General features: G+C 72.5%; 52 protein-coding genes and 1 pseudogene (1 of these 53 cut by a window edge). 19 read left to right on the top strand and 34 right to left on the bottom strand.

The window, feature by feature from the left end:
* A protein-coding gene (locus tag ACL06G_RS05865; protein ID WP_412835525.1) for an FAD-binding dehydrogenase crosses the window boundary here: on the bottom strand, positions 1-982 show its 5' portion. Its footprint begins 674 nt before the window's first position; only the first 982 of its 1656 coding nucleotides appear in the window; the start codon lies at positions 980-982; the stop codon falls past the left edge of the window.
* Positions 983-1116: 134 nt separating this feature from the next.
* Here ACL06G_RS05865 and ACL06G_RS05860 point away from each other — a divergent pair, with 134 nt between their 5' ends.
* From ACL06G_RS05860 to ACL06G_RS05845, 4 genes are all read left to right on the top strand, one after another.
* On the top strand, positions 1117-1515 hold the full coding sequence (locus ACL06G_RS05860; protein ID WP_412784160.1) for a YidH family protein: 399 nt from the start codon (positions 1117-1119) through the stop codon (positions 1513-1515).
* On the top strand, positions 1512-1817 hold the full coding sequence (locus tag ACL06G_RS05855) for a DUF202 domain-containing protein (protein ID WP_412835524.1): 306 nt from the start codon (positions 1512-1514) through the stop codon (positions 1815-1817). The genes ACL06G_RS05860 and ACL06G_RS05855 overlap by 4 nt, the downstream gene beginning before the upstream one ends.
* A 121-nt stretch (positions 1818-1938) precedes the next feature.
* Complete coding sequence (locus ACL06G_RS05850; RefSeq protein WP_412784158.1) at positions 1939-2970, top strand: phosphotransferase family protein; 1032 nt, start codon at positions 1939-1941, stop codon at positions 2968-2970.
* Between the two features lie 3 nt (positions 2971-2973).
* The gene (locus ACL06G_RS05845; protein WP_412835523.1) at positions 2974-4185 is read left to right on the top strand and encodes an acyl-CoA dehydrogenase family protein; all 1212 of its coding nucleotides are present in this window, start codon (positions 2974-2976) and stop codon (positions 4183-4185) included.
* 8 nt (positions 4186-4193) lie between these two features.
* Here ACL06G_RS05845 and ACL06G_RS05840 read toward each other — a convergent pair whose 3' ends face one another.
* Positions 4194-4778, bottom strand: coding sequence for a TetR/AcrR family transcriptional regulator (locus tag ACL06G_RS05840; protein WP_412784156.1), 585 nt, complete (start codon positions 4776-4778; stop codon positions 4194-4196).
* Entirely contained in the window at positions 4775-5605 is an 831-nt protein-coding gene (locus ACL06G_RS05835; protein ID WP_412784155.1) for an SDR family oxidoreductase, read from the bottom strand. The genes ACL06G_RS05840 and ACL06G_RS05835 overlap by 4 nt, the downstream gene beginning before the upstream one ends.
* A 236-nt stretch (positions 5606-5841) precedes the next feature.
* Here ACL06G_RS05835 and ACL06G_RS05830 point away from each other — a divergent pair, with 236 nt between their 5' ends.
* Both ACL06G_RS05830 and ACL06G_RS05825 read left to right on the top strand, forming a co-directional pair.
* Positions 5842-6393, top strand: a complete 552-nt coding sequence (locus ACL06G_RS05830; RefSeq protein ID WP_412835522.1) for a hypothetical protein — start codon at positions 5842-5844, stop codon at positions 6391-6393.
* 105 nt (positions 6394-6498) lie between these two features.
* Positions 6499-6960 (top strand): MaoC family dehydratase, encoded by a 462-nt coding sequence (locus ACL06G_RS05825; protein ID WP_412835521.1) that lies wholly within the window; start codon positions 6499-6501, stop codon positions 6958-6960.
* A 19-nt stretch (positions 6961-6979) separates the two neighbouring features.
* On the opposite strand, the gene ACL06G_RS05820 is transcribed toward ACL06G_RS05825, so the two are convergent.
* The gene (locus ACL06G_RS05820) at positions 6980-7603 is read right to left on the bottom strand and encodes a TetR/AcrR family transcriptional regulator (protein ID WP_412784152.1); all 624 of its coding nucleotides are present in this window, start codon (positions 7601-7603) and stop codon (positions 6980-6982) included.
* Between the two features lie 162 nt (positions 7604-7765).
* Here ACL06G_RS05820 and hmgA point away from each other — a divergent pair, with 162 nt between their 5' ends.
* Entirely contained in the window at positions 7766-9085 is a 1320-nt protein-coding gene (gene hmgA, locus ACL06G_RS05815; RefSeq protein ID WP_412784151.1) for a homogentisate 1,2-dioxygenase, read from the top strand.
* Between the two features lie 54 nt (positions 9086-9139).
* Positions 9140-9898: a GntR family transcriptional regulator gene (locus tag ACL06G_RS05810; protein WP_412835520.1), complete on the top strand. Its 759-nt coding sequence runs from the start codon at positions 9140-9142 to the stop codon at positions 9896-9898.
* Positions 9899-9923: 25 nt separating this feature from the next.
* On the opposite strand, the gene ACL06G_RS05805 is transcribed toward ACL06G_RS05810, so the two are convergent.
* Together ACL06G_RS05805 and ACL06G_RS05800 are read right to left on the bottom strand one after the other, a co-directional pair.
* A complete protein-coding gene (locus tag ACL06G_RS05805) occupies positions 9924-10736 on the bottom strand; it encodes a methyltransferase domain-containing protein (protein ID WP_412835519.1) in 813 nt (270 codons plus the stop codon).
* A gap of 55 nt (positions 10737-10791) precedes the next feature.
* Complete coding sequence (locus tag ACL06G_RS05800; RefSeq protein ID WP_412784148.1) at positions 10792-11055, bottom strand: hypothetical protein; 264 nt, start codon at positions 11053-11055, stop codon at positions 10792-10794.
* A 231-nt stretch (positions 11056-11286) separates the two neighbouring features.
* Here ACL06G_RS05800 and ACL06G_RS05795 point away from each other — a divergent pair.
* Together ACL06G_RS05795 and ybiA are read left to right on the top strand one after the other, a co-directional pair.
* A pseudogene (locus ACL06G_RS05795) lies at positions 11287-12418 on the top strand (DUF5925 domain-containing protein).
* On the top strand, positions 12415-13032 hold the full coding sequence (gene ybiA / locus ACL06G_RS05790) for a riboflavin biosynthesis intermediates N-glycosidase (RefSeq protein WP_412784146.1): 618 nt from the start codon (positions 12415-12417) through the stop codon (positions 13030-13032). Before ACL06G_RS05795 ends, ybiA begins: the two are co-directional and overlap by 4 nt.
* Here ybiA and ACL06G_RS05785 read toward each other — a convergent pair.
* Positions 13017-13394 (bottom strand): GntR family transcriptional regulator, encoded by a 378-nt coding sequence (locus ACL06G_RS05785; protein ID WP_412784145.1) that lies wholly within the window; start codon positions 13392-13394, stop codon positions 13017-13019. The two genes, ybiA and ACL06G_RS05785, sit on opposite strands and share 16 nt — an antisense overlap.
* A gap of 152 nt (positions 13395-13546) precedes the next feature.
* Between ACL06G_RS05785 and ACL06G_RS05780 the strand changes: the two genes are divergently transcribed.
* Positions 13547-14470 (top strand): GNAT family N-acetyltransferase, encoded by a 924-nt coding sequence (locus ACL06G_RS05780; RefSeq protein ID WP_412784144.1) that lies wholly within the window; start codon positions 13547-13549, stop codon positions 14468-14470.
* Between the two features lie 23 nt (positions 14471-14493).
* Here the strand turns inward: ACL06G_RS05780 and ACL06G_RS05775 are convergent, their stop codons facing one another.
* Positions 14494-15861: a hypothetical protein gene (locus tag ACL06G_RS05775; RefSeq protein WP_412835518.1), complete on the bottom strand. Its 1368-nt coding sequence runs from the start codon at positions 15859-15861 to the stop codon at positions 14494-14496.
* A gap of 70 nt (positions 15862-15931) precedes the next feature.
* Between ACL06G_RS05775 and ACL06G_RS05770 the strand changes: the two genes are divergently transcribed.
* The gene (locus tag ACL06G_RS05770; protein WP_412835517.1) at positions 15932-16573 is read left to right on the top strand and encodes a pyridoxamine 5'-phosphate oxidase family protein; all 642 of its coding nucleotides are present in this window, start codon (positions 15932-15934) and stop codon (positions 16571-16573) included.
* Positions 16574-16625: 52 nt separating this feature from the next.
* On the opposite strand, the gene ACL06G_RS05765 is transcribed toward ACL06G_RS05770, so the two are convergent.
* The gene (locus tag ACL06G_RS05765) at positions 16626-17708 is read right to left on the bottom strand and encodes a DNA polymerase Y family protein (RefSeq protein WP_412835516.1); all 1083 of its coding nucleotides are present in this window, start codon (positions 17706-17708) and stop codon (positions 16626-16628) included.
* Positions 17705-21178, bottom strand: a complete 3474-nt coding sequence (locus tag ACL06G_RS05760) for a DNA polymerase III subunit alpha (protein ID WP_412835515.1) — start codon at positions 21176-21178, stop codon at positions 17705-17707. Before ACL06G_RS05760 ends, ACL06G_RS05765 begins: the two co-directional genes overlap by 4 nt.
* 192 nt (positions 21179-21370) lie before the next feature.
* On the opposite strand from ACL06G_RS05760, the gene ACL06G_RS05755 reads away from it, so the two are divergent.
* Both ACL06G_RS05755 and ACL06G_RS05750 read left to right on the top strand, forming a co-directional pair.
* Complete coding sequence (locus ACL06G_RS05755) at positions 21371-21715, top strand: MazG-like family protein (protein ID WP_412784139.1); 345 nt, start codon at positions 21371-21373, stop codon at positions 21713-21715.
* Positions 21716-21842: 127 nt separating this feature from the next.
* On the top strand, positions 21843-22871 hold the full coding sequence (locus tag ACL06G_RS05750; protein ID WP_412784138.1) for an aspartate-semialdehyde dehydrogenase: 1029 nt from the start codon (positions 21843-21845) through the stop codon (positions 22869-22871).
* A gap of 81 nt (positions 22872-22952) precedes the next feature.
* Here the strand turns inward: ACL06G_RS05750 and ACL06G_RS05745 are convergent, their stop codons facing one another.
* Together ACL06G_RS05745 and ACL06G_RS05740 are read right to left on the bottom strand one after the other, a co-directional pair.
* Positions 22953-23927, bottom strand: coding sequence for a slipin family protein (locus ACL06G_RS05745; protein ID WP_412784137.1), 975 nt, complete (start codon positions 23925-23927; stop codon positions 22953-22955).
* Positions 23928-24046: 119 nt separating this feature from the next.
* The gene (locus tag ACL06G_RS05740; protein ID WP_412835514.1) at positions 24047-25183 is read right to left on the bottom strand and encodes a DUF5685 family protein; all 1137 of its coding nucleotides are present in this window, start codon (positions 25181-25183) and stop codon (positions 24047-24049) included.
* A gap of 326 nt (positions 25184-25509) precedes the next feature.
* On the opposite strand from ACL06G_RS05740, the gene ACL06G_RS05735 reads away from it, so the two are divergent.
* Positions 25510-25956 (top strand): cell division protein SepF, encoded by a 447-nt coding sequence (locus tag ACL06G_RS05735; RefSeq protein ID WP_412784135.1) that lies wholly within the window; start codon positions 25510-25512, stop codon positions 25954-25956.
* 41 nt (positions 25957-25997) lie between these two features.
* On the opposite strand, the gene ACL06G_RS05730 is transcribed toward ACL06G_RS05735, so the two are convergent.
* Both ACL06G_RS05730 and ACL06G_RS05725 read right to left on the bottom strand, forming a co-directional pair.
* Positions 25998-27179, bottom strand: a complete 1182-nt coding sequence (locus ACL06G_RS05730) for an acyl-CoA dehydrogenase family protein (protein ID WP_412784134.1) — start codon at positions 27177-27179, stop codon at positions 25998-26000.
* A gap of 36 nt (positions 27180-27215) precedes the next feature.
* Positions 27216-28886, bottom strand: coding sequence for an MFS transporter (locus ACL06G_RS05725; RefSeq protein WP_412784133.1), 1671 nt, complete (start codon positions 28884-28886; stop codon positions 27216-27218).
* Between the two features lie 443 nt (positions 28887-29329).
* Between ACL06G_RS05725 and ACL06G_RS05720 the strand changes: the two genes are divergently transcribed.
* Positions 29330-30283, top strand: coding sequence for a phosphatase PAP2 family protein (locus ACL06G_RS05720; protein ID WP_412784132.1), 954 nt, complete (start codon positions 29330-29332; stop codon positions 30281-30283).
* Here the strand turns inward: ACL06G_RS05720 and ACL06G_RS05715 are convergent, their stop codons facing one another.
* Both ACL06G_RS05715 and ACL06G_RS05710 read right to left on the bottom strand, forming a co-directional pair.
* Entirely contained in the window at positions 30284-30499 is a 216-nt protein-coding gene (locus ACL06G_RS05715) for an I78 family peptidase inhibitor (RefSeq protein ID WP_412784131.1), read from the bottom strand. It abuts the gene before it with no gap.
* Positions 30500-30801: 302 nt separating this feature from the next.
* Positions 30802-31641 carry a hypothetical protein gene (locus ACL06G_RS05710; protein ID WP_412784130.1) on the bottom strand — a complete coding sequence of 280 codons (840 nt, stop codon included), beginning with the start codon at positions 31639-31641 and terminating at the stop codon, positions 30802-30804.
* A 381-nt stretch (positions 31642-32022) separates the two neighbouring features.
* Here ACL06G_RS05710 and ACL06G_RS05705 point away from each other — a divergent pair, with 381 nt between their 5' ends.
* Positions 32023-32835 carry a DUF8842 C-terminal domain-containing protein gene (locus ACL06G_RS05705; RefSeq protein ID WP_503167811.1) on the top strand — a complete coding sequence of 271 codons (813 nt, stop codon included), beginning with the start codon at positions 32023-32025 and terminating at the stop codon, positions 32833-32835.
* Between the two features lie 176 nt (positions 32836-33011).
* A complete protein-coding gene (locus ACL06G_RS05700) occupies positions 33012-33308 on the top strand; it encodes a hypothetical protein (protein ID WP_412784129.1) in 297 nt (98 codons plus the stop codon).
* Between the two features lie 292 nt (positions 33309-33600).
* On the opposite strand, the gene der is transcribed toward ACL06G_RS05700, so the two are convergent.
* The 13 genes from der to pyrG all read right to left on the bottom strand — a co-directional run bounded on the left by der (position 33601) and on the right by pyrG (position 48936).
* Positions 33601-35073 carry a ribosome biogenesis GTPase Der gene (der, locus tag ACL06G_RS05695; protein WP_412784128.1) on the bottom strand — a complete coding sequence of 491 codons (1473 nt, stop codon included), beginning with the start codon at positions 35071-35073 and terminating at the stop codon, positions 33601-33603.
* A 17-nt stretch (positions 35074-35090) separates the two neighbouring features.
* Positions 35091-35723 carry a lysophospholipid acyltransferase family protein gene (locus tag ACL06G_RS05690; RefSeq protein ID WP_412784401.1) on the bottom strand — a complete coding sequence of 211 codons (633 nt, stop codon included), beginning with the start codon at positions 35721-35723 and terminating at the stop codon, positions 35091-35093.
* Positions 35724-35767: 44 nt separating this feature from the next.
* The gene (gene cmk / locus ACL06G_RS05685) at positions 35768-36457 is read right to left on the bottom strand and encodes a (d)CMP kinase (RefSeq protein ID WP_412784127.1); all 690 of its coding nucleotides are present in this window, start codon (positions 36455-36457) and stop codon (positions 35768-35770) included.
* A 123-nt stretch (positions 36458-36580) separates the two neighbouring features.
* A complete protein-coding gene (locus ACL06G_RS05680) occupies positions 36581-37669 on the bottom strand; it encodes a prephenate dehydrogenase (protein ID WP_412784126.1) in 1089 nt (362 codons plus the stop codon).
* Positions 37670-37802: 133 nt separating this feature from the next.
* Complete coding sequence (locus ACL06G_RS05675) at positions 37803-38879, bottom strand: pseudouridine synthase (protein WP_412835513.1); 1077 nt, start codon at positions 38877-38879, stop codon at positions 37803-37805.
* Entirely contained in the window at positions 38879-39556 is a 678-nt protein-coding gene (gene scpB, locus ACL06G_RS05670; protein WP_412835512.1) for an SMC-Scp complex subunit ScpB, read from the bottom strand. The genes ACL06G_RS05675 and scpB overlap by 1 nt, the downstream gene beginning before the upstream one ends.
* Entirely contained in the window at positions 39553-40743 is a 1191-nt protein-coding gene (locus tag ACL06G_RS05665) for a segregation and condensation protein A (RefSeq protein WP_412835511.1), read from the bottom strand. The genes scpB and ACL06G_RS05665 overlap by 4 nt, the downstream gene beginning before the upstream one ends.
* Before the next feature lie 82 nt (positions 40744-40825).
* The gene (locus ACL06G_RS05660; protein WP_412835581.1) at positions 40826-41536 is read right to left on the bottom strand and encodes a hypothetical protein; all 711 of its coding nucleotides are present in this window, start codon (positions 41534-41536) and stop codon (positions 40826-40828) included.
* Positions 41533-42717, bottom strand: a complete 1185-nt coding sequence (locus tag ACL06G_RS05655; RefSeq protein ID WP_412784122.1) for a ParA family protein — start codon at positions 42715-42717, stop codon at positions 41533-41535. Before ACL06G_RS05655 ends, ACL06G_RS05660 begins: the two co-directional genes overlap by 4 nt.
* 361 nt (positions 42718-43078) lie before the next feature.
* Positions 43079-44197 carry an alanine dehydrogenase gene (gene ald, locus ACL06G_RS05650; protein WP_412784399.1) on the bottom strand — a complete coding sequence of 373 codons (1119 nt, stop codon included), beginning with the start codon at positions 44195-44197 and terminating at the stop codon, positions 43079-43081.
* Between the two features lie 231 nt (positions 44198-44428).
* Positions 44429-46429 carry an NB-ARC domain-containing protein gene (locus ACL06G_RS05645; RefSeq protein WP_412784121.1) on the bottom strand — a complete coding sequence of 667 codons (2001 nt, stop codon included), beginning with the start codon at positions 46427-46429 and terminating at the stop codon, positions 44429-44431.
* A 182-nt stretch (positions 46430-46611) separates the two neighbouring features.
* Complete coding sequence (locus ACL06G_RS05640; protein ID WP_412784120.1) at positions 46612-47244, bottom strand: NUDIX domain-containing protein; 633 nt, start codon at positions 47242-47244, stop codon at positions 46612-46614.
* Between the two features lie 3 nt (positions 47245-47247).
* Positions 47248-48936 (bottom strand): CTP synthase, encoded by a 1689-nt coding sequence (gene pyrG / locus ACL06G_RS05635; RefSeq protein ID WP_412784119.1) that lies wholly within the window; start codon positions 48934-48936, stop codon positions 47248-47250.
* 309 nt (positions 48937-49245) lie between these two features.
* Here pyrG and ACL06G_RS05630 point away from each other — a divergent pair, with 309 nt between their 5' ends.
* On the top strand, positions 49246-51057 hold the full coding sequence (locus ACL06G_RS05630) for a glycoside hydrolase family 15 protein (RefSeq protein ID WP_412784118.1): 1812 nt from the start codon (positions 49246-49248) through the stop codon (positions 51055-51057).
* 33 nt (positions 51058-51090) lie between these two features.
* Here the strand turns inward: ACL06G_RS05630 and ACL06G_RS05625 are convergent, their stop codons facing one another.
* The 5 genes from ACL06G_RS05625 to ACL06G_RS05605 form a co-directional block, all read right to left on the bottom strand.
* On the bottom strand, positions 51091-52206 hold the full coding sequence (locus tag ACL06G_RS05625; protein WP_412835510.1) for a glycosyltransferase family 4 protein: 1116 nt from the start codon (positions 52204-52206) through the stop codon (positions 51091-51093).
* 128 nt (positions 52207-52334) lie between these two features.
* Positions 52335-54077, bottom strand: a complete 1743-nt coding sequence (recN, locus tag ACL06G_RS05620; protein WP_412784116.1) for a DNA repair protein RecN — start codon at positions 54075-54077, stop codon at positions 52335-52337.
* Positions 54078-54214: 137 nt separating this feature from the next.
* Positions 54215-54928: a hypothetical protein gene (locus tag ACL06G_RS05615; protein WP_412784115.1), complete on the bottom strand. Its 714-nt coding sequence runs from the start codon at positions 54926-54928 to the stop codon at positions 54215-54217.
* 128 nt (positions 54929-55056) lie between these two features.
* Entirely contained in the window at positions 55057-55446 is a 390-nt protein-coding gene (locus ACL06G_RS05610) for a hypothetical protein (RefSeq protein WP_412784114.1), read from the bottom strand.
* Between the two features lie 87 nt (positions 55447-55533).
* Complete coding sequence (locus tag ACL06G_RS05605; protein WP_412784398.1) at positions 55534-56406, bottom strand: NAD kinase; 873 nt, start codon at positions 56404-56406, stop codon at positions 55534-55536.
* Positions 56407-56434: the final 28 nt, after the last annotated feature.

The raw sequence follows: 56434 nt of genomic DNA, 5'->3' as shown, positions 1-56434 counted from the left end.
GCGTGCCGAGGGTGTCGAATCCGGGGAACAGCGGAACCGGAAGCCGGTTCCCGGTCGCGTCCAGCCACAACGAGGACGGGCCTGGCAGGATACGGATGCCGTGGCGGGCCCAGATCGGGTCCCGGTTCTCGATTCCCTCGGTGTAGTGCCACATCCGGTCGCGGTTGATCACACGGCCGCCGGCTGCCTCGGCGACGCCCAGCAGTTCTCCGTCGACGTGGGCCGGAACGCCCGACAGCATGGTGCGCGGCGCAGGCCCCAGCCGGTCCGGCCAGTTGGCGCGCACCAGCTCGTGGTTCCCCCCGATCCCGCCGGAGGTCACCACTACCGCCTGGGCGCGGAGTTCGAACGTGCCCGCGGTCTCCCGGCTGCTCGCCGTACCACGCTCGGCGTCACTGGGCACGAGGACCTCGCCGGTGACCGTGTCGACCGAACCGGCGCTGCGGGCCAGCCCGGTGACGCGGTGACGGAAGCGCAGGTCGACCAGCCCGCGGGCCGCCCCGTCCCGCACGCGGCGGACGAAGGGTTCGAGCAGCCCAGGCCCGGTGCCCCAGGTGATGTGGAACCTCGGCACCGAGTTGCCGTGCCCGGTCGCGTCGTATCCGCCCCGCTCGGCCCAGCCGACGACAGGGAAGAAGCGGACGCCCTGCTGCCGCAGCCAGGACCGCTTCTCGCCCGCGGCGAAGTCGACGTACGCCCGGGCCCAGCGGCGGGGCCAGTGGTCCTCCTCGCGGTCGAAGCCCGCCGTCCCCAGCCAGTCCTGCCAGGCGAGTTCGTGGCTGTCGCGGATACGCAGCCTGCGCTGCTCGGGGGAGTCGACCAGGAAGAGCCCGCCGAAGGACCAGTGCGCCTGTCCGCCGAGCGACTGCTCGGGCTCCTGGTCGAGCAGCACGACGCGCCGTCCGGCGTCGACCAGTTCGGCCGTCGCGGCCAGCCCGGCCAGTCCCGCGCCTATCACGATGACGTCGGCGTCGTACTCCATTCCCGACCACCTGCTTCCCTGCCGTCCGGCCGCCTGGTGACGCGAGAGTAACCTCCCTGCCCGGACGGCGGCATCCCTCCTCCGCCTCGGGCAGGAGAGAGGCCGCCCGACCCGGCGCCCACTAGGCTCGAAGCATGATCCACCGCCGCCTCCTCGACACGCTCCGCCTGTGGCTGGCGCCGCAGCGTCTGCGTGCCGAGGGCACCACACCCGACTACCGCTTCTCCCTGGCGAACGAACGGACGTTTCTCGCCTGGATCCGTACCGCGCTGGCCCTGGTGGCGGGCGGTATCGCCGTGGACCAGTTCCTCACGGAAATGAGCTGGGGCGCCCGCACGGCCATCGCGATCTTCCTACTGGCCGGCGGAGGGCTGTGCGCGCTGCGGGCGGTCAACCACTGGGCCCGGTGCGAACGGGCGATGCGGCGCGGCGAGGACCTTCCCCCGTCCCGCTTTCCCGTGCTGCTCAGTCTCGCCACGGCCGCAGCGGCGCTGCTCGTGGTCGTCTCGGTGCTGTTGGGGCGGGTCTCGTGAGCGGCCCGCCGAGGCCGGGGGCGCAGCCCGAGCGCACCCGGCTGGCGTGGCGGCGGACCACCCTCGCGTTCGCGGTGGCCGCGGCGCTCGGTGTGCGCAAGGCCCTGTACGAACCGGGACCGTCCTCGTACGGTGCCGCGGCGCTGGGGGCGCTGGGCTGGCTCCTCTTCCTCGGGGTGGCGCACCACAGGATCCGGACACTGACCGACCGCGATCCGGCCGCGAGCGACGGTCGCACCGTCCGGTCGGCCGCCCTCTGCGTCCTGGCCATGACCGCCTTCGGGGCCGTCCTGCTGATGTGACTCCGCGTCCGGCCCAGGAGGAGTCGGAGGGGACTGCCGTTCCGCCTCTGGACGTCATACCGACCAGTCGGCATGATCGGTGGCCGTCACCGTGTTCCCGCGACGGGCGAGGAGAGCGTGCATGGCCGTGGAGTCGGAACAGGACCCGCCGGGTCTGGACCTGGCACGTCTCGCCGCCCATGTGGGGCGGGAACGGCCCGATCTGGCCGGAGGGACGCTGCGGGCCGAGGTGATCGAGGGCGGTCGCTCCAACCTCACGTACCTCGTGGAGGACGGCCGGCAGCGCTGGGTGCTCCGGCGGCCCCCACTGGGGCACGTGCTGGCCACCGCACACGACATGGGGCGTGAGTACCGCGTGATCGGTGCCCTGCGGGGCACCGACGTCCCGGTGCCGCGGCCGCTGCTGCTGTGCGAGGACCCGGAGGTGCTCGGCGCGCCCTTCTACCTGATGGAGTACGTGCCCGGCGTGCCGTACCGGTCGGCGGGGGAACTGGCCTCGCTCGGCCCGGCGCGCACCCGTGACCTGCTGCTGTCGCTGACCGACACGCTGGTCGCCCTGCACGCGGTGGACGCCGAAGCTGTCGGGCTGGGCGACTTCGGGCGCCCCGAGGGGTTCCTGGAGCGGCAGCTGCGGCGCTGGGGACGCCAGTTGGAGGCGTCGCGGAGCCGCGACCTGGGAGGGATCGACGAGCTGCACCGTGCTCTGGGGACGTCGCTCCCCGTATCGCCCGAGCCCGCTGTCGTCCACGGCGACTTCCGCCTCGACAACGTGCTGGCCGATGCCGACGGCCGCATCAACGCGGTACTGGACTGGGAGATGTCGACGCTGGGCGATCCGCTCACCGACCTCGGTCTGCTGGTGATGTACAGCGAGCACCCCGACGTCCCCGGCTCCCCCATCGCCGCCACCCGCAGCGCGCCCGGACACCCCGAGCCCGCCGAACTGATCGCCCGCTACGCGGCCGGATCGGGGCGCGACCTGGACCGCATCGGCTGGTACACCGCATTCGCCTATTTCAAGCTCGCCGTCATCCTGGAGGGCATCCACTTCCGCTGGACCCGCGGGCAGACGGTCGGAGCCGGCTTCGACCGGCTGGGCGACCTGGTGCCGCTCTTCGTCGAGAGCGGCCTCGCCACCCTTCGGGAGGACTGACTCGTGGACTTCGCATTCGACCGGCGCACCGAGGAGCTGCGGCAGCGGCTCCTGCACTTCATGGACGAGCACGTGTACCCGTCCGAGCCGGTGGCGCAGGAGCAGCGACAGGCGCTCGAGTCGCCGTGGCAGACGACACCTGTACTGGAGGAGCTGAAGGGGAAGGCCCGTCGGCAGGGGTTGTGGAACCTGTTCCTGCCCGACCGCACCTACGGTGCCGGCCTGACCAACCTGCAATACGCTCCGCTGGCCGAAATCACCGGCCGCAGCCCGCAGTTGGCGCCGGCTGCCCTCAACTGCTCCGCTCCGGACACCGGCAACATGGAATTGCTCGCGGAGTTCGGCGACCCGGAGCAGCGCCGGAAGTGGCTGGAGCCGCTGCTCTCCGGGGAGATCCGCTCGGCCTTCGCGATGACCGAACCGGAGGTGGCCTCCTCCGACGCGACGAACATCCGCACGTCGATCCGCCGGGACGGCGACGACTACGTGATCAGCGGACGGAAGTGGTACATCTCCGGGGCGATGCACCCGGACTGCCGGATCTTCGTCGTGATGGGGAGGACCGATCCGCAGGCCGAACCCCGCCGGCAGCAGTCGATGGTGCTCGTCCCGCGGGACGCGGCCGGAGTCGACGTCCGACGGGCGATGTCCGTCTACGGCTACGAGGACCACCACCACGGCGGCCACGCGGAGGTGGTCTTCGACAAGGTGCGCGTGCCCAGAACGAACCTGATCGGCGAGGAGGGCGGCGGTTTCGCGATCGCGCAGGCCCGGCTGGGTCCGGGACGCATCCACCACTGCATGCGGCTGATCGGCATGGCCGAGCGGGCGATCGAGCTGATGTGCCGGCGTGCGGCGGAGCGGGAGGCGTTCGGCAGGCCGCTGAGCTCCCAGGGCGTGGTGCGGGAGTGGATCGCCGACGCCCGTGTGCAGGTGGAGCAGCTCCGGTTGCTGGTGCTGAAGACCGCCTGGCTGATGGACACCGTCGGCAATCGCGGGGCCCACACCGAGATCCAGGCCATCAAGATCGCGACGCCGCGGGCGGTGGCGGACATCCTCGACCGTGCGGTGCAGCTGCACGGGGCGGGCGGGGTGAGCCAGGACTTCCCCCTCGCGGAGCTGTGGGCGGCGGCGCGGACGCTGCGCCTCGCGGACGGGCCGGACGAGGTGCATCAGCGTTCGCTGGCCCGGCAGGAGCTCAGGAAGCACGCCTGACCGACCGGTCAGGGGCGCAGCGCACGCAGCAGCAGGTCGGCGAGATGGTCGGCGACCTGCTGCGGGCTCAGTGGCCCCTCCGGCCGGTACCAGCTGCCCAGGTGGTGGACGGAACCGAAGTGGTAGTCCACCACCAGGTCGGCCGGTGTCCGGGTGCTGAACACCCCGCTGTGCCGGCCCTCTTCGACGAGGGCCCGGAACTGCTCGTGGTAGCGCCGCCGCTCCGCCCGCACCTGTTTCTGCTTCTCCTCGGAGAGGTGGTGCATCGAGCGGAAGAAGATCATGGCGTCGTCGAGGTTGTCGATGGTGGTCACCACGACGTCCGCGGCGGCGGCGCGCAGACGCTCCTCGACGGGGCCCGGTGCCGTGGCGACGGCCGTGAGGCGTTCCTGCTGGAGGCGGAGCAGCCGGCCGTAGATCTCGTGGAGCAGGTCGTCCTTGGAGCCGAAGTAGTGGTAGAGGGCCCCCTTGGTCACTCCGGCCGCGCCGACGATCTCCTGCACCGAGGTCCGGTCGTAGCCGCGGTCGGCGAACAGGCGGGTGGCGGCGGCCAGCAGGCGCCGGGGCACGGGTTCGTGCGGGGGTTTGGTCACGTGCCTCGCCCTTCGGCGTCCGGAGGGTCGGCCAGGGCGCGTTCCACCTTCTGCTGGAGGTGGTTCATGTCGGTCAGCCACCGGTCCGGGGCGGCGGCGCGCGCGGCGTAGTACTCGGCGGTCCGCGGATGGGGCAGCACCAGGAACCGGTCCTGGGCGAGGGCGTCGAACAGGGCGGACGCGACGTCCTCGGGTTCGATCGCCGTGGGCGCGAGCACCATGTCGCCGACCGGCCCGGTACCGCGCAGCATGTCGGTGCGCACTCCTTCCGGACACAGTGCGTGCACGGCGATGCCGCGGTGCCGGTAGGTGACCGACAGCCACTCCGCGAAGGCGAGGGCGGCGTGCTTGGTGGCGCTGTAGGGGGCCGATCCGACCATGCTCAGCAGACCTGCTGCGGAGACGGTGGCGACGAACCGGCCGCTGCCGCGTTCGAGCCACTCCGGCAGCAGCTGCCGGGCTGCCCGCACGTGTGTCATGACGTTGACGTTCCAGGCGGCGTCCCACAGCTCGTCCGGCGCGTCGGGCCCGCCCTCCGGGGCGATGCCGGCGTTGGCGCAGAAGACGTCGATCCCTCCCAGGGCCCGCCTGGCCGGCTCCACCGCGTCGGACGCGTCACCGGGAACCGCCTCGCCACCGATCTCGCGGGCGAGCTCCACGGCTGCGGCGCCGTCCAGGTCGTTCACGGCGACATGCGCGCCCTCGGCCGAGAACCGCCTCGCGAGGGCGGCTCCGATACCGCGCGCACCGCCGGTGACCACGACGCGCAGCCCCCTCGCGCAGGCGGTGGAACCGCCGGCTGCTGCCCTGCTCGTTCCGTCGTCCACGTGTCCCCCGTCCCGGCCGGGCCTGTGTGACGCGCAGCAGACTAACCGGTCGGTATGGCGACCGGAAGGGCCAATGTCCGCACGGGAACGGGACGGGGGCGTGCAGCGTTGAGCCGATTACGGGGCACCCGGTCCCGTGGAAGGATCGAGACAACCCCCGGAGACGGGAGCCGATCCGGCCTTCGATGCGTCACATCGGGGCAGGCGTCGGGTCCACTCCACCGGAGGTGGGATGAATGGCCGGTTTCAGAGCACTCGCCGAGCAGGTCCGTGACCCGGACAGAGCGCCGTCGCAGCGGCGGCAGGCGTTGCGCAGATGTCTGGAGCGCTTCGCGCCCTACGGACACCGCGCCACGTGGCATCACCTGTGCAGACGGGCCGGGTTCCATCCCGACGACCGCGACCCCGATCCCGCGCTGCTGGTCGAGGCGCTGGACGAGTTGGAGCGGGCGCGCGACGTCTGGCTGGCGTACGAGGAGGAGGTCGCCGAGCGGCGCCGTCGCGAGAAGCAGGAGGGCATCAGACAACCCACCGCTCTCGACGGGTGGCACACCCTGACGTGGGGCGGGCGGTCGCTGCTCCCGTGCAAGGACCCCACGGCACCGCCGGACACGCACCTCGCCGACGTGCTGAACCGGCTGATCCGGGCGATGGAGCGGGCGGCGGCACCGACGGTCACGGTCCCCCCGACTCAAGGAGGAACCTCTCCCGAAGACTCCGCGGCCCCGGAGCCGGCAAGCGGAGCGGCCCCGCCCGACGGGCGCCGAATGGCGGGTACCGCCCGGTAGGAGTCGTTGACAGCGGATCTTTCCCGCCGCATCCTGAGCGGGCGCTCAGGAGCATGCGGCCGGCAGGGCCGGTGCCGTGACGGCGCAGCGGGAGGGTACGGAGCGATGGCGGAACCCCGGGTGTTCACCTCGGTCGAGGAACTGCGCTCCGCCGTCGGCGAGGAGCTGGGGACGAGCGATTGGCTGGAGGTCGACCAGAAGCGGATCGACCTGTTCGCCGAGGCGACGGGCGACCACCAGTGGATCCACGTCGATCCCGACCGCGCGGCGGAGGGACCGTTCGGGCACACCATCGCCCACGGCTACCTCACGCTGTCGCTGCTGCCGGTTCTCGTGCCGCAGATCCTCCGTGTGGACGGCGTGCGGATGGGCATCAACTACGGCGTCAACAAGGTGCGGTTCCCCGCACCCGTACCGGTGGGTTCACGGCTGCGGGCCCGAGCGGTCGTGACCGGGGTCGAGGACGTCGAGGGCGGTGTGCAGCTCACCACCGCGGTGATGGTGGAACGCGAGGGTGAGCAGAAGCCGGTCTGCGTGGCCGAATCGGTGAGCCGCTTCTTCCGGTAGGCCGGTTCGTCCGGTCCGCTCAGCGGCCGGTGCGCGTCGCTCCCGCACCGACCATGCGCAGCACCAGGCCCGCGTAGAGCTCTCCGATCTCCTCGGGGGTACGAGGACCACCGGGCCGGAACCAGCGGGCCACGTCGATGCACAGCGAGAACACGGCCACGGCCGTGCCCCGGACGTCCGGGACCGTGAACTCTCCGGCGGCGGCCCCTTCCTCCAGCAGACCGCGCAGCACCTCCTCGGTGCGGTGCCGGAGCGCCACGATCTCGGTGTAGTGCTCCGGCGCGAGCGCGGAGAGTTCGTACTGCACCACGCTGGCGGTGGTGTGGTGCTCGGCGTGCCAGCGCACGAAGCTCCGCACCGCGAAGTCGAGGCGGGCCGCGGTTCCGCCGTCGACGGAGGCGGCTTCGTCCAGGATGGCGACCGAGCGCTCGTGACCCACCCGGCTGATGTGGTGGAGGAGCTCTTCCTTGGTCCGGTAGTGGATGTAGAGGGCTGCCGGGCTCATGCCCGCGCGCCCGGCGATGTCGCGGGTGGTGGTCGCGTGGAAACCGCGCTCCGCGAACGCCTCGACCGCCGCCAGGAGCAGCCGCCGCGCGGCGTCCGGCGTGACGTCGGCAAAGGACTCCTCCGCCGTCTGGACCATGCTCGCTCACCCGCTTCCCCCGGTCCGGCAACCGGGCGAACACCATACAACGCAGCCTGAGCACCCGCTTAGGGCACGGTGCCCGCGGCCTGCCGCATTGACGCCGCACACCGCGGATTCCTATGGTCATACACAGGAATCGACGACGGTGGGAGCGGGCGGATGAGCGACGGCGCGCAGGCGCGGAGCAGCACGGAAGGGCCGGCGTACCTGTCCGGCTTCGGCAACGAGCACAGCAGCGAGGCAGAGCCCGGGGCACTGCCCGTCGGCCGCAACTCCCCGCAGCGCGCACCCCTGGGGCTTTACGCGGAACAGCTCAGCGGCACGGCGTTCACCGAGCCGCGGGCGCACAACCGCCGCTCCTGGCTCTACCGCATCCGCCCCTCGGCGCGGCACCCCCGCTTTGTACGCACCGGCAACGGCACCCTGCACAGCGCCCCCTTCACCGGGACCGTGCCCGACCCGAACCGGTTGCGGTGGTCGCCACTGCCCGAGCCGCCGGCGGGCACCGACTTCGTGGCCGGCCTGTGGACGATCGGCGGGAACGGCGACGTCGCTCAACGCTCGGGCATGGCGATCCACCTGTACGCCTGCAACACCTCGATGACCGATCGTGTCTTCGGCGATGCGGACGGCGAACTCCTGATCGTCCCCGAACGCGGCGGCCTGCTGCTGCACACCGAGTTCGGCCTGCTGCGGGCCGACCCGGGCCACGTCGCGCTCGTCCCGCGCGGTGTGCGGTTCCGCGTCGAACTGGCGGAAGCGGACGCCCGGGGCTACGTGTGCGAGAACTACGGGCACCCGTTCACCCTGCCCGACCTGGGCCCGATCGGTGCCAACGGCCTGGCCAACGCCCGCGACTTCCTGGCTCCGGTGGCCGCGTACGAGTCCGAGGACCGCCCCGTCGAGGTGGTGAACAAGTTCTGCGGCAACCTCTGGGCCGCCGAACTGGACCACTCCCCCCTCGACGTCGTCGCGTGGCACGGCAACCACGTCCCGTACGTCTACGACCTGCGCCGCTTCAACGTCATCGGGACGATCAGCTACGACCACCCGGATCCCTCGATCTTCACGGTGCTCACCTCGCCCTCCGACACCCCGGGGCTGGCAGGCGTCGACTTCGTCGTCTTCGCACCCCGCTGGCTGGTCGGAGAGGACACCTTCCGTCCCCCCTACTTCCACCGGAACGTGATGAGCGAGTACATGGGCCTCGTCGAGGGCGCCTACGACGCCAAGGCGGAGGGGTTCGTACCGGGCGGCGGCTCGCTGCACAACATGATGTCCGCACACGGCCCCGACCGGGAGACCTTCGACCGGGCCTCTGCGGCGGAACTGGTACCCCGGAAGGTCGACGACGGCCTGGCGTTCATGTTCGAGACGCGCTGGCCGGTGACCACCACCGCGCAGGCGATGGGCGCGGAACACCTCCAACAGGGGTACGACGACGTGTGGCAGGGGCTGGAGCGCCACTTCCGCCCCTGAAGCCGCACCGGGAACGGGTCACCCCTGCGGAGAGGGCCGAAGGGAGAGGCATCCATGGCGCTGTTCGCCCCCGACTCACTGGAACTCAACCGGAAACTCCCGCTGTGGTACCAGGTCTCGCAGTCGCTGCGCGCCTCGATACTCGGCCGCCGACCGGACTCCCCTCTCCGCCTTCCCACCGAGGACCGGCTGGCGGAGCACTACGGCGTCAGCGTGCTGACGATGCGCCAGGCACTCAAGGAACTGGAATCCGAGGGCCTCATCACCAGGCACCGGAGGCGCGGCACGTTCATCGAACCCGACGTCCGCCGGGAGCGCACCGTGCGGGTCCTCGGATCGGTGGACGCGATCGTCGCGCAGCAGTCGGGAGAGGAGACGACCCTGCTGCACCACGGGCCGGAGCCGGTGCCGCCCGAACACACCGCTCACTTCCCGGGGTTGCCGGAGGTGACGGTGTACCGGCGGCTGCGGAGCGAACGCGGCAGCGGCGAGCCCGTCAACTGGGCGGAGAACTGGATCCGCCCGGACGTCGCCGAGCGTCTCGACCCCGAACGACTGGAGCACGGCTGGCCGATGACGAAGGTGCTCCGCGACGCCGCCGGCGTACGGATCAGCCGCATCACGGACACGGTCGAAGCCCGGCTCGCGGACCCGGAGACCGCAAGGCTGCTCCAGGTGCCACTCCTCAGTCCGATCCTGCATTACACGGGAGTCACCCGGGACACGGACGGAACCGTGGTGGACGTGGTGCGCATCCACTACCGGGGCGACCGGTTCTCGTTCTCGGTCACGGTGGAGGCCGCGCCCGACTGACCGGGGCCCGGCGCCGGGCCCCGGCTCAGGAGGGGCGGCGGCCCCAGGCGGAGACCATCGGCGAGGTGGCCAGGTCGAGACGGCCCGCGACCACGTCCTCCAGGTGGCGCTCGACGTCCTCGTCCGTGGCCAGGCCCGCAGCCACGAGCTCCTCGCGCACCTGCAGCACCGTGGCCTCCTCCAGTACGGCGCACGCGGGAGAGGTGATCGGGAAGTAGGCGTCGGCCTCCACGTCCGACAGGCCCGCCTCGCGCAGCAACCGAGGCAGTCTGCGACCGTGGGCGAGGTCGGCACCCCGGCGCCGCAGCAGCTCGCGGAATCCGCGCCGGAGCCGGTTGGCCCGCTCCTGCTCCGGGCCGTACTCCTCGGGGCAGATCAACGGCTGCAGCTCGGGGTCCGCGTCCTCCAGGAGCAACCATCCTCCCGGGCGCAGCGCCTCGATCATCGTGCGCAGGGCCCGGGCCCGGTCCGGGAGATGGACCAGGACGAGACGGGCGTGGACCAGATCGAACGGCCCGCCGACCGGGGGCTCCTCGGAGGCGACATCGTGACGCAGCACCTCGAACCCGGTGGCGTCGCGCATCCAGGAGGTGTCGATGTCCGTGGCCAGCACGTATCCGCTCGGCCCGACGTGCTCGGCGAGTCGGGCGGGCACGGCCGGACCGCCGGCGCCGACCTCCCAGCAGCGCCATCCCGGCGCGATGCCGACCGCTTCGACATGGCGGAACGTCGAGGGATCGAACAGCTCCGAGAGCGCGGTGAACCGCCTCCCCGCCTCGGTCCGGCGGTTGTCGAGGAGGTACTGCCGAGTGGGGTGTTCCGACGTGTCCCGTGCCATGGGTCGATCCTCGCATCCGCGGCGACGGGCACCGGGCGCCTGCGCGCCCGGAACGTCAGTGGCGCCCTCCGAACAAGGAGCGCTTCAGCCGACGGAGCGGCGCGAAGAGGGAGACGCGCGCACCGCGGTTGCGACGGCCGCTCGCGGCGTCGTGCGTGGTGATCTCGCGCATCAGCGTCGTGGCCTCCTCGCTCGCCCGGTGCGGCGCGGCCGGGCCCGCAAGGACGGCGAGGTGCCTGTCGAGGCGCGCGCTCGTCGCGCCGGAGCCGCACGTGACCGCAGGCACGCGCGCTCTGCTGCGCACACTTATCTGATCCATGACACTCCCCACCCGTACGAGGGCACCCGGCCCGGGCAGTTCAACCCTACCTCCCGGCCCGGACGCTGAGGTATTGCGGCCACCTGATTCACCTTCCCCGTAAGGAGGTTGACCAATACTGTGCGCCCCGCGCACCGGGACGGCCACCGGTTTCGGACCTGTGAGCCACCGGCGCGTCACCGTCCGGAAAAAGCGGTGCGCACGCCTGCCCGATCCCGGATCATGGGCGCCATGTGTGCCGACCACCGCCCCGCGGACGCAGAGGGCGCGCCCCTGCCCGCCGCGCGGGTCCTGCCGCTCCGGCTGAACGTGGACGACAACGACTCCCCCCGCCGACGTCATCGACGCGCTGTTCCTGGGCCGGTTCACCACCGGGGAGCAGCCGTTCTCCCGTGCCCGTTCCCTCGACCGGGTACGGAAGGGCAGCAGCCTGCTGCCCCGTGGTGCCACCGTGGTGCGCGAGGCCCGGGACGACGGGCGCAGCAGCACCCTCGCCGAGGGCGACGGCTGGACGGTACTGGTGTCCCGCTGGACCCGGGGCGCGGACGTCACGGTCACGGCCGTCACGGCGGAGCTGGCCCAGGAACGGCTGCGGGAGGCCCTGGACGGTGCCGAGGAGGAGCCGGAACCGCAACCGGACTCGGTGTCGGTGGGGTTCTGGTACCACTCGCCGCGGCGCGGGCCGTACCGCACAGCACGGCGGATCACCGCCGGAACATGGGAGGAGCTGCGGGGGAACTACACGGCCCCCGTCGCCGAAGCGCTGGACGGGCTGATGAAGGTGACGCCCGACGACGTCTCCGGGAGGCTCCTCCTGCTCCACGGCCCGCCCGGCACGGGGAAGACGACAGCGCTGCGCACCCTGGCCCGTTCCTGGCGCGACTGGTGCCAGGTGGACTGCGTGCTGGACCCGGAGCGGCTGTTCAACGACATCGGCTACCTGATGGACATCGCCATCGGCACCGACGACTCCGAAACCGGCGGAGGCACGTGGCGGTTGCTGCTGCTGGAGGACTGCGACGAGCTGATCCGGGGAGAGGCCAAACACGCGGCCGGGCAGGCGCTGTCCCGACTGCTCAACCTGACGGACGGCTTGCTGGGCCAGGGACGGAACGTCCTGGTGGGCGTCACCACCAACGAGGACCTGGAGCAGCTGCATCCGGCGGTGGTACGGCCGGGACGCTGCCTCGCCCGTATCGAGGTGGGGCCGCTGGACCGCCGGGAGGCCGTGGCATGGCTGGGCAGCGACGAAGGAGTGGGGTACGACGGCGCCACGCTCGCCGAGCTGTTCGCCCTCCGCCGCGGCACCGCTCCCGCGACGGTCGCCCGCCCGGACGGCGGAAGCGGAGGAATGTACCTGTGAGCACGACGGAGGAGCGCGGCCCCGGCCGCAGCAGCACGACGGGAGAGGACGCCGATCCGCTCGGCCGTCTCCTCGACCGCGTCGCCCGCGGGGAGCGGGTGAAGTACCTGCACTTCTGGGGGCACCGGCCCCTCCGGGACGGGAGAGTCGGCGCGGGCTGCCTCAGCCAGTGGTGGCCCTCGCCGTTCACGGTGGACGGTGTGGAGTACGCGAGCGCCGAGCACTGGATGATGTCCCGGAAGGCACGCCTCTTCGGCGACCGTGACGCCGAACGGCGGGCGGTCGCCGCCTGCCATCCCCGGGAGGCCAAGTCGGCGGGCCGCACCGTCCGCGGCTTCGACGAGGAGGTGTGGCGGCGGCACCGGTTCGCAATCGTGGTGGAGGGCAGCGTCCACAAGTTCGGGCAACACGCCGATCTGCGGGCGTACCTGCTGACGACCGGGGAGCGGGTGCTGGTGGAGGCGAGTCCCCGGGATCGGGTCTGGGGCATCGGTCTCTCCGCCTCGCACGGTGATGCGGCCGAACCGGCCCGGTGGCCCGGGCTGAACCTGCTCGGCTTCGCCCTGATGGCGGCACGGGCCCGGCTGGCCCGCGCCGCTCAGACGGAGGGGTAGACGGCCCGCAGCGCGTCGTCCACGGCTGCGCGGGCCGCGGTGGGGTCGGCGCCCAGCCGGAGCGCCCGGCTCGCGAACGCCTGGGCGGCCTGCGCCAGTTCACGCTCGGCCGCTTCTCCTGCCGCGGCGACGAAGGTGCCCTTGCGGCCACGGGTCTCGATCACACCGTCCGTCTCCAGCGCCCGGTATGCCTTGGCGACGGTGTTGGCGGCCAGCCCCAGTTCCTGCGCGAGTCCGCGCACGGTCGGCAGCCGGTGGCCGACGGGCAGTTCCCCGGACCGCGCCTGTTCGGCGATCTGTGCGCGGAGCTGCTCGTAGGGGGCTTCGGGCGCGGCGGCGTCGACGGCGATGTGCAGGGTCACGGGTGCTCCGACTGGTCGAGGGGCGATTGTGCCCTCACGATTGTCCCCCGGTCGTCGCACGGGGCAGGCCCCGGAGGGGGTTCCGGGCGCGTTCGCCCCCGGCACTGCCTCTTCCGCCCGTCCGGCCGCCCCGCCGGGGCTACACTCCCGACATGACGCTCGCAGTACGGGAGTTCCGTCCGGACGACGCCGAGGATGTGGCTGCGGTCCGGCGTGCGGTCGTGCCGCACCTGGTGTGCACCGGCGAGACCGTGGCGTGGCAGATGTCGCACGCCCCCGCGGCGATGCGGCTGCGCCGGCTGGTCGCCGAGCAGGACGGCCGAGTGGTCGGCTGTGCGGACACCGGTGTGGACATCGAGAGCGCCGAGGGCGGCCACGGCTTCCTGCACACGGCCGTGCTGCCGGGCTTCCTCGGGCACGGTGCCGGGAGCGGCCTCGTGGCGGCCGCGGAGCGGCATCTGTCGCACAACGGTGTTGCCGTGGTGCACTCCTGGGTCGCCGACGACGACCGCTCCCGCGGCTTCGCCGAGCGGCACGGCTACGTGCGCGGCAGGCTGGGCCGCTTCCTCGGCCTGGACCTCGCTGCGGCCGACCTCCCCCGTCTGCCGGATCCGCTTCCCGACGGGATCGCTCTGCGCCGGGTCGCGGACTTCGGCGACGACCTGCGGCCGCTCCACGAGGCGGATGTGGAGTGCGTGGCCGACGAGCCGGGGGACGTCGCGACCGGGCCCGTACCGTTCGAGGACTGGTTGCCGCTCAACTGGGCGCGGCCGGACTTCGACGCGGACCTGTCGTCGGTGGTGCTGGTCGACGGTGCGGTGGCCGCGTACAGCGTGGCGCAGGTGGACGGACGCGACCGCTACTGGTCGGGCATGACGGGGACCCGCCGGGCGCACCGTGGCCGGGGCCTGGCGCGACTGGCCAAGACGGCGTCGCTGCGCCGCGCCCGAGCGGCGGGCTACACCCGCGCCTTCACGGGCAACGATGCGGAGAACCGGCCGATGCTGGCCGTCAACGAACGGCTCGGCTACCGGCCGGCCGGGGCGGAGTGGCGCTGCGCGAAGCGGCTGGGTTGACGGGTGACGGCGCCCGCCGGGCGTCAGAACCCTCCGAACCCGCCGCCGAAATCACCGCCGCCGAAGCCCCCGCCGAAGTCTCCGCCACCGAACCCGCCGCCGAAGTCTCCGGGGTCGAAGTCGGCGCCCGACACGTCGCCGCCGTCGAGGCCGCCGTAGCCCCAGGCGTGCGGCCCGGTCATCGCGGACCCCAGCATGGTGCCCATGAGCAGGCCCGGGAGCACGCCCCCGCCGAAGTAGCCGTACACCCACGGCCCGTACGCCGGTCCCGCCTCCCAGTACGGGCGGCGCCCCTGTGCGGTGTCCACCTCACGGCTCTCCGGCTCCTCGCCCTCGGCGAGACGGGCGGCGTCCGCGGCGCACACCGGCACGCTGCGCTCGGCCCCGGAGGGCGGGGCCCACTGCACGTCCTGCGCCGAGGGGCCGTGGCGCGGGTCGAAGAAGCAGGGCGGCCGGCGTTCCGGGAGGGGTTCGCCCGTCCGCCGTGCGTCGAGGGTCGCCAGCGCGAACCGCCCGTCCTCCAGCACCCCGGTGACGCGGCGGACGTCTCCCGGGCCGGTTGCGCCCGCCATGGCATCCTTCGCGTCCTCGTACGCGTCGAGGGCGCGGGCGTAGTCGGTGCGCATGGCGTCGTCGGCGCCGGACTCCGACGGGGAGAAGTCGAGGCGGTCGAGTGCCTCGCCGAAGGCGGTGATGTCCTCGTCGACGACCGGGCGGAGGGTCTCGAGCTGTTCGCGTTCCTCGCGGTCACGACGCTTCCGCCCCGCACTGCCCAGCAACGAGACACCGCCGAGGACGACGGCGAAGAGGCCGACGAGTACGGCCACCCCGGCGAGGAAGGACCCGGCGGAGGTGTCGCCCGCCGCGCCGCCGTTCCAGGACGCGGGGGCCGTGCCGTCGGCCTGCCCGACCGCCTGGTCGACGAAGTCGGTGGTCATGGCGGCGACATCTCCGGGATGCGCCCGCTCGACCGTGCCGCGCAGGTTGTCCACGGCCCGGTTCGACATCACCTGGGGGTCCGCGCCGGCGCCGAGCCGGTCGCCGAGTGCGACGACGTACACACCCGTGACTCCGACGCGGGCACGCAGGTCCTGCAGGAGGGTGCTCCGGTCGAACTCACCGGCTTTCGGAAGGACGGCGACGAAGACCGGCTTGTCGGCGTCGCGGATCGTCTTCCCCAGCGCGTCGGCGCGTGGGTCGGGAAGGGCGTCCGAGGCCCGCGGGTCGACGTACACCGGCCCGTCCCTCAGTGCGGCGGCGGCGCTGTCGAGCCCGCTCGCGGCCTTCGCCGAGGTGGCCCCTCCCGCCACCAGCAGCAGGGCTGCGGCGAGCACCGCGAGCACCGGAACGAGCAGGACGTGTCCTGCCCGCGGCTTCGCTGCGGTGTTCATACTTCCGACGCTAACCCCGATTCTCCCGATTCGGGCATGTCGGCCCGGAGCGGATCAGTAGAGTCACGGCATGTCCGAGACTGCGGCACGCGCCGGCTGGGTGGAGATCACGTGCGAAGGGGAACTCAGGGAGGTCGTCGGCGGGCCGAACCGGCATGCGGCGCACAAGACCCGCACCGCCCTGCACGCGCTGGACCGCGCATGGCTGGCCCACTCTCCGCTCTGCTTCATCGCCACCTCGGACGGGGACGGCTCCTGCGACGTCTCTCCCAAGGGCGACCCGCCGGGTTTCGTGAAGGTGCTGGACGACACCACGCTGGCCATCCCCGACCGGCCCGGGAACAAGCGGGTGGACGGCTTCACGAACATCCTGCGCAACCCTCGGGTCGGCTTGGCGTTCCTGCTGCCGGGCCGCGGCGACACGCTGCGGGTGAACGGCCGGGCCAGGATCGTGCGGCAGGCACCCTTCCTGGACGGGATGACGGTCCGCGGGCACCGGCCGGCGCTGGCGCTGGTGGTGGAGGTCGAAGAGGTGTTCCACCACTGCGCCAAGGCCTTTCTGCGCTCCGGCACCTGGGATCCGGACACCTGGGCGCCGCAGGCCCTGCCGAGCAGGGCGAGAATCGCCAAGGCGCTGGACCGCCCCGACGACACGCTGGAGTTCCTGGAGGAGTACTACGGACCCGGGTACGCGGAACGACTGTACGGCTGAGAGCAGCAGGCGGGCCTGCAGCGGCGCACCGGGACCGCGCCGGACGGCCTGCTCACGCCGCGTCGAGGCCGCCTGCCGGATGGACGGCTCCCGGGCCGAAGCGCCGGCGCGCGCGGTCGGCGGCCGCCTCGGCCTGCCGGGCCTTCTCCTCCTGGGGGTCGAGGGAGAGCTGGTGGGCGGCGAGCTCGGCGGCGGTGAGCTCCTCCGCGCGGAGCGCGACGGACCGGACCCGGGCGCGCTGCAGCCCGAGGGCGTCGTGCAGGGCGTGGGCCGCGGCGGCCAGTGCCGGAGTGTGGGCCGTCGGTTCCGGAAGTCGCCGGGACCGGGTGAGGGTGGAGCGGTCCGCGCATCGCACGGTGAGGGTGACCACGGCGGCGACCTGCCCTTCGGCGCGCATCCGGAAGCCGATCCGGTCGGCGAGCCCCAGCAGGGCACGCCGGCGCACGTCCGCGTCCAGCTCGTCCCGTCCGAAGGAGTGGTCACGGCTCATCGACCGGGACGGTGTGTCGGCCACGACCGGAGCGGGGTCGATCCCCCGGGCCTGTTCCTGAAGCCGTCGTGCGGCAGCCGCACCGAGGATGCGCTGCAGCGTCGCGGGGCGGGCGGCAGCGACGCGGTCCACGGTGTCCAGTCCGTACGCGCAGAGCGTGCGTGCGGTCGCGGGACCGACGCCGTGGAGGGCGCCGACCGGCCTGTGCTCCAGGAACGCGGCGGTGTCGCGGGGGCCGCCCGGGATGCACCGCACCCCGCCCTCCGGGCCGTCCTGGGCGGCCATCCGCGCCAGCAGCGGGTTGACCGCGACACCTACGGTGCAGTCGCTGCCGTACCGGGCGAGCGCCCGGGTCCGCAGCAGTGTGGCCAGTGCGGCGGCGTTCTGCCGGAAGTAGCGGAGTGCGCCGCGGACGTCGGCGAGTGCGGCGTCGGGCGGCACTGCCTGGACCACGGGGGTGATGTCGCCGAGCAGGTCCAGCAGCTCGGCATACCTCCCCCGGACCTCGCTGAAGTGCACGTAGAGCACATGAGGTTGCTCTGCGCGCTCCTCCTCGTGCAGCTCGCCGGCCCGGTCGGCCGCGCGGCCCGCGGGCCGGTGGGCATCGGCCCGGTGCTGCTGTGCCGGTCGGTCGTCCCGGGTCATCCCGCGCTCCCGGGGCTGGAGTGCCACAGTTTCCGGGGCGGCGTCCCCGCCGCGTCGCCGGCGGGACGGAGGTCGGCCCAGGGGTGCATCCGGTATCCGGTCGGCATCTCGATGCGGCGGTCCCCGTCGGTGCCGCCGCCGCGCCCCGGCTCGTCGCCGGCTGCGGGTACGTCGGTGCCGCCGGCCGGTGCGCCCCTGCCGGCGGCGAGCCGGGCGGCAACCGCTTCCAGCCCGCCCTCGTCGCGCAGTTCGGCCAGCTCGGCCAGGTTCCACGCCGCGGCACCCACCACGCTGAGGCTGCGCGGTCCGCGACGCTGCACCACGCCGCGCACCAGCAGCAGCCAGGAGTGGAAGACGGTGTGTGCGCAGGCGGCGTGGCTGTCGTCGAAGAAGGCGCAGTCCACGAGGCCGGTGCCGTCGTCGAGGGTCGTGAAGATGACCCGTTTCCCACTGCGCACCGGCGGGGTCTGGGTGGCGGCCTTCGCTCCGGCGACCAGCACCGTCTCGCCGTGGCGCGTCTCCCGCAACGAACGGGCGGGGCGGACGCCCAGTTCGCGCAGGAAGACGGCGTGGTCGGTCATCAGGTGCCGGGAGGTGTCCATGCCGAGCACGCCGAGTTCTGCGTCCATCCGCTCGCTGCGGTCCAGGTCCGGCAGCCCCGCCGCTTCCGGTTCCGCTGCTTCGCCGAGGGCCAGTTGCCCCTCCCGTGCGCCCGGGCCGCGCTGGTGGCGGTGGAGCTCGGCGAGTTGCAGCAGCATGTCCCGGCGGTTGGGTCCCAGCGCGTCCAGGGCGCCGACACGGGCGAGGTTCTCGGCCACCGGGCGGGACGGACGGGCACGTCGCCACAGGTCGGCCAGGGAGTCGTAGGGCTGCTCCCGGGCGATCCGCTCCGCGTCCGCCGCGGCGATGCCCTGCACCTCGGAGAGGGCGAGCCGCAGCCCCCACCGGGCGGCGCCGGGCACCGGTTCGACGCGGTAGTGCGTTCCCGAGCGGTTGACGTCCAGCGGCAGCACGGGCACGCCCCGCCGTCGCGCGTCCGCCAGCAGCAGCCGCTTGGGGTACATCCCGGGGTCGTGTTCGAGCAGCCCGGCGTAGAACGCCGCCGGGTGGTGCGTCTTCAGCCAGGCGGACTGGTAGGTCGGGACCGCGAAGGCGACGGCGTGCGCCTTGCAGAAGCCGTAGGAGCCGAACGCCTCGATGATCCCCCAGGTCCGGGCGATCGTCTCCGCTCCGTATCCGGCCCGTCCGGCCTCCTCCTCGAACCAGGTGCGCACCCGCTCCCGCCGTTCGGGGTCGGACAGGGCGCGCCGCGCCTCGTCGGCCATGGCGCGGTCGCAGCCCGTCAGCCGGGAGAGGACGCGGATGAGCTGCTCGTGGAAGACCACCACGCCGTAGGTCTCGCGGAGCGCCGGGGCCAGGTCGTCATGCGGGTAGCGGACCGGGCGCCGTCCGTGCCGTGCCTCGATGAAGGGGCGCACCATGTCGGCGGCCACCGGTCCGGGACGGAACAGCGAGATGTCGACCACCAGATCGTGGAAGGTCTCCGGCTGCATCCGTCCGATCAGGTCGCGCTGGCCGGGCGACTCGATCTGGAAGCAGCCGAGGGTCTCGGCGGAGCGGACCAGTTCGTAGGTCGCCGGGTCGTCCCGGGGCACGTCGTCCAGCGCGATCCGCTCCCCCGACACCCGTTCGGTCTCCTTCACCGCGTACGCCATCGCCGACTGCATCCGCACGCCGAGGACGTCCAGTTTGAGCAGGCCCAGTTCCTCCACGTCGTCCTTGTCGAACTGCGACATCGGCAGGCTCTCGCCGCTGGTGGGCACCACCGGGGTGCGGGCGCGCAGCGAGCGGTCGGAGAGCAGGACGCCGCAGGGGTGCATGGCCACCCCGCGGGGCAGGCCGTCCAGTGCCTCGACCAGGGACCAGAAGCGGTCGTCGTATCCGTGCGCGGCCACCTCCCGCAGTTCGGGAAGCTCGGCGACGGCGGCACGCGCGTCCTTCGCCCTGATGTGGGGGAAGGACTTGGCCAGCCGGTCCACTTCGGCCGGGTCCATGCCCAGCGCGGCGCCGACGTCCCGCACGGCGTGGCGGACGCGGTAGGTCTCCGGCATGGCGACGGTGGCGACCCGCTCCTCTCCGAACCGGTCGAGGATCGCGCGGTAGACCTCGATGCGGCGGGCGGACTCGACGTCGATGTCGATGTCCGGGAGGGCCGTCCTGCGCGGCGAGAGGAAACGTTCCATCAGCAGACCGTGCTCGACCGGGTCGGCCTGGGCGATGCCCAGCAGGTGGGCCACGAAGGACCCGGCGCCCGATCCTCGGGCGGCGACGCGTATGCCCAGGCCCTTCACGTCACCGACGACCCGGGCCACGGTGAGGAAGTACGAGGAGAAGCCCAGCCCCTCGATGATCCGCAGCTCCTCCTCCAGCCGGCGCCAGCGCGCGGGGTCGCGGTCGTAGCGCCGGTGGACCATGCCCGCGGCGCACCGCGAGCGCAGCACCCGCTCGGCCGAGCGGTGCCGGGCACCCACCAGCTGGGGCTCGGGGAAGTGCACCCGGCCGATGCCCAGATCGCCCTCGGGGTCGAGCAGGCACTCCGCAGCGGTCTCCTCGGTCACCCGGAGCAGTCGGCGGGCGACCTCGTGGGACTCTCCGGCGGCCCGTGCCACGTCCGCCGCGGCACGCGCCATCTCCTGCGGCCCCTTGAGCCACCGCTCCCCGCCGTCCAGACCCTTCCGCTCGTCGATCGGCACTAGGCGGCGTGCGGCGTCCAGCACGTCCGCGACCGGCCCCTGGCCGGGGTCGGCGTACCGCACGGCGTTGGTGAGCACCGGCCGTACGCCCTGCTGCACGGCAAGGCCGAGTGCACGGGCGGCGGCGTGGAGCGGCCCGGAGGCCGTGACGGCGATCCGGAGCCCGTCGCCCGCCACCGCACGCCACCTGTCGAGGAGCCGTGCGGCACGGTCCGGCCGGCCGGCGGCCAGCGCCCGCCCGACGTCGGAGTCGGCACCCAGCAGCACGACCGGTCCTCCTCCGGCGGCACAGGCCTCTTCCAGGGCGTTCCACGTCAGCCGGGGACGGTCACTCCCTGCGGTGTGGGCGGCGGTCACGGCCCCGCAGAGCCGGGCCCATCCGGGGGCTCCGCCGCGCGCCAGAAGGACGGCACGCTGCGCGGACTCGTCCACGAAGGCTCCGCCGCGGGCGGGTGTGCGGCGACGGCGCGCCGCGGCCACCGTCTCCGCCCGGTCCGTCTGCTCCGCCACGGCGAGTTCCGCCCCACAGACGGGGCGCACCCCTTCACGGGCGGCCGCCCCGGCGAACCGGACGGCCCCGGCGAGGGTGTCCCGATCGGTCAGCGCCACGGCCTCCATGCCCCGTTCGGCCGCACGGTGCACCAGTGCCTCGGGGGACGAGGCGCCGTACCGCGCCGAGAAGCCGCTCGCCACGTGCAGATGCACGAACCCCGCCATCCGCACGCACCTCCCGCTGCCGCACGCACCCCCCCCCGTCCCATCCGTCTCCTCTCCACCATAACGCCCTGCTCGAAAATTCGTTCGAGCACCTTCCGAGGGTCTGGCTCCCGCCGCCGGCGCGGGACGGCACCTGGGAGAATCGGGCCGACGCCCGGCACGCCGGGAGGGACCGCAGGGGAGGGCGAGACCGTGGACGACGACTCCTGGACGACGGCCGCGCGACTGGCCGACTGGCTGGACGAGGCGAGCGGAAGACCCCGGGAGGTGCAGCTGCTGCTGCAGGTGCTGAAGATCACCGAAGAGGCCGGGGAGGCCGCCGAGGCGCTCCAGGGTGTCCTGGGGGCGAACCCGCGCAAGGGGCGCAGTCACACCGAGGAGGACGTCGCGGGCGAGTTGTGCGACGTGATCGTCAGCGCGATGGTCGCGCTCACGACCGTGGCCCCGGACGCGGCAGCGGTGTTCCGGCGGCACCTGGCGCGGGTGTCCGTCCGTTCGCTGGAGCAGCGGGAGGCGTCCGCGGCGCACGAAGTGTGACCGATGTCAAAGGATTGGCCCCTGTGAGCAGCACGCGGCAGGGTAGGAGCAGTCACCGAGGACGAAGCGACGTGCACGGACGACTGCACCCCGGCACGCGCGCGCCACAGCCTGCAGAAGGAGAGTCATGAGGATCGGGATCGTCGGAGCCACTGGCCAGGTCGGCAGCGTGATGCGCGAGATCCTGGCGGAGCGGAACTTCCCGGTCGAGACGCTGCGGCTGTTCGCCTCGGCGCGTTCCGCGGGGCGGACGCTGCCCTGGAAGGACGGCGAGGTCGCCGTCGAGGACGCGGCCACCGCCGACTACGCGGGGCTGGACGTTGTGCTGTTCTCCGCCGGCGGCGCCACCTCGAAGGCCCTCGCCGAGAAGGTCGCCTCGCAGGGGCCCGTCGTGATCGACAACTCCTCGGCGTGGCGACTCGACCCCGAGGTGCCGCTGATCGTCTCGGAGGTCAACCCCGAGGCGGCGCGGAACCGCCCCAAGGGCATCATCGCCAACCCGAACTGCACCACCATGGCGGCCATGCCGGTGCTCCGCCCGCTGCACGACGAGGCCGGCCTGACCGCGCTCGTGGTGTCCACGTACCAGGCCGTCTCCGGCAGTGGCCTCGCCGGCGTCGCCGAGCTGGACGAGCAGGCCCGCAAGGCCGTCGAGACCGACGCCACCCGCCTCACCTTCGACGGCGACGCGGTCGACTTCCCGGCTCCGGACAAGTTCGAGCGCCCCATCGCGTTCAACGTGCTGCCGATGGCGGGCTCGATCGTCGACGACGGCCTCGACGAGACGGACGAGGAGCAGAAGCTCCGCAACGAGAGCCGCAAGATCCTGGACGTCCCCGGCCTCAAGGTCTCGGGCACCTGCGTGCGCGTCCCGGTGTTCACCGGACACTCCCTCCAGGTCAACGCCCGTTTCGAGCGCACTCTGACGCCGGAGCGCGCCCGCGAGCTGCTGGCCGGTGCACCGGGTGTGGAGCTGTCGGACATCCCGACGCCGCTGCAGGCGGCCGGCAAGGACGCCAGCTACGTGGGCCGCATCCGCAGCGACGAGACCGCCGAGAACGGCCTGTCGCTGTTCCTGTCCAACGACAACCTCCGCAAGGGCGCCGCGCTGAACGCCGTGCAGATCGCGGAGCTGGTGGCGGCCGAGTCCCGCTGATTCTCCCGTCGGGCCCGGCACGGCCCGGACGAGGCCGGTGCTGCCCCGCTCCGAGGATCGGGGCAGCACCGGCCTCTCGCGTCAGGGACGGTGGCGCCGCAGGTGCTTCTCGCGCTTCCCCGACTCTGCGACCGCTTCCTCGACCTCCGGCTCCGGGGCCGGCTCCACGGCCGGGACCTCGCCGGAACGCTCGGACTCGAGTGCCTCCGGCCCCTTGTCGAGGCCTGCCACGGCCTCGGCGAGGGCCTCCGGGTCGGCGTCCGCCCCGGCCGCTCCGCTCCCGTCGTCCTCGGGGTACGCGCCGGTGCGCTGGGACCGGTCCAGGAACCGGAGGAGCTCCACGGGGAAGGGCAGCACGAGGGTGGAGTTCTTCTCGGTGGCGACGGCGGACACCGTCTGCAGCAGCCTCAGCTGGAGCGCCGCGGGAGTGTCGGCCATGGCCTTGGCCGCCTGCGCCAGCTTCCGGGAGGCCTCCAGCTCCGCGTCGGCGTTGATGACGCGTGCCCGCCGGTCGCGCTGCGCCTCGGCCTGGCGGGCCATCGACCGCTTCATCGTCTCCGGCAGGGAGACGTCCTTGATCTCCACCCGGTCCACGTTGACGCCCCATTCGACCGCCGGGCTGTCGATCATGATCGCGAGGCCCTGGTTGAGCTTCTCCCGGTTGGAGAGCAGGTCGTCCAGTTCGCTCTTGCCGATGATCGAGCGGAGCGAGGTCTGCGCCATCTGCGAGACCGCGAAACGGTAGTCCTCGACGCGGACGACCGCGTCCGCGGGGTCCACGACGCGGAAGTAGACGACGGCGTCCACCCGGACGGTCACGTTGTCCCGGGTGATGCCCTCCTGGGCGGGGACAGGGAGCGTGACGATCTGCATGTTGACCTTCTGCAGCCGGTCGACGGCAGGAAGGATCATGGTGAAGCCCGGCTCCCGGAGGGTGGGCTGCAGGCGGCCGAGGCGGAACACCAGGCCCCGCTCGTACTGCCTGACCACACGCGCGGCGGCCGCCGCGTACAACGCTATCGCCAGGACCACCGCGACAATCAGCGTGACGACCATGACTGCCCCCTATGTCCGGATATCCCCCACGGTATACCCGCCGGTATGACTGGTCGAACCTCGCACCCGCCGCCGGCGAGCGGACCCCCGGGCCATGCGCCAGGCACGGGCGCCCCGTGTCAGCAATCGCAGCCGCAGTCGCAGTCGCAGTCGCAGTCGCAGTCGCCGCAGTCGAAGCAGTCGCCGCACGTGCGGCGCCTGCCCTGACGCTTCCTGCGCCATCGCCGCGCCCGGCGCTCCTCCGCGCAGCAGATCCGGCAGGTGCAGCACGCTCCGACGAAGCCGCCGCACCCCGCGAGGAGTCCGCGGGATCCCACTGCGCCACCGTGAGGATCCCCGGCACTCCCGCCTCCGTCCGCGGCCGGCTCCCGGCCCGCGGTGTCCATCGCGCCGTGGCGGCAGGAGGTGCCGAACGCCCGGTCCACCGCGCGGGGCAGCTCGTGCACCAGCAGGGCGTGCGCAAGCCGCCTGTCGGCGAAGTCCACTTCCCGCAGGGCGAGGCGGACGCCGAGCACCGCGTCCGTGCAGAGCCGGCGCACCCGGGGAAGCGGAGTGCGGGTGGCCGTGACCGGGTTCCAGGCTCCGGCCGCCTCATCGGCCGTCAGATCCTCCACCGCGTCGAGGAGATGGGCGAGGCGGCCGAACATGCCCCCGACCTCGGCCAGGGCCGCGGCGTTGTGGGGCCGTCCGGCCAGAACCGCGGTGTGCGCGAACGCGGCAGCCGTGGCGGTCTCCGCCGGTTCGGTCACACCGAGCAGGTCCGAGCCGGGTCCGGCCGCACGCTCCCGCAGCGGCTGCCGGTCCACCGCGTCCACCAGCAGCGCGGTGTCGAACCCGAGCGAGGCGCCGGTGCGACCGCCCGCCCGTTCCCATGCCGATGCCACCCGTCGCGCGGCGGCCGCGACCGGCGCGTGCGCGGCGAGACCGTCGGCGTCGGCGACATGGTCGCGAACCTTCGCGGAGGCCAGTACGAGCGACACCGACGCAGCCAGTCGCGCCCCCTCTCCGGTTGCCACCGAGGCGGTCCGCATGCCGCGCAGCGGACACGGTCCCGCACTGCGGCGCTCGCGCCCCGGCGTGGGCGACTGCTCCTCGGTGAGCACGGAGACCAGCAGGCCGTCGTAGTGGGTGACGAGCCGGGCGAACTGCCCGTGGTCGGCCCGCAGGGCCAGGCACAGACCGCACAGATGAGCCGTCCACACGCGGGACAGATCTGCCCCGAGCCGATGCCGGCAGGGCCTGACGATACCGAACACCGATCCTCCCCCCGTTCCATGGTGACATCGCATCATTTCAGAGCAGGAGGGGAAGGCTTGAAGCCGCCTCTCCGTCACCCGTATGTCGTTGCGGCCACCCGTCCGGAGGGACGGGCAGAATCTTTCACACCGTCATCACCCGTATACGGCAAGATCCCTGATCGGGGGCGCGTTCTTCTGCACCAGAACCGTCACGAAACCCACCTGGAACGGCAATCTGCTTGGCACACCATCTGCCTGATGGAAGACCATATGAAGGGCAGGCCCCGCGGCGGGCCGGCCGGAGCACCACAGTGAACGCCGCGCGCAGAGGAGAGGAGGCGTCCATGGGATCGGTGCGCAAGGCGAGTGCCTGGCTGGGCCTCGTCGACGACAGCGAGATGCGTTACTACGACGACGACTACGCCGAAGGGGCCGAGCCGGGCGACGCCGCCCGGGAGCCCTGGGTCACGGACCCCCGGGTGCGGGTGACGGCCGAAACGGCACAGGACCAGGGCACCCGGATCGCGACGATCACCCCGGACGGCTTCCGGGACGCCCGGGGCATCGGAGAGCTGTTCCGCGACGGCGTTCCGGTGATCGTGAACCTCACCACCATGGAGTCGGCGGACGCCAAGCGTGTGGTGGACTTCGCCGCCGGGCTGACGTTCGGGCTGCGCGGCTCGATCGAGCGGGTGGCGACCAGGGTGTTCCTTCTCACACCGCCCGACTACAAGATCGTGAACGGCGAGGAGCGGCGCACGTCGGAGGGCGGGTTCTTCAACCAGAGCTGAGGGAGGGACGCGCACCGGCGCCCCTCCCCCGGCCGGCCGGCTCAGCGGAAGGCGTCGACGCCGGTCAGCGCCTTGCCGAGGACGAGCTGGTGCATCTCGACGGTCCCCTCGTAGGTCAGCACCGACTCCAGATTCGTGGCGTGACGCATCACCGGGTACTCCAGCGAGATGCCGTTCGCCCCCAGCACGGTGCGTGCGGTGCGGCAGATCTCGATGGCCTCGCGCACGTTGTTCAGCTTGCCGAAGCTGACCTGCTCGGGACGCAGCCTCCCCGCGTCCAGCCGGCGGCCGAGGTGGTGGGCGAGCAGGATCCCCTTGTGCAGTTCGACTGCCATGTCGGCCAGCTTGCCCTGGGTGAGCTGGAAGCCGGCGATCGGCCTGCCGAACTGCTCGCGGGTGCGGGAGTACTCCAGGGCGCTCTCGAAGCTGGCCCGCGCCGCGCCCATCGCTCCCCAGACGATGCCGTAGCGGGCATGGCTCAGGCAGCTGAGCGGCCCGCGCAGACCGACGGCGTCCGGGAGGACGGCGTCCGCGGGCAGGCGCACGTCGTCCATCACGAGTTCGCTGGTCACCGAGGCGCGCAGCGACCACTTGTGGCGGATCTCCGGCGCGCTGAAGCCCGGGGCGTCGGTGGGGACGACGAATCCTCGAATGCCTTCGGCGGTCTGTGCCCAGACGACGGCGACACCGGCCACCGAGCCGTTGGTGATCCACATCTTGCGCCCGTTGAGCACCCAGTCGGTTCCGTCCCGCTCGGCGCGGGTGCGCATTCCGGCCGGGTCGGAGCCGTGGTCCGGCTCGGTCAGTCCGAAGCAGCCGATGACCTCCCCGGCAGCCATGGACGGCAACCACTGCCGCTTCTGCTCCTCGCTGCCGAAGCGGTGCAGGGCGTACATCGCGAGCGACCCCTGGACGGACACCAGCGACCGGACACCGGAATCGGCTGCCTCGAGCTCCAGGCAGGCAAGGCCGTACTGGACGGCGGAGGCTCCGGCACAGCCGTACCCGGAGAGCGACATGCCGAGCGCGCCGAGCCCCCCGAGCTCCCGGGCGAGGTCCCGGATGCCGGGAAGCTCACCGCGCTCGTACCAGTCCGCGATGTGCGGCATCACGCGGTCCCTGGCCCAGGAGCGCATGGTGTCCCGGACCGCCAGGTCCTCCGGATCGAGCAGATCGTCGATGCCGAGCGGGTCGGCGGGGTCGAAAGGCGGCAGCGGTGCCATGCGTCTCCTCCGGAAGTGAGTGTCCGGGACCAGACGCTATGAGCGTCCCGCACCGCTGGACAAGAGGGGTCCGGTTTCCTTCGCCGCAGGCGGGCCGCCCGCCGGACGGTTCGCGGGCCCGCCCTCCGGCAGGCGACGCGCGCTCTCCGCCGCGCGGGGAAGGCGCAGCGCCGCGAGAGCACCGAGCAGCAGCAGGCCTGCGCTGACCAGCAGCGTGACGTGCAGGCCGTGGACGAAGGCCCGCCTGGCCCCGTCCAGCAGCAGTTCGCCGCCGGTGCCGCCGAGCTGCTCGGCCACGTCGTAGGCCTCGCCCAGTGAATGCGCGGCCTCGGTACGGGCATGCGCGGGTATTCCGGAAAGGTCGCGCACACCGGCGGCGTAGGTCGCGTTCATGACGGTGCCCAGCACCGCTATGCCGATGCCGGCGCCCAACTGGTAGGCGGTCTCCCCCACCGCTGCCGCCTCTCCCGCGATGTCGGCGGGCGCCTCGCTGAGCATGGACTCGTAGCAGCCGAAGAGCGTCATCTCCAGGCCGAAGCCCAGCAGCACGAACGCGCCCGCGAGCATCAGCGGACGATCGTGCTGACCCACGGCGATCAGCCAGACCACGGCCGCCGCGGTCAAACAGAAGCCGAGCGCGACCATGAACCGCGGTCCGAGCACACGCAGCATCCGGGCCCCGAGAAGGCCTGCGGCGATCGCGGCGGCCGACAGGGGCAGCAGACGCAGCCCGGTCTCCAGCGGCGAGAGGTCGAGGACGAGTTGCAGATACTGCGCGGCGATCAGCGCCAGCCCCACCAGTGCCAGCACGGTCAGCACGATGCAGCCCACCGCGGTGCCGAACGCGGGCCGGGCGAGTGCGCGGATGTCCAGGAGTGGGTGCGGGTGACGGCGCTGCCTGCGGGCGAAGAGGTACAGCAGCACGACGCCGGCCAGGAAGGAGAGCGGTGTGGACGGCGCGAGCAGCTCCCCGCTTCCCGCCTGCTTCACTCCGAGAATCGCACCGAACAGACCGGCCGCCGCGAGAACCGCTCCCAGCACGTCCCAGGGGCCGTTGCGCGTCCCCACGGACTCCGGCAGCAGCCGTCGGCCCAGCGGCAGACTCACCGCCATCAGCGGGATGTTGATCAGGAACACCGAACCCCACCAGAAGTACTCCAGGAGCACCCCCGCGACCAGCGGGCCGAGCGCGGCGCCCACCGCGGCGACCGCGCTCCAGATGCCTACGGCCAGGGCACGCTCCCGCCGTTCGGTGAACACCTGCCGCAGGATGGACAGCGTCGCGGGCATGATCATCGCGCCGCCGACGCCGAGGAGGGCACGGGCGCCGACGAGCAGCTCCGGGGACCGGGCGTACGCGGCCGCGCCGGAGGCCAGGGCGAAGACGGCGTAGCCCAGCAGCAGCACCCGCCGCCGCCCGACACGGTCGCCGAGGGCGCCGAACAGGATGAGCAGCGAGGCGCACACGAGAGGGTAGGCGTCGACGATCCAGAGCAGCTGCGTGGCGGACGGCCTCAGGTCCCGGGAGACGGCCGGGACGGCGACGTGGAGGACGGTCGCGTCGACGGACACCAGGAGGAGACTGGTGCAGAGCATGACCAGCACGGTCCACCTGCCGGCGGGCCGTCGCCCGGCCGGGTCCCCGGACGTGGAGCGCTGGGCGGGGACCGACGCGGACACGCCTGCTGCGGGTGTGCTCCCGGGCATGTGCGCACCTCCTCTCGCCCACCCCGCCGTGGCCACCGCGGGGGCGCCGGGCCGGCCCGGCTCTTCGCTCTCGGAACGACTCGACAGCGTACGCGAGTGCGAGCCCAGGCCCTGTGTCACCCCTCACATAGCAGGACGAACGACGCACGTCGGCGCGGTGCTGCTCCGGGGCGTCGTCCCGGGCGACCGATCGGCGCGTGTGGGTCCCCGGCACCGGGGCAGGAGGGCGGGAGAATTCCCCACCGAACTCCGGACAAAGCTTCATCCGACGCTGTGCGACGCAGCTTCTTCGCGAGTTCACCCGGAATATGCTCACGGCTCCTGGAAAAGGCAGTGAAATGCGAGGGACAAGCTCCGGAAGGAGACGCACTCCACATCACATCGGCATCACGGGGGCCTGGACGCGCATGTTGGACTCTGCCGTGCGTTGTAACGTCGATTGGGTGCGCACCCACAGATTCCTCGCCCGGCTCGAGCAGGAGGCCGAGCGACCCGACACTCCCCCGCCGCGGATGAGCAGGACCCGCAAGGTCCTGTTCGCCGCGACGGCGGCTGTGTACGCGGTGGTCGTGGGTGCCGTGCTGCTGACGACCGAACTGGTGCGGTGGGACTGGCAGCTGATGCTGTTCCGACCGTACAAGCAGTGGCCCGAGTACCACGCCTTCCTCGACTACTTCGTGGTGCTCGGGCAGCGGGGGCCGACAGCGGTCCTGGTGGCCGCCTGGCTCGGCTGGCGCTCCTGGCGCCAGCGGACGCTCCGCCCCCTGCTGGTGCTGGCCACGGCGCTGCTGGTGCTGAACGCCTCGGTGGGGGCGGTCAAGATCGGCCTGGGCAGACTGGGCCCCCACTACGCCACCCGGGCGGGCTCCGCGGAGCTGTTCGCCGGTGGTGACATATTTCCGTCCGGGCACACGGCCAACGCGGTCGTGACCTGGGGCATCCTCGCCTATCTCGCCACCACTCCGCAGGCTCGCAGGGTGCTGTCCGTGGTGGCCGCGGTGTTCGCTCTCGGGGTGGGCGCCACGACCGTCTATCTGGGCACCCACTGGATGAGTGACGTGCTGCTGGGCTGGGTGGCCGGGCTGATCATCCTGCTCGGTCTGCCGTGGTGCGAGCCGCTCATCGCACGGGTCGAGGCGAAGGTCTACGAGTACCGCGAACGGTTCGTGCCCGCCGGCACCCCGCGGCCGGTCGCGGTCGGCCCCGCACCCGCAGCGGGTACACCGGTCGCGGCGCGCGTCCACGGGACCGACGGCCATCCGGCGTCGCGCGGTGAGTCCGGCCGGTCCTCCGCACGCGGTCACCCCTCGACGCACGGCCGCTCCGCACGCGGAGACCGTTCGGGCACCGGCCGCACGCCGCACTCCGCACCGGTCGGCCCGACGGGGCGCCGGTGATCAGCCCTTCCAGCACTTCACGACGGAACCGTCGCGGACGGCGAGGTTGAGTCGGCCGGGGCGGAATTCCATGGTGATGATCGCGTCCGGAGGGAGCACGCGCACGGTCTGCCAGCCCTGTGCCCGGGCCTGCCTCTCGGCGTCGTGCGCGGCGAGCCCGACGTAGCGCTCGGGGTCGTCCTGCGGGGAGTCCGGATCTGCCGAATCGGGTGCCATGGCAGTCACGGTACGGGCTGGAGGCACGGCCGGAAAGTCCGCGTCCGATGCGCACGGAGTCACATTCCTGTCACAGGACGAATCACCCGTGCGGCGTTATCCCCTCACCCGAACACGCTATGGCGCAGCGGCACTTCCACTCCCGGAAAGAACGTACGCGACAGAACAGCGGCAAGTACTCGAAACAGTGCCTGCCGTCGCGCCCCGTCCCATATTTGACCCCCCGTTCAGATATTCGGTTGCTGTTTTCGGGCTCACCGGAATCCGCCGTGAAGGAACAGTTCTCGGGCAGCGCGCGGCTCTCAGGCGCGCGTCGGGGAGGGCGTCACGCGCAGCGCGAGATCGTTCGCCTCGCTCCAGTACGGCGTGACCGCTGCCGCCCCGCTCCGCTGCGCGGGATACCGCAGCACCCGGTGCTTGTCGGCGACGTCGTCGAGGATGCGGGCCAGACGCACGGGGGAACCGGCGGAGGTCCGCAGCCACAGCTCCCACTCACCGGGTCCGGACATCGCCGCGTAGGGAAGAAAGCAACGGAAATCGGTGCCGCGGCCCGCCACGGCAACCCCGACGACGTCCTCTCCCGGCGCCGCGGGGTCCCCCGGAACCGTCCGCCGTGCCTCCAGGACCGCGGTCTCCCCGAGGTCGGCCCCGTAGAGCCGTCCTCCGCAGGCCAGTCCGGCCGGATCCGGCCGGACGTAGCGGGCCTCGGCATGGGGCCACCGCAGCCAGGCACGCAGCGCGAGGCACGACTGCCGTGTGGCGTACGGGATGCGGACGCCGAGCCACGCGCGCTGACCGCTCGGGTCGCGCTCGAGCAGCGAGCGGAGATCGTGCTGCCCGGACCGGAGCCTCCGGGGCGCCTCCTCCCCCACTGCGAGATAGGCGTTCCAGGACCCCTCGGCCAGCATCATGGTACTGGGAAGCGAGGCCCGGAGCCGTCCGGCGCCGCAGGGGAACAGCGGCAGGCGCACCGCGGCATCCTCCCCTGCAGGACCACCTCGACGCAGCAGCAGCGCGGTGTCCCAGCGCTCGTCCTCGGTGGGCAGTACGACGTCGAAGGTGAGGCCGCCCGCCGAGTCGGCGGTGCAGGCCGCCCGGGGCCCGTGCCGATCGCACAGGGCGTGACGAAGAGAAGCGCGCATGGTCCTCGGTCTCCGGAGCCGTGCGGACAGCCGCTGCCGTCCGCCTGACACCTCCACAGACACACCGGGCGGACGGGAAGTTGCCGCACGAACCCGGTGTTGGCAAACCGTGCCCGAAGTGTTGAGAAACCGTGAACACGGGCAGGGAACTTCTCCCTGCCCGACCGGAGTGCGGGCAGCGGCCCTACGGCACGGCGGTGTCCTGTCCACGGCAGTCGGCACAAGTGCACTCGATCCAGCGATTCCCGGACCCCGGGCGTGACCGCACCACGGGGCCTCCGGTTGCCCCGGGCGGAGCGCCGAGAGGCGGAACCGCATCTCCGCGCCGCATCGCACCGCCGTCGTGCACCGCAAGCCATCCGCGAGAAGCCAGGAGTCCCCGTGCCCCCGATGCTGGACGTCAGCGACGCCGTACGCGCCGAGATCGGCGACGAAGAAGCCGGCAGACTGCTGGCCGGGGAGAACGCCCCGGGCAGCTACGACTGCACCTCGTGCCGCACCCCGGGCGACACCGAGCGCGAACACACGAGCACCGTGCTGTTCGTGGGTGAGGAGACCGCCGTCCTCGCCTTCGCGCACGCCGCGTGCGTGCCCTCCCAGGTCGTGAGGATCTCCGAGGAACAACTGCAGGGCGCCGTCGCCACCATCACGGGCGAACAGACCGCCCCGGCCGCACCGGGAGCGGACGTCTCGGCGGCCGCAGCCGACGCCGCGCCGCGACAGGCGGTGCTGGGCGTGACCTGCGGGCAGGTGCTGGTGGGTGACACGCTGCACCCCGCTGTCGTGGTGGAGCCCACCGGGCCCGTCGCCCGCCCCGGCACCGACGGGCCGGGGGACGCGTTCCTCCCCCTGCTGGTCGAGCAGGGTTTCAAACCCGTCTCGGACGTGGACACCCTGCCCGGCACCGTGGCGGGATGGTCGGTCCTCATGGCGGTCGGCAAGCTCCACGGCATTCTCCAGCCCCCGCCGGACGGCTCCACCCAGCCGACGTCGTGGTGGCAGGCGCACCAGCCGTTGGACGTCACGGAGGGGTGGCGCACCGCCGCGAACCGGAACCACACGGTACTGGTCTACGCCTCCCCCGCGGGCACCATCGGGCAGCAGCCCCGCGAGGACCTGCTGCGGGAGGCGCTGGAGAAGGCGGCCGCGCGAGGGACTCTGGTCGCCGCGGCGATGCCGCTCGCCGGAACCTGAGATTTCCCGAAGCGGGCCGTCCACGGTCCGCACCCCAGTCCGTGTACCTGCGATCAGGGCATGCGCCGCCCGGCCCCCCATCCGGCCGGGCGGCGATGTCGTTGGGACCACTCGTGCAGCCCTACGAATCCGACAGCGGCCGGACGCCCCACCGGGGCCACGGTCACGTACCCGCCATGCGCACGGCCCGGAGTGCGCAGGAGGCGCAGCCGGCATCCCGGTACCGCACCCACCCGGCCGGCCCCGGCCGCTCGGCCACTCCGATCTACGACGCCCTGTACGCCGAGTACCAGCGGCTGTTCCGGGCACTGCCCGGCGACAGGGCGGGAGAGGAGCAGCTGCGCTTCGAGGGCTTCGGTACGTGGCGGGACGTCGGCACGGGGGCCTGGGACACACCGCCCCGACGGCAGCTGCCCGCGCTGCCCGCCGCTCTGCCCCCGGCCCCGGGGGACGGCGGGCGCTACGGCCGTTGACATCCTCGGCGCCCTGAAGGACGGCGATCCCTGCCTACCGCGCCGTTGAAGGCTGCGGTGTCGAGTGGGTTCCTGCTTGACCGCCGCGCGGCGCCGGGACGAGCCCCGGTCCTACATCGTGAAGCAGTACATCGAGCAGCAGAACCGACCGCTCCGAACCGGGCCGAGGCGAACACTGCGGACCCCTGCACACAGCTGAGGCCGGAGCAGTTCACAGATTCGCTTCACCACCGGATCCCGGTGCACTGCGAATAGAACCGGTAGCGCCCGCCGTCGGCCGCGTCGAGGTGCCTCACTTCTTCCGGCCGCGCTTCTCGCGGACCCGCACCGACAGATGGATCGGGGTCCCCTCGAAGCCGAACTGCTCGCGGAGGCGCCGTTCGACGAACCGCCGGTATCCGGCCTCCAGGAAGCCGGAGGCGAAGAGGACGAAGCGCGGCGGACGTGTTCCGGCCTGCGTGCCGAACAGGATGCGCGGCTGCTTGCCGCCCCGCACCGGGTGCGGGTGGGAGGCCACGATCTCGCCGAGGAAGGCGTTCAGCCTGCCTGTCGGCACCCGGGTCTCCCACCCTTCCAGCGCCGTCTCGACGGCCGGGACGAGCTTCTCCATGTGGCGTCCGGTATGCGCGGACACGTTGACCCGTGGAGCCCATCGCACCTGCCCGAGATCGCGCTCGATCTCCCGCTCGAGGTAGAAGCGGCGCTCGTCGTCGAGGGTGTCCCACTTGTTGTAGGCGAGCACGAGCGCCCTGCCGGCCTCCACGGCCATCGTGATGATGCGGAGGTCCTGGACGCTGATGGATTCGCTGACGTCGAGGAGCACCACGGCCACCTCCGCCTTCTCCAGGGCGGCGGCCGTGCGGAGCGAGGCGTAGTAGTCGGCGCCCTCCTGCATGTGCACCCGGCGGCGGATGCCGGCGGTGTCGACGAACTTCCATGTCCTGCCGCCGAGTTCGATCAGCTCGTCCACAGGGTCACGCGTGGTGCCGGCGAGGTCGTCGACGACGACGCGGGACTCCCCCGCCACCTTGTTCAGCAGGGACGACTTGCCGACGTTCGGGCGGCCGATCAGGGCGATGCGACGCGGGCCGCCCAGCACGGCGCCGAAGGTCTGCTTCGGCGCCTCGGGCAGCACCTTCAGCACCTCGTCGAGCATGTCTCCGGTGCCGCGGCCGTGCAGGGCGGAGACGGGGTACGGCTCCCCGAGCCCGAGGGACCACAGGTAGGCCGCGTCGGCCTCGCCCGAGGGGCCGTCGACCTTGTTGGCACACAGCACCACAGGTTTGCCGGACCGGCGGAGCATCTTCACCACGGCCTCGTCGGTGTCCGTCGCGCCGACCACTGCGTCCACCACGAACACCACGGCGTCCGCGGCTTCGACGGCGAACTCGGCCTGCGCGGCGACGGACGCATCGATGCCCAGGACGTCCTGCTCCCAGCCGCCGGTGTCGACCAGCTTGAACCGCCGCCCCGACCACTCGGCCTCGTAGGTCACCCGGTCCCGGGTGACGCCCGGCCGGTCCTCGACCACCGCCTCGCGGCGCCCGATGATGCGGTTCACCAAGGTCGACTTGCCGACATTGGGGCGGCCGATCACCGCGAGCACCGGCAGCGGGCCGTGACCGGCCTCGTCCAGGGCACCCTCGACCTCGTCGAGGTCGAAGCCCTCCTCCGCTGCCAGTTCCATGAACTCCGTGTACTCGGCGTCACCGAGTTCGCCGTGCTCGTGACCGTGCCCGTCGTCGGAGTGGGTCTGGTCGTTCATGTCGTGGCCGTCCTCGTTCACTGTTCTCGTTCCCCGTTCCCGTCCTTGCGGCGTCCGGTCAGCTCCCGGGCCCCGTCCAGGTGCTGTGTGAGCCGCTCCTGGATGCGGGCGGTGGCCGCGTCCAGTGCTGTACGTGTGCGGCGGCCCGAGCCGTCGCCGGCGTCGAAGGGATCGCCGAAGACGACGTCCACCCTGCCACGCAGCGGCGGCACGGCCGGCACGATCCGGCTCCGTCGCTCCGCGGTGCCCAGTACCGCGACAGGCACGATCGGCGCACCGGAACGCAGTGCGAAGTACGCCAGACCGCCACGCAGCGAGGCGAAGTCGCCGATACCGCGGGTGCCCTCGGGGAAGATCCCCAGGACGCCGCCGTTCTCCAGGACTCCCAGGGCGCTCGTGGTTGCGGTGCGGTCCGTCGCGCCCCTGTCGATGCTCACCTGGCCGATGCCCCGCAGGAAGGGGCCGAGCGGGCCGACGAACGCCTCCTTCTTGATGAGGAAGTGCACCGGTCGCGGTGAGGTGCCCATCAGAAGCGGACCGTCGATGTTGTGGCTGTGGTTGACGGCCAGGACGACGGGGCCGGAGGCGGGAACACGCCAGGCTCCCAGCACCCTGGGCCGCCAGAGGGTGTGCATCAGTCCGGCGCCCATGCGCCGACCGGCCGCGGCGCCGCGCTGCCCCGGGCCCGTGGCGCTCACCCGGCTTGCTGCTTCTCTTCGACGAGCGTCACGACACACTCGATGACCTGCTCCAGTGTCAGGTCCGTGGTGTCGACCTCCACCGCGTCGTCGGCCTTCTTCAGCGGTGACGTCCTGCGGCCGGAGTCGGCCGCGTCCCGCTTCATCAGCGCCTGGCGGGTGGCGTCCAGGCCTGCGGCTTCCTTGCCGCTCAGTTCTCCGCTGCGGCGAGCCGCACGCACCTCGGGGGAGGCTGTCAGGAAAACCTTCAGGTCCGCGTCGGGCAGCACCGTCGTCCCGATGTCCCTGCCCTCCACGACGATCCCGCCGGCCGCTGCGGCGATCTCCCGCTGGAGCGCCGTGATGCGCTCGCGCACCTCGGGAACGGCGCTGACCGCGCTGACCGCGGCGGTGACCTCCTGGGTGCGGATCGGCCCGGTGGCGTCGTTCCCGTCCGCGGTGATCGTGGGCGCGGCCGGGTCGGTTCCCGACGTGATCCGGGGACGTGCGGAGGCCGCGGCCACCGCGGCGGCGTCGTGGACGTCTATACCGTGGCTGAGCATCCACCACGTCATGGCCCGGTACTGGGCGCCGGTGTCGAGGTAGCGGAGACCCAGCTTGGCGGCGACCGCCTTGGAGGTGCTCGACTTGCCGGTGCCGGAGGGGCCGTCGATGGCGACGATGACGGGAGCCGGGGCGGTTTGCACGGTGGGGTGGACCTTTCTCGGACACCGGGGTGGAACATGCTCTGCGGGCGGCCGGACGCGACCGGCGGCCCGGCACCAGGCTACCGGCTCCGCGGGGGCCGTCCTCCCGCCAGGGCCCGCCCGCTACTGCTGCCGCAGTGCCCAGCCGCGTTCGCGGAGAGCCGTGCTGAGCGGTGGCGCCGCCGCGGGGTCCACCATGAGCTGCACGTGCCCCGCCTGCTGCCCCGTCGCGTGCTCGATGCGGACGTCCTCGATGTTGACGCCGGCGGCACCGGCGTCGGCGAAGATGTGGGCGAGCTCGCCCGGGCGGTCGCTGATGAGCACCGCGACGGTCTCGTACGTCGCGGGGGCCTGACCGTGCTTGCCGGGTACCCGGGCGCGGCCCGCGTTGCCGCGCCGGAGCACGTCCTCGATGCCGTGCGCTCCGCTGTCCCGCTCCGGTCCGTCCGCGGCCTGCAGCGATCGCAGTGCCGTCACCGTTTCGGCGAGGTCGGCCGTGAGGTCGGCGAGGACGTCGGCGACGGGTCCGGGATTGGCGGAGAGGATGTCGATCCACATCTGCGGGTCGGAGGCGGCGATGCGCGTGACGTCGCGGATGCCTTGCCCGCACAGTCTCACCGCGGTCTCGTCGGCGTCCTCCAGCCGTGCCGCGACGAGGCTGGACAGCAGCTGCGGGGTGTGGGAGACCAGCGCGACGGCCCGGTCGTGGGCCTCGGCGTCCATGACCACCGGCACGGCGCGGCAGAGCGAGACCAGTTCCAGCGCCAGGTTCAGGACCTCGGTGTCGGTATCCTGCGTGGGGGTGAGGACCCAGGGGCGCCCCTCGAAGAGATCTGCGGTCGCCGCCAGGGGCCCCGACCGCTCCTTGCCGGACATCGGATGGGTGCCGAGGTAGGTCGTCAGGTCCGCACCGGCCGCCGTCAGCTGCTGCCGCGGGCCGCCCTTCACGCTGCCGACGTCAAGGTAGGCGCGCGCCGCCCCGGCCCGCTGCGCCCCCGTCACCGTGGACACGATGTGGGCCGGCGGGACCGCCACGACGGCGAGGTCGACCGGTTCCTCCGGCGCCTCCGTCGTTCCGGCGCCCAGGGAGGCGGCGGTGCGCGCCTGTTCCGGGTCGCGATCGCTCAGGTGCACCCGCACTCCGCGCGCCGCGAGGGCGAGCGCGGCCGAGGTGCCGATGAGACCGGAGCCGATGACGAGAGCGGTACGCATGCGAGGGCGGTGTCCTTGCGGGGAGTGACGGCATGACCTGCCGGCCGGCCGCGGCGGCCGTCCGACACCGCAAGAATACGGAGCCCACCGGCTGTCCCGCCCGCCCTGTCCGCCTCCGGCGTGCGGGAGAGGGTCAGAGGCCGACCTCGTCCATGAGCATGCCGACCTCGGTGTTGGTCAGGCGGCGCAGCCATCCCGACTTCTGGTCGCCGAGGGCGATCGGGCCGAAGCGGGTGCGCACCAGCTTCTCCACCGGGAAGCCGGACTCCGCCAGCATGCGGCGCACGATGTGCTTGCGGCCCTCGTGGAGTGCGACCTCGACCAGGTAGTTCTTGCCGGTGTTCTCCACGACCTTGAAGTGGTCCGCGCGGACGTAGCCGTCGTCGAGGCGGACGCCCTCCTTGAGGCGCTTGCCGAGGTCGCGCGGGAGCGGGCCCTGGATGGCGGCGAGGTAGGTCTTGCGCACGCCGTACCGGGGATGGGTGAGGCGGTGGGAGAGCTCACCGTGGTTGGTGAGGAGGATGAGGCCCTCCGTCTCGGTGTCGAGGCGGCCCACGTGGAAGAGACGCGTCTCACGGTTCTGGACGTAGTCGCCGAGGCACTGCCGGCCGTCCGGATCCTCCATCGCGGAGACCACGCCCGCAGGCTTGTTCAGGGCGAAGAACAGGTGGGACTGGGTGGCGATGGTCAGCCCGTCCACCTTGATCTCGTCCTTGTCGGCGTCCACCCGCAAGCCCTGCTCGATGACGATCTTGCCGTTGACCTCGACCCGGGCCTGGGCGATGAGGTCCTCGCAGGCCCGGCGGGAGCCCATGCCGGCGCGGGCGAGGACCTTCTGCAGCCGCTCGCCGTCCACCTCGCCGAAGGTCTTGGGCAGCCTGTTCGGGGGCCTGCTGTGGCGGGCGCGGTTGCGCTCCTCGATCTGCGCCTCGTACTCGCGGGGGCGGGAGGGTGCCGAGGCACGGCGGTTGCGCGACTTGGGAGCCCCGCTCCGGGTGACGTTCTTCGCGGAGTCGCCGCGGGGGGAGCCCTTGCCGCTCGCCCCACCGCCGGAGCCGCCCCTGCCGCTCGGCCCGCCGCCGGCGCCTCCCTTGCCGTAGCGGCGCTCCTCGGGACGCGGCTTGCCCGCGCGCTTCTGCTTGTCGTCCCTGTTGTTCCCCGCGCCTCGCTGGTTCCGATTGCCGCCGGGGTTCCTGCCGCTGCTTCGCATCAATGTTCCGTCGTCGTTGGGGTGTCGCCGGTGTCGTCCGGGTCGAACGACGGCATCCCTTCCGGAGTGTCTCCCTCCACGGCGTCCACCTCCGGGAGGAAGGGCGCCAGTTCCGGGAGCTCGTCCAGGCCGCGCAGGCCCATCCGCTCCAGGAAGTAGTGCGTCGTCCTGTACAGGATCGCACCTGTCTCGCCTTCCGTGCCCGCCTCCTCCAGCAGTCCGCGCTGGAGCAGGGTGCGCATGACCCCGTCGCAATTCACACCCCGCACGGCGGAGACCCGGGAACGACTGACCGGTTGCCGGTAGGCGACCACGGCGAGCGTCTCCAGGGCGGCCTGGGTGAGGCGCGACTGCTGGCCGTCGAGCACGAAGCGTTCGACGGCGTCAGCGTATTCGGGACGGGTGTAGAAGCGCCAGCCGCCCGCGACGAAACGCAGGTCGAAGCCGCGCCGCTGCCGTGCGTACTCGTCCGCCAGCTCGCGCAGGGCGTCATGCACCTCGCGCCGCGAGCGTTCCAGCACCTTGGCCAGGTGTTCCTCCGTCGCCGGCTCGTCCACGACCATCAGGACCGCCTCCAGCGCGGGTCCGATGTCGAGGTCCGCAACACGCAGGCCGCCGACGGGCGGCTCATCCTCCGGAGCGGGCTGCTCCGCGGCGTCGTGCGGGTGCTCGGTCATGGCTGCGACTCCTTCTTCGCCTGTCCTTCGGGCGGCGTCGGCGAGGAGTCCGGCACCTGAGGTGGTTCCTGGTCGAACTCGTCGGTCACCAGCGGTTCCGCTCCGTCGCCTCCGGTCCACCTCACGGTGAGTTCACCGAGCGCCTCGGGCTGGTCGAGTGCAACGGCACGCTCCCGGTACAGCTCCAGCAGAGCGAGGAACCGGGCCACCACGGTGAGGGTGTCGGGGGCGTCCTCGACCAGGACGCGGAAGGCTGCCTCGCCCACCTCCCGCAACCGGGTCACGACCACGTCCGCCTGCTCACGGACGCTGACCAGCGGCGCGTGGATGTGCTCGACGTACACCTGGGGTTCGGGTCGGGGCTGCATCGCCTTGACGGCCAGCTCGGCGAACCTCTCGGGGCCGATGCTCAGCACCACTTCCGGGAGGAGCTCCGCATGGTGGGCTTCGAGTCCTACGGTCCTCGGGTGGCGGTGCGCCTCGGCAGCGAGGCGGTCGGCGAAGATGTCGGCGACCCGCTTGTACGCCCGGTACTGGAGCAGGCGGGCGAAGAGCAGGTCGCGGGCTTCGAGGAGGGCGAGGTCGGCCTCGTCCTCGATGTCGGCGGCGGGCAGCAGGCGGGCGGCCTTGAGGTCCAGGAGCGTCGCGGCGACGACGAGGAACTCCGTCGTCTGGTCGAGGTCCCAGTCCGGTCCGCCCGCGTGGATGTGGGCCATGAACTCGTCGGTGACCCTGGACAGCGCGACCTCGGTGACGTCCAGCTTGTGCTTGGAGATCAGTTGCAGCAGCAGGTCGAAGGGGCCCTCGAAATTGTCCAGGCGGACCGTGAAGCGCCCGTCGCCCCGCGCGGCCCCGTCCTCTCCGCCGTCGTTCCCGCCGTCCTCGGCGAGGCGCCCGGTGGTGCCGCCGACTGCCGGCACGGCCGGCGCCCCGTCCGGTTCCTCCGGGGCCACCGGTTCGTCCGGGGCCACCGGGGCCGCGGCGTCGGACGAGGCCCCGCCGTGCACCGCGTCCGCGGGGTCGGCAGGGCCGGTTCCGGGAGGCACCGGCGCGGCAGGAGCGTCGGGGCTTGCTCGTACGCCCCCTCGCCCGGTTGTCGCCGGGCGTGCCGGAGCAGTGCCCGGGCCCCGGCCGAGAGGGCGCCGGGAGCCTCGGCCACGGGACTCGGGAGCGTCGGCTGAGGTCATCTGCGGGCAGCGTACTGGGCACGGCGGCACGAATCCGGCCCGGCTCACTCCGACGGGCTACCGCGTCCCGTCCGTGAACGGGTCAGCTGCCGCGCAGACGCCTGACGAGGATGCTCGCGTCCCCGCGGGACTCGAGATCGGCGAGGACGACGGCCACGGCCTCGCGGACGATCCGGCCGCGGTCGACGGCGAGACCGTGCTCGCCCCGCAGCACCAGGCGGGCGTGTTCCAGGTCCATCAGCTCCTCGGCGGAGACGTAGACCGTGATCTTCTCGTCGTGGCGTTCCCGGCCGCTGGGGCGCCGTGCCGCCCGGGTGCGGCGCGGGGTTCCGGCGGCGTTCTGCCGCCCCTGCCGCTGCGGATTCCGCCGGTCGTCGGGCGACGTGCCGGTCGGTGGTGATCCGGCGCTCCGGCGGGCAGCAGCGCCCGGACCGGGTGCCCGGTTACGTTCCGGTGCGGGCGCGGTGCCCTCGGACGACGTACCGGAGGGGTTCCGGCCGGGGGGCGATCCCTGTGCAGGACCGCGCCGGCCCCGCATGCCGTGCTCCGACGGCCCGGGAGTGCCGGAACGGCCGGGAGGAGCAGGGGCACCGGGCCTCGCCGCGGACCCGTGCGGGGGAGCCGCTTCGTCCCGGGCGGGTGCGTGTTCGTCGGTGCGCTCCTGGTCCGGTTCACCCGCCGGGCGGGGTACCCGGGGTTCCTCGGCTTCCTCTGCGGCTCCGGGGGCCGCGGAGGGCTGGACGGAGGAGCCCCCGGTGCTGCGGAACAGTTCGTCGGCTGCCGGAAGACTCACTCGGCGTGGCACCGGGCGAGCACCTCCCTGGCGAGCTGGCGGTAGGCGGCGGCTCCCACGGAGTTGGAGGCGTAGGTGGTGATCGGCTCACCCGCGACGGTGGTCTCCGGGAAACGCACGGTGCGTCCGATGACGGTGTGGTAGACGCTGTCGCCGAACGCCTCGACGACTCTCGCGAGCACCTCGCGGCTGTGGACGGTGCGCGAGTCGTACATGGTGGCGAGGATGCCGTCGAGTTCCAGTTCCGGGTTGAGGCGTTCCTGGACCTTCTCGATCGTCTCGGTGAGCAGTGCCACTCCGCGCAGCGCGAAGAACTCGCACTCCAGCGGGACGATCACCTTGTGCGCGGCCGTCAGGGCGTTGACCGTGAGCAGACCGAGCGACGGCTGGCAGTCGATGACGATGAAGTCGTAGTCGGGAAGCAGCGGGGTCAGGGCGCGCTGCAGCGTCGACTCGCGCGCGACCTCGCTGACCAGCTGGACCTCGGCGGCGGAGAGGTCGATGTTGCTCGGCAGCAGGTCCATGCCGGCGACGGCCGTCTTGAGCAGCACCTCGTCCGGCGACATGCCCCGCTCCATGAGCAGGTTGTAGACGGTGAGGTCGAGTTCCATCGGATTGACCCCGAGCCCGACGGAGAGTGCGCCCTGGGGGTCGAAGTCGACCAGCAGGACGCGCCGTCCGTACTCGGCGAGTGCCGCTCCCAGGTTGATGGTCGAGGTGGTCTTGCCCACCCCGCCCTTCTGGTTGCACATGGCGATGATCTTCGCCGGGCCCGGCTCGTTGACGGGCCCGGGGATCGGGAAGTAAGGAAGCGGCCGGCCGGTGGGGCCGATGCGTTCGCGCCTCTGACGGGCCGCGTCGGGGGCGAGGGTGGCGGCGTACTCGGGGTCCGGCTCGAAATCGGCGTCCGGGTCGTAGAAGTGACCGTCCGGCAGGTCCGGCCGGTCGGATGCGTGGTCGGCGGGGCGACCACCGGTCGCGCTGTCCGGGACGTCGTCGGCCTGCGGGTTCACGTGGTGGCCGTCCATGCTCTGGTGGGCTTGTGTCTGGGGCTGGTTGCCCTGGCGGGCGGCGAAGGTGCGGACGGCGACGGAGCCGACAGCATCGGCCCCCGAGGAGTCCTGGCGCGCGACCGGCTCTCCTGGCTGACCATCCCCGGGAGAAAATGTCGACTCATTCACAAGTCGTCCTACCTCCTTGGCGACCAGGAAACTTCTGGACAAGGTCAGCGTGCACCGTGCCGACGACTGGTGACTCTATGGCGTGCCGGGTGTCCTCAGCAACACAATCCGCCACAGACGACCGGCGCCCTCCCCGCCGGAGGCCCTGCTGTCAAGAGCGTCAGGACGCGACGAGCAGCATTTTCCGCCCTGACGAAACATAAAAAAGGTTGCATTCGACGCCAGTTGGACAGCGCCCGCGGGGGAGACGGAGGGTGTGCCGACGCGACGGCCGGCCCCCGGCATGTCGGGGACCGGCCGGTGATACCGGGGGGACGACGTTGACGACCGGAGTTGACCTGCCGTCAGAAAGGTCGACTTGTCATCCGAGCAGCGTGTTGAGGTCGACGGTGGCAGAGATCCCGTGGGCCTCGGCCACCGGACCGTAGACGACGCTTCCCTCGTGCGTGTTGAGCCCCTTGGCCAGCGCGGCGTCGCGGCGCAGCGCGTCGCGCCAACCGCGGTTGGCGAGTTCGACGATGTAGGGCAGCGTCGCGTTGGTGAGGGCGTACGTCGAGGTGCTGGGGACCGCACCCGGCATGTTGGCCACGCAGTAGAACACCGAGTCGTGCACGGTGAACGTGGGTTCGGCGTGCGTGGTGGGGCGCGAGTCCTCGAAGCAGCCGCCCTGGTCGATCGCGATGTCGACAAGAACACTTCCCGGCTTCATCCGGGAGACCAGCTCGTTGGTCACGAGCTTGGGCGCCTTGGCGCCGGGGATGAGGACGGCGCCGATCACCAGGTCGGCCTGGAGCACGGCCTGCTCGAGCGAGAGCGCGTTGGAGGCGACCGTCTGCACCTTGGTGCCGAAAATGCGGTCCGCCTCACGGAGCTTGTTCACGTCCTTGTCCAGGAGCGTGACGTGGAAGCCCATGCCGACGGCGATCTGCGTGGCGTTCCACCCCGAGACCCCGCCTCCGACGACCACGGCCCGAGCGGCACCGGTGCCCGGCACGCCGCCCGGCAGCACGCCGCGTCCACCGGCCGATCGCATGAGGTGGTAGGCGCCGACCTGCGGCGCGATGCGCCCCGCCACCTCGGACATGGGAGCGAGCAGCGGAAGCGCCCGGCCGGCCGTCTCCACCGTCTCGTAGGCGATCGAGGTGGTTCCCGACTGGAGAAGAGCGTCGGTGCACTCGCGCGAGGCGGCCAGGTGGAGGTAGGTGAAGAGCGTCTGGTCCTTCCGCAGCCGGTGGTACTCCTCCGCGATCGGCTCCTTGACCTTCAGCAGCAGGTCGGCGGTCGCCCACACCTCGTCCGCCGTGTCGAGGATGGTCGCACCCGCTGCCGTGTACTCCGCGTCGGGGATGGCGGAGCCGACACCGGCGTCCCGCTCGACGTAGACCTGGTGACCGTTGCGCACCAGTTCGTGCACGCCGGCCGGGGTGATGGCCACGCGGAACTCGTTGTTCTTGACCTCGCGGGGGATGCCGACCTTCACGTCGATCACGGTCCTTGCCTTCTTCGGATGCAGGGCGAGAGCCGGGTGCATGCCGTCACATCGGCATGTGGAGGGAGATGCCGGATGCAGCCGGAACGACCACAGCGGAGCCAGTCTAATGAAGGATGCTCCGCTGTCTAGCCTTGCAAAGGCTTAATTTTTCGCCAGCCTGCCACCGGTTTCGCAGGTCTGTACGCGTTGTGCAGAGAGGGCCACCACGTGTCGACGGCGTCACCCTCCCGCGAGGTCGCGCAGCTCCTCCCCCGCGGCACGGTGGCGTCGCGCCGCGGCGGTGTCGCCCGCGTCCGCGCACAGACCGGCGAGGCGCATCCGGAGCGCGGCCTGCAGCGGCACGTCCCTGGCCCGCCGGGCGGCGGCCAGCGCCGCCTCGCAGCTGCGGAGCGCCTCGCTCCGCCGGCCCGCCCGCTCCTGCTCGCGGGCGGCAGCGCCCAGCGCCCGCCCCTGACCCGCGTGGTCCTGCAACCGTCGGCAGGCCGCTGCGGCGGCACGCCATTCGCGGAGCGCCTCCCGGTGATCACCGGCCCGGCCGCACGCGTCCGCCACCCGCCCATGGAGCCTGGCGATGTCGGCGAGCGCTCCGGCGGTCTGCCGCTGCGCCAGGGCGCGCCCGTACCAGTCGGCGGCACGCGACCAGTCTCCGAGCAGTCCGTGGGTCTCGCCGAGCGCCTCCAACGCCCTCGCGGCGGCAGCGAGGTCCCGCGCGGCACGGGCGGCGTCGAGCGTCTCGCGGTAGCGGGCAGCGGCACGGGCGTACCGTCCGGACCCCGCATCCAGGTCGGCGAGGGCGAGCAGTGCATGGGCCCGCTCCCGCGGCAGTCCGCGTCGGCGCGCCACCTGCAGCACAAGATCCTGCACCTGGTACACCTCGGCAGCGCTCTCTTCCGGTGCGCGGTGCGCCGCCAGGCACCGCAGCAGGCCGTGCGCCAGGCGGCGCGCGAGCGTGTCCAGCTCTCCCCGCCCCTCCGCGACCGCGAGGCGGACGGCCGCGACCAGGGCGTCCCGCCGAGAGGTCAGCCAGTCGTCGGCCGCCGCCGCATCGGCGAAGCGCACGGCCCGGGGCAGTTCGGCCGCCCGCCCGGGGCCCAGCGCTCCGGCCGGCTCCGCAGCCGCCCAGCAGGCGTGGAGGCGGCGCACCGTACGCTCCAGCATGCGGGCCCGGGCCGGCATCAGCTCCGCCGGACGGTCCGCCGCCGCCGATTCGGCGCGGAGCAGCGGTTCCAGGCACCCGGGGAGTGTCCACCGGTCGTCGCTGCCGCCCCGCAGCAGCCCCAGAGCGGTCAGCTCGCGGAGCATCCCCTCCGCGGTTCCGGGAGGACAGCCGATGAGGGCGGAGGCGGTGTGGGCGTCGACGAGGCCGGCCGGGACGAGGGGCAGCAACCGCAGCAGTCGCGCCGAGGAGGCGGGGAGCGAACGGAACACCATGCGGAACGCACGGGCCAGCCGGTCCGGAACGGGCCCACCCTCGGCACCGGTCGTCCCTTCCAGTTCCGCGGTGGCCTCCGAGACGGAGACCTTCGGGCGGGCCGCGAGCCACCCGCCGACCATCACCAGGGCTGCGGGAAGGTTCCCGCACGCCTCGGCGAGGGCCTCGGCCCGACGGGGGTCGACGGTCAGCCGCGGCGTGGGCCCCGATCGGCTGCGGAGCAGTTCGACGGCGGCCCCCCGCTCCAGACCCCCGACGGTGCAGGGACGCACGTCGGGGATCGAGGTCAGCGGCCCGGAGGCGACGGCGACGACGAGGCAGCCGCGGCTGTCGGGCAGCAGTTCCAGGACCTGTTCGGCGGCGACGACGTCGTCGCACAGCAGCAGGACGCGGCGGGCGGTCAGCTCGGCACGCAGCAGGGCGGTGAGCTCGTCGGTGTCGGCGCCGGGAGGGACGGGCGCGGCGCGCAGCCGGGCGAGCAGGTCCCGAGCGGTCCGTTCCGTGGGGACGGGCACTCCGCCCGGTTCGCTGAGCCGGGTGCGGAGCACACCGCCGGGATAGTCGGCGGCGACGCGGCGGGCGAACTCCTCGGCCAGGGCGGTACGGCCGGATCCGGGGCGTCCGGCGACGAGGAGCACCCGGCTCCCCGGGACCGGTCGACCGGCGAGCGTGCTGAGGCCCGTGCTGTCGAGGTCGGCGCTCAGCTGCCGCAGTTCGCGTTCCCGCCCGGTGACCCCGGGCGGGGCGGCGACCGTCGGCGCACCGCCCCGCGCCGCCTGATCCGTCACGGGTCACGCTCCCGTCCGCGTCTGCACCTGTGGGTTCCCGAGCCCGCCCGACCGGAGTCGGCGGGGACGCACCGAGCGTAGTTCACCCGATGCGTCCCGGGAGCCGCTGCGCGGCGGTCGGACGGCTCGAAGATCACTGCATCGGATCACGCACCCGGCACGGGCGGACGGGAGCTGTCACCTCATGCCGTGAACGGGCGCGCGGGCCAGGACGCGTCCGCGGGGCGCAGCGCGTCCGGCCCGCCGGAGGTGAGCGCCGCGTTCAGCGCGAGCACACCGACGACGAGGCAGTTGTTGTGCAGCTCGCCCGCCAGTACGCCCCGCACCAGTTCCGGGAGCGGCACGCGCGCGTGCTCCATCTCCGCTTCCTCCTCGGTGACCTCGAAGCGGTCGCCCTCCGCCTCGCGGACCCCCCGGGCGAGGAAGATGCGGACGGCTTCGTCGCAGCCTCCCGGCGTCGTGTAGACGTCGGTCAGCACGCGCCAGTCGTCCGCCGTGACGTGCGCCTCCTCGTAGAGCTCGCGCTGCGCGGCGTGCAGCGGGTTCTCCCCGGGCACGTCGAGCAGGCCGGCCGGGATCTCCCAGAGCGTGTGCCGCACCGGGTGGCGGTACTGGCTCAGCACCAGGACGCGATCCTGCTCGTCGAGTGCGAGCACGGCCACGGACCCGGGGTGCACCTGGTAGTCGCGGCTGACGACGCTGTCGTCCGGCATGACCACGTCGTCCGTGCGGACGCTGGTCTTCTTGCCCCGGAACGGGACGGCGGAAGCCCGAACCGGCCACTCCTCGGGACGGTCGGCGATCCGTTGCCGCATGCCTCAGGCCTCCTCGGAGGACAGGGGCGTGCCGTGCCCGACCTGCTGCCGCTCGACGGCCGCCTTCACCAGGCCGGCGAAGAGGGGGTGCGGGCGGGTCGGCCGGGACCGCAGTTCGGGGTGGGCCTGCGTGGCGACGAGGTAGGGGTGGACCTCGCGCGGGTATTCGACGTACTCGACCAGCTTGTTGTCCGGCGACGTGCCGGAGAAGACCAGCTGTGCCTTCTTCTCCAGCTCCTTGCGGTAGGTGTTGTTGACCTCGTAGCGGTGGCGGTGCCGCTCCTCCACGTACGGTTCGCCGCCGTAGACCTCGCGGACGATCGACCCTTCGGCGAGCTTGGCCGGGTACAGGCCGAGCCGCATGGTGCCGCCCATGTCGCCGTCGCCGGCGACGATGTCGAGCTGCTCCTCCATCGTGGAGATCACGGGATGGGCGGCGCCCCGGTCGAACTCGGTGGAGTCGGCGCCCTCGATCCCGGCCAGGTTGCGGGCGGCCTCGACCACGATGCACTGCAGGCCGAGGCACAGGCCGAGCAGCGGGATGCCCTTCTCGCGTGCGTAGGTGATGGCGTCGAGCTTGCCCTCCACGCCGCGCTCGCCGAATCCGCCGGGGATCACCACGGCGTCGACGTCGCCGAGTTGCCGTTCGGCTCCTGCCGGGGTGCGGCAGTCGTCGGAGGTCACCCACTTGATGCGGGCGCGCGCGTTGTTGGCGAAGCCACCGGCGCGAATGGCCTCGGTCACCGACAGGTAGGCGTCGGGGAGGTCGATGTACTTGCCGACCAGGGCGACGGTGACCTCGTGGTCGGGCTGGTGCACCCGGCGCAGCAGATCGTCCCACTGGGTCCAGTCCACGTCGCGGAACGGCAGGTCCAGCTTGCGCACAGCGAACGCGTCGAGCCCCTCGGTGTGGAGCACCTTGGGGATGTCGTAGATCGACTTGGCGTCGATGGCGGCGACCACGGCGGCGTCGTCGACGTCGCACATCAACGAGATCTTGCTCTTGATCGAGGCCGGAACCTCGCGGTCGGCGCGCAGCACGATGGCGTCGGGCTGGATGCCGATGTTCCGCAGCGCGGCGACCGAGTGCTGGGTCGGCTTGGTCTTCAACTCGCCCGAGGGGCCGATGTACGGGAGCAGTGAGATGTGCACGACGAGCACGTTGTCCCGCCCCACTTCATGGCGGACCTGCCGCACGGCCTCGAGGAACGGCAGCGACTCGATGTCGCCGACCGTGCCGCCGACCTCCGTGATGACGACGTCGACGTCGTCGGTCGCCATCCGCCGGATGCGGTTCTTGATCTCGTTGGTGATGTGGGGGATGACTTGCACGGTGTCACCGAGGTATTCGCCGCGGCGCTCCTTGGCGATCACCGAGGAGTACACCTGTCCGGTGGTCACGTTGGCGGAACCGTCGAGGTCGACGTCCAGGAAACGCTCGTAGTGCCCGATGTCCAGGTCGGTCTCGGCTCCGTCGTTGGTGACGAAGACCTCACCGTGCTGGAACGGGTTCATGGTGCCCGGGTCGACGTTCAGGTACGGGTCCAGCTTCTGCATGGTCACCCGCAGACCCCGCGCCTTGAGCAGAGCGCCGAGACTGGAGGCGGTGAGCCCCTTGCCGAGGGAGGAGGCAACACCCCCGGTGACGAAGAGGTGCTTGGTCGTCACGGACGACGCGGGTCGGTTCGGCATGGCCAAGAGGGGCTCCCGTGGTCGCTTGGTGAGGTGCGCACCGGCGTTCTGGCAGGCTGCACAGGGTGCCGTCGCTGAGGTCGGGGGGCGGCCGATCCGAGGAGCGGATGTCGATTCCGTGCCCACCGGTCCACGGGCCACCAGGGTATCAGTAGCAGGCTGTGACGGTGCCGCGTGTGCGGACGGGGCGCCGAAGGTAGGGCGGATCACATTGCACGCGGCGTATGCTGCGCGGACACTCGCATGGGCAGGATGGACCTGTACGCGCCCCGCGGGGCGCTGTGATCCGCAGTTCGACTGGAGACGCACGTGCCAGGGCGCATCGAGGACTACGCACTGATCGGGGACATGCAGACGGCTGCCCTGGTCTGCCGGGACGGCTCGGTCGACTGGCTGTGCCTGCCGCGCTTCGACTCCGACGCGGTCTTCGCGGGCCTCCTGGGATCGGAGACCAACGGCTTCTGGCGCATCGGCCCCTCGCATGCCGTGGACGGCGGGCCGCCCGCGGCGACCCGCCGGCGCTACCGCGGGGAGTCGCTGGTACTGGAGTCGGAGTGGGACACCCCCCGCGGCACGGTGCGCGTCATCGACTTCATGCCGCCGCGCGGGACGGGGACTCCGCAGCTGACGCGGATCGTCGAGGGAGTCAGTGGGCGCGTGCCGATGCGCTCGGCGCTCCGGATGCGGTTCTCCTACGGCTGGGTCGTGCCGTGGATGCACAAGGTGGACGGCCGTTCGGTGGCTGTCGCGGGGCCGGACTCGGTGTGGCTGGACGCCGATGCGGAGACCTACGGCGAGAACCTGACCACGTACGCCGACTTCACCGTCGCACCGGGCGAGCGGATCGCTCTGTCGATCAGCTGGCAGCCTTCGCACCACGAGCCGCCGCCGCTGCCGACGCCCGAGGCAGCGCTGCACAACACCGAGGAGTTCTGGCGCGGCTGGGTCGAGCACTGCACCTACCACGGCCCGTACCGCGAGGCCGTCGTCCGCTCCCTCATCACTCTCAAGGCCCTGACCTACTCCCCCACGGGCGGCATCGTGGCCGCGCCCACCACCTCGCTGCCCGAGGACATCGGTGGCTCGCGCAACTGGGACTACCGCTTCACCTGGCTGCGGGACGCTGCGATCACGCTGTCGTCGCTGCTGCGCACCGGATACCGCGAGGAGGCACGGGCCTGGCGGGAGTGGCTGCTGCGCGCGGTCGCAGGGGACCCGGAGCACCTCCAGATCATGTACGGCATCGCCGGTGAGCGTGATCTGGGTGAGCGCGAGCTGAACTGGCTGCCCGGGTACGAGGGGTCGGCGCCGGTGCGCATCGGCAACGGCGCGGCGGGCCAGCTGCAGCTCGACGTGTACGGCGAGGTCACCGAGGCGCTGCACCTGGCGCACATGACGGGGCTGGCCCGCAACGACTACGCGCAGCTGCTCCAGCTGAAGCTCATCAACTATCTCGAGGAGCACTGGGACGAGCCGGACGAGGGCATCTGGGAGGTGCGGGGTCCGCGTCGCCACTTCGTCCACTCCAAGGTGATGGCCTGGGTGGCGGTGGACCGTACCTGCAAGCTGATCGAGTCCGGGGACGTGGACGGCCCGTTGGAACGCTGGCAGGAGTTGCGCGACACCATCCACCGGACGGTGTGCGAGAAGGGGTACGACGCCGAACGCAACACCTTCACGCAGTCGTACGGTTCGAAGGAACTGGATGCCTCGCTGCTGCTCATCCCGCAGATGGGCTTCCTGCCGCCGGACGACAAGCGGGTGGTGGGGACGGTGGAGGCGATCCAGCGTGAACTCTCCACCGAGGACGGCTTCCTGCTGCGGTACCCGACTTCCAGCGAAGTGGGCGACGAGAACGTCGACGGGCTCGAGGGGGACGAGGGTGCCTTCCTGGCCTGCTCGTTCTGGCTGGCCGACGACCTGGCGATGATCGGCCGCGTCGACGAGGCGCGCAAGCTCTTCGAGAAGCTGCTGGCGCTGCGGAACGATCTGGGACTGCTGGCCGAGGAGTGGGATCCGCGGCGGCAGCGCCAGGTCGGCAACTTCCCGCAGGCCTTCAGCCACGTGCCTCTCATTGACACGGCACTGCGGCTGACGGCTTCGGGCGCCTACGGGGGCTGACGGGTCCGTGGCGGGAGGGACGCCCCGACTGCATCAGGCGGCGGGCGACGCGAGGAGCTCGTCGTAGACGCTCAACACGTGGGCGATGCTGTGCTCCTCCGTGGGCAGTGCGGCCCCCCGGCTGCGGCTCACGAAGGACATCTCCGCGAGCCCGGCCGGTTCTTCCAGCAGGCGGGCCACGGTACCGGCCAGCGCCTCGGCGTCTCCGGGACGGGTCAGTGCCCCTGCTTCTCCCGCCAGTTCGCGCACTTCGTGCGCGCCGGTTCCCACCAGTGGCACGCCGGCCCACAGCGCCTCCCGGGCGAACAGCTCCTGGTCCGCGTCCCCGGGGGTGAGCATCGCGAGGTCCGCGACGTGCAGCAGGTCGAGCACGTCGTCACGGCGTCCGAGCAGGCGTACCGGGAGTTCCTCGGTGTCGATCATCGCCTGCAGCGCGGCGCGTTCCGGGCCCTCTCCGACAACAGCGAGAAGCGGCGGCGGGCCGAGCCGCCGCCAGGAACGGGCCGCCGTGAGCGCCGTGCGGTAGGTGTGACGCGCGTCGAGTCGGCCGGCGGCGAGCAGCAACGGGCGGTCCACCGCGCCGATTTCGGCACGGAGTTTCGGGCCGTGTTCGGCATCCTCGGTCTCGCTGTCCGCACGACGCGGCACGGCCGGTGCGGGTGGGGCGAGCCGGACGTCGCGGGCTCCGCACAGACGTGCGCGGTCGACGAGGCCGGTGCTGGCTGCCAGCACCACGGAGGCCGCAGCGGCGACCCGGCGCTCCAGCAGGCGCAGCGCCCTCTCGCGGACCGGTTCCGGCTCGCGAGGGTGCCAGTTCACGATCAGCGGCGCCCGGGGGCGGCGCAGTTGCCGTGCGAGTGCGGCGAGCGCGGCCGCACGCTGTCCGTGCGCGTGGACGAGGTCCGCCTCGGCGAGAGCTGCCCGGAGGCTGCGGACGGCCCGTCGCCCGCTGCCTCCCGGGATCACGCGGGCACCGGCCTCGGTCAGTCCACATGCGATTTCCGCCCGAGGCGGTGCGTGGACGGTGACACGGATGCCGTGGGCGACCAGGCCGGCGACGAGGGACCGCAGGTGGGCGCAGGTGACGGCCGAGGGAACGTCATGGTCCGGGCCGGGTGCGGCGCATCCGAGCACGTGCAGTACGTGCACGGGCCTACGGCGGGGCGGGGAGGTCGGCTCGACGCGGCAGGTCACGATGGGTCAAGCTCCTGGAGGGGGGAGTGGTCGCCTGACAGTCTGACAGGTGCCGCCCACACTTCCGCACCGGCGCGGCAGCGTCACACCGCGGACCGGGCCGCCTCCAGGAGTTCCTCGGCGTGTGCACGGGCCAGTTCGGAGTCCTCCTGCCCTGCGAGCATTCGCGAGAGCTCGCGCACGCGGTCCTCCCCGGACATGGCTTTCACCCCGCTCCGGGTGACCGAGCCGTCGTCCGTCTTCTCCACCACGAGGTGGCGGTCGGCGAAGGCGGCCACCTGGGGGAGGTGCGTGACGACGACGACCTGTGCCGAGCGGGCCAGCCGGGCGAGCCGTCGTCCGACCTCCACCGCGGCCTTGCCTCCGACGCCGGCGTCGACCTCGTCGAACAGGTAGGTCGGCACCGGGTCGGTGTCCGCGAACACGACCTCGACGGCCAGCATGACCCGGGACAGTTCACCACCGGAGGCCCCCTTGGCGACGGGGCGCGGTGCCGCACCGGGGTGCGGTGCCAGCAGGAGTTCGACCTCGTCCGTGCCGTGCGGGCCGTAGGCGCAGAGCGCACCGTCGATGTCCAGCCCCTGCGGGTCCTCGGTGCGGCGGAGCGCGAACGACACCCGGGCGTGGGGCATGGCGAGTTCCGCGAGCTCCTCGGTCACGGCGTCGGCGAACCGCTTCGCGGCGCCCGTACGGGCCTGGGTCAACTGGCGCGCGAGGTTCACCAGTTCGGCGCGCAGGGCGTCCCGTTCGGCGGTCAGCTCCCCGATCCGGTCGTCGTCGCCCTCGAGTTCGGTGAGCCGCTCCGCGCTCCGCTCGGACCAGGCGAGGACTCCGGCGATGTCGTCCGCGTACTTGCGTGTCAGCTGCGTCAGGGCGGCGCGGCGCTCCTCGACGGCGGCAAGGCGCTGCGGATCGGCGTCCAGGTCGTCGGCGTAGCCCGCCAGCTCACCGGCGACGTCGGCGAGCAGGATGGAGACCTCGCTCAACCGGTCCGCGAGCGCGGCCAGCGCGGGATCGTGGGAGCGGACGGCGTCCAGCGCACGGTGTGCCCCGGCCACGAGGGCGACGGCGTCGACGCCCTCCGGATCGGCCGGGTCGCCGGCGAGCGCACCGTGCGCCGTGGCGGCGGCGGAGGCGAGGGCGTCCGCGTGGCCGAGCCGTTCCGCCTCCGCGGCGAGTTCGGTGTCCTCGCCGGACCGGGGCTCGGCCGCGGCGATCTCCTCGATGCCGAAGCGCAGCAGGTCGGCCTCCTGCGCCCGCTCGCGGGCCCGTGTGGTGAGCTCGTCCAGCTCCAGGGTCACGGCCCGCAGGCGCTTGTAGGCCTCGGACCATGCGGCGAGCGGGCCGGCCACCGCGTCGCCGGCGTACCGGTCGAGTGCCTGCCGTTGGCGTGCGGGCCGCAGCAGCCCCTGCTGATCGGTCTGCCCGTGCACGGCGACGAGGTCGTCCCCGAGGTCGGCGAGCACTCCGATCGGCACCGACCGGCCTCCGGCGTGGGCACGGGAGCGCCCTTCGGCGGAGACCGTGCGGCTGAGCAGCAGTTCCGCCTCGTCGAGTTGAGCACCGGCGTCGGCGGCACGGACCGCGGCGGGGTCGTCCGGTGCCACTGCCACGCGCCCCTCGACCACGGCCGCCTTGGCTCCGACACGTACGAGGGCGGCGTCTGCGCGGCCGCCGAAGAGCAGGCCGAGGCTGGTGACGACCATGGTCTTGCCCGCACCCGTCTCACCGGTCACCGCGGTGAAGCCGGGGGACAGCTCGACGACGGCGTCGTCGATCACGCCCAGATCCTTGATCCTCATCTCCTGCAACACGGATACGACCATACGAGGTTCTCCCCGGGATGCCAGCCCCGGGCGTGTCGGCCGGTGCCGCCCCGCGGGAGGCACCGGGAGAGCCGCACGCCCCCGGGAGGTCCGGCGGCGGTTCCCGGGGGCGTGCGGCTGCGGGTCCGGCCCGCTGCTCAGTGGTGGTGGTCGTCGTCGTGGTGTCCGGGCTCCGAGGAGGCCTTCCGCTCACCGTCCTCCGCGGAAGCGGACGAGCCCGGTACGCGGCTCGGTTCCTGCGTGTCGCGTTCGGCGGGAGCGGTGGATTCCTCGTGTCCCGGGGAGTCGTGGTGCCCGCCGTCGGCGTCCTCGTCCCCGTGGGAGTGCCCGCCGTGCTCGGCATGGCTGTGCACCATGGCCGCCTGGACGGCCGGAACGGACACCCCGGTCACGCCTGCCGCGACGGCGCCCACCACGAGGACGGCCGCCGACGAGGTCGCGAAGCCCTTGGGATTGCGGGATGCGAACGCCCACAGCACGGCGAGTATCAGTACCGCTTCGAGGGCGGCTGCCGTGAGGCCGGCTCGTCCCATCTCCTCCGGGGCACCGGCGAACGGGCCGAAGGGCAGACCGGTGGTACGGCTCGTCGCCCAGACCGCGAGGGCACCCGCCTCGACGAGCAGCCCCGCGGCGAGGACCGCGCGATTCCCGGTCCTGAGCACGGTGAGTCCCCAGACCGCCTGGAACGCCGCCAGCGCGAAGAAGAAGGCTCCCGCGGCCCACCACTCGGTCCAGTGCTGCGGCCCGGCAGCGAGGTGGACCGCAGCCGCACCCAGCGAGGTGGAGGCGGCGAGGATCCGCGGGACCCCGATATCGTCGAGCAGTCGGTGGGGCATGTGCGTGTGCGACATGGTTGTGCATCCGTTTCATCGGGTCACCGGCGAGCAGCGGATTCCCACGCGCGCCGCGGCGTCCCTCCGGCCGGTGGAAAGCGGAACGGGACGGCAGACTGTGCACCTCGGGACGCGCGTGGCCGCTGCTACACCTGGATCACGGACAGTTGGGTCCGTGACGGCCGGGCGGCCGGACGGGCGGAGCCGCGGGGCACCGGATACCCGTCGCCGCAGTCGGCTGCACCGGACCGAACGCCCGACGGACGATCGACGGCGACCGGCAGGGCGGGGGCTGCCCCCATCATGAGGTCGCAGTCCGGCCCGTCGTGACCTCCGCCGCGTGCGGGGGCGTGGTGATTCCGGTGCGAACCGGGTGCCCCTGTCCGCTCGTCGTCCGGAAGCGCGGTATGCACGGCGGAAGCGGGCGAGGAGTGGGCACCCGTGTCCGTGTGGGAAGCGGCGCCGGTGACGCCGTGGCCCAGGAAGAAGGCGGCGAGCACGAGGAGCAGCACACAGCGTGCGCTCGTGGCCGTCATGCCTCGCCCCTCCTCACCCGGCGGGCCGGGACTCGCCGTCCGCCGCGGAGAAGGTACCAGCCCCCCGCCGTGCCGGAGCGCGAGCCGTCACCTGCGGGCGCCCCGCCATCCCGCCACCGGAAGGGCGAACTTCGCCACGAGGCGGTCGGTGAAAGAGGCATGGTGCAGTCTCGCCAGCCGCACCGGGACGGCGCCGCGACGGACCTCGACCCGTGCGCCGGCAGGGAGTTCGACGCTCCGGCGGCCGTCGCACCACAGTACGCCGTGCGGCGTCTGCGGCTGCACCTCCACCGCGAGCACCGAGTCGGGCGAGGTGACCAGGGGTTTCGCGAACAGGGCGTGCGCGCTGATGGGGACCATGAGCAGCGCCGCGACCTCCGGCCACACCACGGGGCCTCCGGCGGAGAAGGCGTACGCCGTGGAGCCGGTGGGCGTCGCGAAGACGACGCCGTCCCCTCCGAAGCCGGAGACCGGACGGCCGTCGACCTCGGTGACGACCTCGAGCATGCGTTCCCGCGAGGCCTTCTCCACGGAGGCCTCGTTGAGCGCCCAGTCGCGGTGCACGACCTGTCCGTCGTTGCGCACCTGCACGTCGAGGGTCATGCGTTCCTCGACCTCGTAGGAGCGGTCCACCACGCGGTGCACGACCTTGTCGAGGTCGTCGCGTTCGGCCTCGGCGAGGAATCCCACCCTGCCGAGATTGACGCCCAGCATCGGCACGCCCGAGGCGCGGGCGAACTCCGCGCCCCGCAGCAGCGTGCCGTCGCCGCCGAGGACGACCAGGAGTTCGCAGCCGTCCAGGACGTCCGGGGCGGCGTCGACGGTCTCCACCTCGGCGGGCAGCGGGAGGTCGCTCGCCTCCTCGCCGAGCACCCGCACGCCGATCCGGTTGCGCAGCAGTCCCTGCACGACGAGTTCCGCGCTGCGCACGGCGGCCGGACGTCCGGTGTGGGCGAGCAGGAAGACGGTACGCGTGGTCTCACCGGGT

Source organism: Streptomyces callyspongiae (assembly GCF_047200695.1).
In the GTDB taxonomy this organism is placed as follows: Bacteria; Actinomycetota; Actinomycetes; order Streptomycetales; family Streptomycetaceae; genus Streptomyces.
The sequence above is the reverse complement of the archived record's forward strand: the minus strand, read 5'-3'. Positions and strand labels throughout refer to the sequence as shown.

What these genes read in the sequence shown, in the direction of transcription:
- ACL06G_RS05750 (WP_412784138.1), top strand. Translation starts at nt 21,843, where the DNA reads ATGAGGATCGGGATCGTCGGAGCCACTGGCCAGGTCGGCAGCGTGATG.
- ACL06G_RS05710 (WP_412784130.1), bottom strand. Translation starts at nt 31,641, where the DNA reads ATGCGCGCTTCTCTTCGTCACGCCCTGTGCGATCGGCACGGGCCCCGG.
- ACL06G_RS05615 (WP_412784115.1), bottom strand. Translation starts at nt 54,928, where the DNA reads ATGTCGCACACGCACATGCCCCACCGACTGCTCGACGATATCGGGGTC.
- hmgA (WP_412784151.1), top strand. Translation starts at nt 7,766, where the DNA reads ATGAGCGACGGCGCGCAGGCGCGGAGCAGCACGGAAGGGCCGGCGTAC.
- ACL06G_RS05765 (WP_412835516.1), bottom strand. Translation starts at nt 17,708, where the DNA reads ATGACCCGGGACGACCGACCGGCACAGCAGCACCGGGCCGATGCCCAC.
- ACL06G_RS05805 (WP_412835519.1), bottom strand. Translation starts at nt 10,736, where the DNA reads ATGGCACGGGACACGTCGGAACACCCCACTCGGCAGTACCTCCTCGAC.
- ACL06G_RS05770 (WP_412835517.1), top strand. Translation starts at nt 15,932, where the DNA reads ATGTCCGAGACTGCGGCACGCGCCGGCTGGGTGGAGATCACGTGCGAA.
- ACL06G_RS05725 (WP_412784133.1), bottom strand. Translation starts at nt 28,886, where the DNA reads ATGCCCGGGAGCACACCCGCAGCAGGCGTGTCCGCGTCGGTCCCCGCC.
- ACL06G_RS05860 (WP_412784160.1), top strand. Translation starts at nt 1,117, where the DNA reads ATGATCCACCGCCGCCTCCTCGACACGCTCCGCCTGTGGCTGGCGCCG.
- pyrG (WP_412784119.1), bottom strand. Translation starts at nt 48,936, where the DNA reads ATGCCGAACCGACCCGCGTCGTCCGTGACGACCAAGCACCTCTTCGTC.
- ACL06G_RS05610 (WP_412784114.1), bottom strand. Translation starts at nt 55,446, where the DNA reads ATGACGGCCACGAGCGCACGCTGTGTGCTGCTCCTCGTGCTCGCCGCC.
- ACL06G_RS05760 (WP_412835515.1), bottom strand. Translation starts at nt 21,178, where the DNA reads ATGGCGGGGTTCGTGCATCTGCACGTGGCGAGCGGCTTCTCGGCGCGG.
- ACL06G_RS05675 (WP_412835513.1), bottom strand. Translation starts at nt 38,879, where the DNA reads ATGCGAAGCAGCGGCAGGAACCCCGGCGGCAATCGGAACCAGCGAGGC.
- ACL06G_RS05780 (WP_412784144.1), top strand. Translation starts at nt 13,547, where the DNA reads ATGACGCTCGCAGTACGGGAGTTCCGTCCGGACGACGCCGAGGATGTG.
- ACL06G_RS05640 (WP_412784120.1), bottom strand. Translation starts at nt 47,244, where the DNA reads ATGCGGCAACGGATCGCCGACCGTCCCGAGGAGTGGCCGGTTCGGGCT.
- ACL06G_RS05730 (WP_412784134.1), bottom strand. Translation starts at nt 27,179, where the DNA reads ATGGCACCGCTGCCGCCTTTCGACCCCGCCGACCCGCTCGGCATCGAC.
- ACL06G_RS05830 (WP_412835522.1), top strand. Translation starts at nt 5,842, where the DNA reads ATGGCCGGTTTCAGAGCACTCGCCGAGCAGGTCCGTGACCCGGACAGA.
- ACL06G_RS05690 (WP_412784401.1), bottom strand. Translation starts at nt 35,723, where the DNA reads ATGGGCGCCGGACTGATGCACACCCTCTGGCGGCCCAGGGTGCTGGGA.
- scpB (WP_412835512.1), bottom strand. Translation starts at nt 39,556, where the DNA reads ATGACCGAGCACCCGCACGACGCCGCGGAGCAGCCCGCTCCGGAGGAT.
- ACL06G_RS05700 (WP_412784129.1), top strand. Translation starts at nt 33,012, where the DNA reads ATGCGCACGGCCCGGAGTGCGCAGGAGGCGCAGCCGGCATCCCGGTAC.
- ACL06G_RS05715 (WP_412784131.1), bottom strand. Translation starts at nt 30,499, where the DNA reads ATGGCACCCGATTCGGCAGATCCGGACTCCCCGCAGGACGACCCCGAG.
- ACL06G_RS05800 (WP_412784148.1), bottom strand. Translation starts at nt 11,055, where the DNA reads ATGGATCAGATAAGTGTGCGCAGCAGAGCGCGCGTGCCTGCGGTCACG.
- ACL06G_RS05745 (WP_412784137.1), bottom strand. Translation starts at nt 23,927, where the DNA reads ATGGTCGTCACGCTGATTGTCGCGGTGGTCCTGGCGATAGCGTTGTAC.
- ACL06G_RS05775 (WP_412835518.1), bottom strand. Translation starts at nt 15,861, where the DNA reads ATGAACACCGCAGCGAAGCCGCGGGCAGGACACGTCCTGCTCGTTCCG.
- ACL06G_RS05810 (WP_412835520.1), top strand. Translation starts at nt 9,140, where the DNA reads ATGGCGCTGTTCGCCCCCGACTCACTGGAACTCAACCGGAAACTCCCG.
- ACL06G_RS05850 (WP_412784158.1), top strand. Translation starts at nt 1,939, where the DNA reads ATGGCCGTGGAGTCGGAACAGGACCCGCCGGGTCTGGACCTGGCACGT.
- recN (WP_412784116.1), bottom strand. Translation starts at nt 54,077, where the DNA reads ATGGTCGTATCCGTGTTGCAGGAGATGAGGATCAAGGATCTGGGCGTG.
- ACL06G_RS05735 (WP_412784135.1), top strand. Translation starts at nt 25,510, where the DNA reads ATGGGATCGGTGCGCAAGGCGAGTGCCTGGCTGGGCCTCGTCGACGAC.
- der (WP_412784128.1), bottom strand. Translation starts at nt 35,073, where the DNA reads ATGAACGACCAGACCCACTCCGACGACGGGCACGGTCACGAGCACGGC.
- ACL06G_RS05680 (WP_412784126.1), bottom strand. Translation starts at nt 37,669, where the DNA reads ATGCGTACCGCTCTCGTCATCGGCTCCGGTCTCATCGGCACCTCGGCC.
- ACL06G_RS05820 (WP_412784152.1), bottom strand. Translation starts at nt 7,603, where the DNA reads ATGGTCCAGACGGCGGAGGAGTCCTTTGCCGACGTCACGCCGGACGCC.
- ACL06G_RS05825 (WP_412835521.1), top strand. Translation starts at nt 6,499, where the DNA reads ATGGCGGAACCCCGGGTGTTCACCTCGGTCGAGGAACTGCGCTCCGCC.
- ACL06G_RS05665 (WP_412835511.1), bottom strand. Translation starts at nt 40,743, where the DNA reads ATGACCTCAGCCGACGCTCCCGAGTCCCGTGGCCGAGGCTCCCGGCGC.